46 protein-coding genes and 2 tRNA genes are annotated in these 50,270 nt (G+C 49.6%); 31 read left to right on the plus strand and 17 right to left on the minus strand.

The annotated features are described in order from the left end of the window. The 11 genes from MES37_RS07900 to MES37_RS07950 form a co-directional block, all read left to right on the plus strand. Positions 1-456, plus strand: a 456-nt coding sequence (locus MES37_RS07900; protein ID WP_237930903.1) for a hypothetical protein, incomplete at its 5' end; no start/stop codon positions are given. Further along, entirely contained in the window at positions 457-1,539 is a 1,083-nt protein-coding gene (locus MES37_RS07905; protein ID WP_133522522.1) for a cysteine protease StiP family protein, read from the plus strand. Further along, positions 1,539-2,495: an HpcH/HpaI aldolase/citrate lyase family protein gene (locus tag MES37_RS07910; RefSeq protein ID WP_237930906.1), complete on the plus strand. Its 957-nt coding sequence runs from the start codon at positions 1,539-1,541 to the stop codon at positions 2,493-2,495. The genes MES37_RS07905 and MES37_RS07910 overlap by 1 nt, the downstream gene beginning before the upstream one ends. A gap of 10 nt (positions 2,496-2,505) precedes the next feature. After that, the gene (locus tag MES37_RS07915; RefSeq protein WP_237930910.1) at positions 2,506-3,729 is read left to right on the plus strand and encodes a DUF4236 domain-containing protein; all 1,224 of its coding nucleotides are present in this window, start codon (positions 2,506-2,508) and stop codon (positions 3,727-3,729) included. A gap of 2 nt (positions 3,730-3,731) precedes the next feature. Beyond that, the gene (locus MES37_RS07920; RefSeq protein WP_064548120.1) at positions 3,732-4,211 is read left to right on the plus strand and encodes a ribbon-helix-helix protein, CopG family; all 480 of its coding nucleotides are present in this window, start codon (positions 3,732-3,734) and stop codon (positions 4,209-4,211) included. A gap of 343 nt (positions 4,212-4,554) precedes the next feature. After that, positions 4,555-5,193, plus strand: a complete 639-nt coding sequence (locus tag MES37_RS07925) for a vWA domain-containing protein (RefSeq protein WP_064548122.1) — start codon at positions 4,555-4,557, stop codon at positions 5,191-5,193. 19 nt (positions 5,194-5,212) lie between these two features. Continuing rightward, the gene (locus tag MES37_RS07930; RefSeq protein ID WP_064548124.1) at positions 5,213-5,854 is read left to right on the plus strand and encodes a TerD family protein; all 642 of its coding nucleotides are present in this window, start codon (positions 5,213-5,215) and stop codon (positions 5,852-5,854) included. Between the two features lies 1 nt (position 5,855). Next, complete coding sequence (locus MES37_RS07935) at positions 5,856-6,494, plus strand: vWA domain-containing protein (RefSeq protein WP_064548125.1); 639 nt, start codon at positions 5,856-5,858, stop codon at positions 6,492-6,494. 94 nt (positions 6,495-6,588) lie between these two features. Beyond that, on the plus strand, positions 6,589-7,629 hold the full coding sequence (locus MES37_RS07940) for a TerY-C metal binding domain-containing protein (protein WP_237930911.1): 1,041 nt from the start codon (positions 6,589-6,591) through the stop codon (positions 7,627-7,629). Continuing rightward, positions 7,629-9,209 carry a PP2C family serine/threonine-protein phosphatase gene (locus MES37_RS07945; RefSeq protein ID WP_337927076.1) on the plus strand — a complete coding sequence of 527 codons (1,581 nt, stop codon included), beginning with the start codon at positions 7,629-7,631 and terminating at the stop codon, positions 9,207-9,209. Before MES37_RS07940 ends, MES37_RS07945 begins: the two co-directional genes overlap by 1 nt. Before the next feature lie 30 nt (positions 9,210-9,239). Continuing rightward, complete coding sequence (locus MES37_RS07950) at positions 9,240-10,739, plus strand: helix-hairpin-helix domain-containing protein (RefSeq protein WP_133522516.1); 1,500 nt, start codon at positions 9,240-9,242, stop codon at positions 10,737-10,739. Positions 10,740-10,814: 75 nt separating this feature from the next. On the opposite strand, the gene MES37_RS07955 is transcribed toward MES37_RS07950, so the two are convergent. From MES37_RS07955 to MES37_RS07965, 3 genes are all read right to left on the minus strand, one after another. Continuing rightward, a tRNA-Ser gene (locus tag MES37_RS07955) sits at positions 10,815-10,902 on the minus strand. Between the two features lie 166 nt (positions 10,903-11,068). Beyond that, positions 11,069-11,156, minus strand: a tRNA-Ser gene (locus tag MES37_RS07960). A 163-nt stretch (positions 11,157-11,319) separates the two neighbouring features. Then, the gene (locus MES37_RS07965; RefSeq protein WP_237930923.1) at positions 11,320-12,948 is read right to left on the minus strand and encodes an ABC transporter substrate-binding protein; all 1,629 of its coding nucleotides are present in this window, start codon (positions 12,946-12,948) and stop codon (positions 11,320-11,322) included. A gap of 225 nt (positions 12,949-13,173) precedes the next feature. On the opposite strand from MES37_RS07965, the gene yccA reads away from it, so the two are divergent. Both yccA and tusE read left to right on the plus strand, forming a co-directional pair. Continuing rightward, positions 13,174-13,833, plus strand: coding sequence for an FtsH protease modulator YccA (yccA, locus tag MES37_RS07970; RefSeq protein WP_121813931.1), 660 nt, complete (start codon positions 13,174-13,176; stop codon positions 13,831-13,833). A gap of 109 nt (positions 13,834-13,942) precedes the next feature. After that, a complete protein-coding gene (gene tusE, locus MES37_RS07975) occupies positions 13,943-14,272 on the plus strand; it encodes a sulfurtransferase TusE (RefSeq protein ID WP_064548138.1) in 330 nt (109 codons plus the stop codon). Here tusE and yccX read toward each other — a convergent pair. Further along, a complete protein-coding gene (gene yccX, locus MES37_RS07980; RefSeq protein ID WP_064548140.1) occupies positions 14,269-14,550 on the minus strand; it encodes an acylphosphatase in 282 nt (93 codons plus the stop codon). The genes tusE and yccX overlap by 4 nt on opposite strands. 90 nt (positions 14,551-14,640) lie before the next feature. Between yccX and rlmI the strand changes: the two genes are divergently transcribed. Together rlmI and hspQ are read left to right on the plus strand one after the other, a co-directional pair. Further along, on the plus strand, positions 14,641-15,831 hold the full coding sequence (gene rlmI, locus MES37_RS07985) for a 23S rRNA (cytosine(1962)-C(5))-methyltransferase RlmI (RefSeq protein WP_064548142.1): 1,191 nt from the start codon (positions 14,641-14,643) through the stop codon (positions 15,829-15,831). A 60-nt stretch (positions 15,832-15,891) separates the two neighbouring features. Next, positions 15,892-16,209, plus strand: a complete 318-nt coding sequence (hspQ, locus tag MES37_RS07990; protein ID WP_064548144.1) for a heat shock protein HspQ — start codon at positions 15,892-15,894, stop codon at positions 16,207-16,209. 30 nt (positions 16,210-16,239) lie between these two features. Here the strand turns inward: hspQ and MES37_RS07995 are convergent, their stop codons facing one another. Beyond that, on the minus strand, positions 16,240-16,653 hold the full coding sequence (locus MES37_RS07995) for a CoA-binding protein (protein WP_121813933.1): 414 nt from the start codon (positions 16,651-16,653) through the stop codon (positions 16,240-16,242). Positions 16,654-16,839: 186 nt separating this feature from the next. Between MES37_RS07995 and csgI the strand changes: the two genes are divergently transcribed. Further along, positions 16,840-17,505 (plus strand): curli synthesis inhibitor, encoded by a 666-nt coding sequence (gene csgI, locus MES37_RS08000; protein WP_121813934.1) that lies wholly within the window; start codon positions 16,840-16,842, stop codon positions 17,503-17,505. Between the two features lie 95 nt (positions 17,506-17,600). Continuing rightward, complete coding sequence (gene mgsA, locus MES37_RS08005) at positions 17,601-18,059, plus strand: methylglyoxal synthase (RefSeq protein WP_064548147.1); 459 nt, start codon at positions 17,601-17,603, stop codon at positions 18,057-18,059. On the opposite strand, the gene helD is transcribed toward mgsA, so the two are convergent. Continuing rightward, positions 18,060-20,114, minus strand: a complete 2,055-nt coding sequence (helD, locus tag MES37_RS08010) for a DNA helicase IV (protein ID WP_237930925.1) — start codon at positions 20,112-20,114, stop codon at positions 18,060-18,062. 132 nt (positions 20,115-20,246) lie between these two features. Here helD and MES37_RS08015 point away from each other — a divergent pair, with 132 nt between their 5' ends. Beyond that, the gene (locus MES37_RS08015) at positions 20,247-20,693 is read left to right on the plus strand and encodes a YccF domain-containing protein (RefSeq protein ID WP_064548151.1); all 447 of its coding nucleotides are present in this window, start codon (positions 20,247-20,249) and stop codon (positions 20,691-20,693) included. A gap of 24 nt (positions 20,694-20,717) precedes the next feature. Then, positions 20,718-22,853, plus strand: coding sequence for a YccS family putative transporter (gene yccS, locus MES37_RS08020; RefSeq protein WP_133522512.1), 2,136 nt, complete (start codon positions 20,718-20,720; stop codon positions 22,851-22,853). Here yccS and MES37_RS08025 read toward each other — a convergent pair. Then, a complete protein-coding gene (locus MES37_RS08025; RefSeq protein WP_237930928.1) occupies positions 22,850-23,464 on the minus strand; it encodes a TfoX/Sxy family DNA transformation protein in 615 nt (204 codons plus the stop codon). The genes yccS and MES37_RS08025 overlap by 4 nt on opposite strands. Positions 23,465-23,684: 220 nt before the next feature. Between MES37_RS08025 and sulA the strand changes: the two genes are divergently transcribed. Together sulA and ompA are read left to right on the plus strand one after the other, a co-directional pair. After that, the gene (gene sulA / locus MES37_RS08030; protein WP_237930931.1) at positions 23,685-24,194 is read left to right on the plus strand and encodes an SOS-induced cell division inhibitor SulA; all 510 of its coding nucleotides are present in this window, start codon (positions 23,685-23,687) and stop codon (positions 24,192-24,194) included. A gap of 360 nt (positions 24,195-24,554) precedes the next feature. Beyond that, complete coding sequence (gene ompA, locus MES37_RS08035) at positions 24,555-25,625, plus strand: porin OmpA (protein WP_121815658.1); 1,071 nt, start codon at positions 24,555-24,557, stop codon at positions 25,623-25,625. A 102-nt stretch (positions 25,626-25,727) separates the two neighbouring features. On the opposite strand, the gene matP is transcribed toward ompA, so the two are convergent. After that, positions 25,728-26,177, minus strand: a complete 450-nt coding sequence (gene matP / locus MES37_RS08040; RefSeq protein ID WP_064548160.1) for a macrodomain Ter protein MatP — start codon at positions 26,175-26,177, stop codon at positions 25,728-25,730. A 175-nt stretch (positions 26,178-26,352) separates the two neighbouring features. On the opposite strand from matP, the gene MES37_RS08045 reads away from it, so the two are divergent. Together MES37_RS08045 and fabA are read left to right on the plus strand one after the other, a co-directional pair. After that, positions 26,353-28,107, plus strand: coding sequence for an AAA family ATPase (locus MES37_RS08045; protein ID WP_237930934.1), 1,755 nt, complete (start codon positions 26,353-26,355; stop codon positions 28,105-28,107). A gap of 68 nt (positions 28,108-28,175) precedes the next feature. Further along, entirely contained in the window at positions 28,176-28,694 is a 519-nt protein-coding gene (gene fabA, locus MES37_RS08050; protein WP_034456318.1) for a bifunctional 3-hydroxydecanoyl-ACP dehydratase/trans-2-decenoyl-ACP isomerase, read from the plus strand. A 116-nt stretch (positions 28,695-28,810) separates the two neighbouring features. On the opposite strand, the gene rmf is transcribed toward fabA, so the two are convergent. From rmf to rlmKL, 6 genes are all read right to left on the minus strand, one after another. After that, positions 28,811-28,978: a ribosome modulation factor gene (rmf, locus tag MES37_RS08055; RefSeq protein WP_034456319.1), complete on the minus strand. Its 168-nt coding sequence runs from the start codon at positions 28,976-28,978 to the stop codon at positions 28,811-28,813. Between the two features lie 255 nt (positions 28,979-29,233). Beyond that, a complete protein-coding gene (pqiC, locus tag MES37_RS08060) occupies positions 29,234-29,797 on the minus strand; it encodes a membrane integrity-associated transporter subunit PqiC (protein ID WP_133522509.1) in 564 nt (187 codons plus the stop codon). Further along, the gene (pqiB, locus tag MES37_RS08065; RefSeq protein WP_121813939.1) at positions 29,797-31,434 is read right to left on the minus strand and encodes an intermembrane transport protein PqiB; all 1,638 of its coding nucleotides are present in this window, start codon (positions 31,432-31,434) and stop codon (positions 29,797-29,799) included. Before pqiB ends, pqiC begins: the two co-directional genes overlap by 1 nt. Next, a complete protein-coding gene (gene pqiA / locus MES37_RS08070) occupies positions 31,424-32,692 on the minus strand; it encodes a membrane integrity-associated transporter subunit PqiA (RefSeq protein WP_064548167.1) in 1,269 nt (422 codons plus the stop codon). Before pqiA ends, pqiB begins: the two co-directional genes overlap by 11 nt. Positions 32,693-32,708: 16 nt before the next feature. Then, positions 32,709-34,616, minus strand: coding sequence for an ABC transporter ATP-binding protein (locus MES37_RS08075; protein ID WP_064548170.1), 1,908 nt, complete (start codon positions 34,614-34,616; stop codon positions 32,709-32,711). Between the two features lie 5 nt (positions 34,617-34,621). After that, positions 34,622-36,739, minus strand: coding sequence for a bifunctional 23S rRNA (guanine(2069)-N(7))-methyltransferase RlmK/23S rRNA (guanine(2445)-N(2))-methyltransferase RlmL (rlmKL, locus tag MES37_RS08080; RefSeq protein ID WP_064548171.1), 2,118 nt, complete (start codon positions 36,737-36,739; stop codon positions 34,622-34,624). 118 nt (positions 36,740-36,857) lie between these two features. On the opposite strand from rlmKL, the gene MES37_RS08085 reads away from it, so the two are divergent. Then, the gene (locus tag MES37_RS08085; protein WP_121813940.1) at positions 36,858-37,970 is read left to right on the plus strand and encodes a YcbX family protein; all 1,113 of its coding nucleotides are present in this window, start codon (positions 36,858-36,860) and stop codon (positions 37,968-37,970) included. Here MES37_RS08085 and zapC read toward each other — a convergent pair. Both zapC and pyrD read right to left on the minus strand, forming a co-directional pair. Beyond that, complete coding sequence (gene zapC, locus MES37_RS08090) at positions 37,967-38,509, minus strand: cell division protein ZapC (protein WP_121813941.1); 543 nt, start codon at positions 38,507-38,509, stop codon at positions 37,967-37,969. The two genes, MES37_RS08085 and zapC, sit on opposite strands and share 4 nt — an antisense overlap. Positions 38,510-38,675: 166 nt before the next feature. Next, on the minus strand, positions 38,676-39,686 hold the full coding sequence (gene pyrD, locus MES37_RS08095) for a quinone-dependent dihydroorotate dehydrogenase (RefSeq protein WP_064548178.1): 1,011 nt from the start codon (positions 39,684-39,686) through the stop codon (positions 38,676-38,678). Positions 39,687-39,934: 248 nt separating this feature from the next. Between pyrD and ssuE the strand changes: the two genes are divergently transcribed. From ssuE to ssuB, 5 genes are read left to right on the plus strand one after another with little or no spacing between them, the layout of a single operon-like run. Then, positions 39,935-40,510 carry an NADPH-dependent FMN reductase gene (ssuE, locus tag MES37_RS08100; protein ID WP_064548180.1) on the plus strand — a complete coding sequence of 192 codons (576 nt, stop codon included), beginning with the start codon at positions 39,935-39,937 and terminating at the stop codon, positions 40,508-40,510. Then, entirely contained in the window at positions 40,503-41,471 is a 969-nt protein-coding gene (locus tag MES37_RS08105; RefSeq protein WP_237930937.1) for a sulfonate ABC transporter substrate-binding protein, read from the plus strand. Before ssuE ends, MES37_RS08105 begins: the two co-directional genes overlap by 8 nt. After that, positions 41,468-42,613 (plus strand): FMNH2-dependent alkanesulfonate monooxygenase, encoded by a 1,146-nt coding sequence (ssuD, locus tag MES37_RS08110; RefSeq protein WP_237930940.1) that lies wholly within the window; start codon positions 41,468-41,470, stop codon positions 42,611-42,613. The genes MES37_RS08105 and ssuD overlap by 4 nt, the downstream gene beginning before the upstream one ends. A gap of 10 nt (positions 42,614-42,623) precedes the next feature. Next, positions 42,624-43,415: an aliphatic sulfonate ABC transporter permease SsuC gene (ssuC, locus tag MES37_RS08115; RefSeq protein WP_121813943.1), complete on the plus strand. Its 792-nt coding sequence runs from the start codon at positions 42,624-42,626 to the stop codon at positions 43,413-43,415. Beyond that, positions 43,412-44,185, plus strand: coding sequence for an aliphatic sulfonates ABC transporter ATP-binding protein (ssuB, locus tag MES37_RS08120; protein ID WP_121813944.1), 774 nt, complete (start codon positions 43,412-43,414; stop codon positions 44,183-44,185). The genes ssuC and ssuB overlap by 4 nt, the downstream gene beginning before the upstream one ends. A 129-nt stretch (positions 44,186-44,314) precedes the next feature. Here ssuB and pepN read toward each other — a convergent pair whose 3' ends face one another. Next, positions 44,315-46,927 (minus strand): aminopeptidase N, encoded by a 2,613-nt coding sequence (gene pepN, locus MES37_RS08125; protein WP_064548189.1) that lies wholly within the window; start codon positions 46,925-46,927, stop codon positions 44,315-44,317. A 267-nt stretch (positions 46,928-47,194) separates the two neighbouring features. Between pepN and pncB the strand changes: the two genes are divergently transcribed. Further along, positions 47,195-48,397: a nicotinate phosphoribosyltransferase gene (gene pncB, locus MES37_RS08130; protein ID WP_064548314.1), complete on the plus strand. Its 1,203-nt coding sequence runs from the start codon at positions 47,195-47,197 to the stop codon at positions 48,395-48,397. A gap of 192 nt (positions 48,398-48,589) precedes the next feature. Continuing rightward, positions 48,590-49,990 carry an asparagine--tRNA ligase gene (gene asnS / locus MES37_RS08135; RefSeq protein WP_064548192.1) on the plus strand — a complete coding sequence of 467 codons (1,401 nt, stop codon included), beginning with the start codon at positions 48,590-48,592 and terminating at the stop codon, positions 49,988-49,990. The last annotated feature ends 280 nt before the right edge of the window (positions 49,991-50,270 follow it).

The raw sequence follows: 50,270 nt of genomic DNA on the forward strand, positions 1-50,270 counted from the left end.
ATACTTCAGAGTCTGGCCCCGTATTACGAAAGGCTGACGGGAATGCAAAGGCAAATCACGGAACTGATGGATGCCCGAGGGATCAATGCCTGGGCGCGCCTTAACTACGAGTACGACGGCGTACCGATTTATCTGGTGATGAAACACCGCGACAGCACACGCCTTGATGAACTCAATGCGATTGCCGATGAAATAGAACAATTGTTCCCAACCGATGGTTTTTATATCCACCGCAACAGTAACAATGTTGCCTGGCTACCTCATCCGGTTGAAAAAGGTCTGGCCGTGACCTGGCTTCTTGAAAAACTGCGATCTGAACGGGGGGTTTTCCCGGTGATTGGCCTCGGCGACAGCCTGAGCGACCACCGGTTCATGAAGCTATGTAGCTGGTATGGTCTGCCTCGTCAGAGCCAGTTTGCTGAAGCCATTTCACACCGTATTTTTGGAGAAAAATAAATGCAGCCTGAATTATCGACCTTCTCGGGCTCCTACTCGCCTGATGATGTGCAGTTTTTACTCCAGCCGGTGGCCATGGAAATGACGCCTGTTGATCTGAAAGAAGAACTGATCCAGTCCGGTAAAAAACATTACTCCGATATGCTGAGTCAGGAGCCTGCCCCTACACAGTGGCATCTTGACCTGTTTTCACGCGCCCTTGATATGGGCGCAGCACGGCTGGCAAAAGAGGTATCGCAGCTTGCACGGGAACTCGTTAAGCGATTTGGTGATGAGCCCATTATCCTTGCCAGCCTTGTCAGAGCCGGTGTGCCGTTGGGTGTGATGTTACAGCAGGCACTCCGGGCCATGGGGAAAAGTTCCTTTCATTACGGGATAAGTATCATCCGTGACAGGGGAATTGATACCGCTGCACTGGAATTGATCGAAGCCCGACACGGTACGCACGGCATTGTTTTTGTCGATGGCTGGACCGGTAAAGGCGCGATTACCGGCGAGCTGGTCCGTTCGCTGAAAGGTCGGAACGGGTATCCTGAACAACCGCGTCTTGTCGTGCTGGCCGATCCCTGCGGATGCTCATGGCTTGCCGCAAGCGCAGATGACTGGCTTATCCCCTTTGGCATTATGGGTGCACCCGTCTCAGGGCTTATCTCCCGCTCAGTCTGGACCGATAAAGGGCTGCACGGGTGTGTCGTCTGCGACCATCTCACTGATTATGAATGCAGCCGGATGCTGGTAGAAACCGTGGCGCGTTTCCGTGAACAGCTTGATGGTCAGGAATTACCAGCACTGGTCTGGGAGACTGAGGAAAACACCGGGTTATGGCAGCAAAGCCGAGAAGTTATTTCCAGCCTGGCAAATAATTATTCGGTAGACAGCATCAATCGAATCAAGCCGGGGATTGCAGAGGCCACAAGAGCCGTTTTACGCCGAGTGCCTGATCATGTCTTTGTCCGCTCGGTGGATGATCCCGATGTTGCACTGCTGGTTGGGCTGGCCTGGGATAAAGGTATCCCGGTGACAGAGATGGGTAACGCTATCGGCCAGTACAGGGCCGTCACAATCATTAAAAAGGTGCTCTGATGGACAAACGTCTTTCGCCCTGGAATCTGGGGGCCACGCTTTATATGCCTGCCACCCGACTGGATATTGCCGATGCTGTCCTGCACGGAAAAATTCCGGGTCTGCGCTCTCTGGTTATCTGTCTGGAAGATGCCGTCAGCGAGGGTGACATTCCTCAGGCACTGCAAAATCTCAAACGATTACTCCAGCAACTGAATGCCGCAAAAATTAACAGTGGCAATAATGAATGGCCGCTGGTATTCATCCGCCCCCGCCATCCTGATATGGGTCAATGGCTGGTTGAGAACCTTGACCTCAGTGCGATAGATGGCTTTGTGTTGCCGAAATTCACACTCTCCTCTTTGCCTGTTTGGTGGGACATCATGGCGGATACGCATTTGTGCCTGATGCCAACGCTTGAGACAGAAGAAGTTTTTGATGTCGTTCAGATGCGCGAACTGGCCACTACGCTGTTGTCCCACCCCTGCCACGCGCGAATTATTGCGTTACGCATTGGCGGGAATGACCTGATGAATGTCGTTTCACTCAGACGCCCGCGTAACCTGACGCTTTACGACAGCCCTATGGGTTATGTCATAAAAATGCTGGTTTCTGTTTTTGCCCCACGTGATTTTGCGCTGACCGCTCCGGTCTGTGAGCATATTGACGACCACGCAGTGATGGCCCGTGAGCTGTCGCTGGATATGGCTCATGGTCTGGTAGGAAAAACAGCGATCCATCCGGGGCAGATTGACGTTATTGAACAAGCGTTAATGGTTTCCCCAGGCGAACACTCAGATGCCCTGCGTATTCTTAATTCGACCCAGGCGGTTTTTAAATCCCAGGGGGCAATGTGTGAACCAGCAACCCATCGACGCTGGGCCGCAGGTATTCTGGAACGTGCCCGGGTGTATGGGCTGACATCCGAGAAAAATCCGGACGGTATCAGACTGATGCCTGTGTCTCAGCATAATTAAGGTTGTCATCATGGGATTCAGATTTCGAAAATCGATCAGCATTATTCCGGGTGTCCGGGTTAATTTGAGCAACGGCACCCCCAGCCTGAGTGTGGGTCCTCGTGGTGCGTCTGTTTCTTTTGGTAGCCGTGGAACGTATGCAAACCTGGGTGTGCCTGGGACGGGGCTCAGTTACCGTACCCGTCTGGACCGTTCTGCTCGTTCCCGAAGCGGAGGGAGTACTCAATCTGATCCGGCGTTGCATCACGCCCTCGAAGAGGAAGTGCTGGCTTTAATGTCAGCCGTACACGCGATAACCAATATCCATGAGCTGACGCCAGACATATCCACGGGCACAACACTGGCCGAACTGGAGTCTCTCTATCTGCGAAGCCTTATGGAACCCTTTCAGATACCGGCCCCGGTTCGCCCGGTTAAACCTGAAAGCCAGGCGATGCCTGCACAGCCTGAGAAAAACGAGGGGGTAGGTTTTCTTGGCAAGTTATTTGAATCTGAATCAGCTCGTACAGCTCGTCATGCTGAAAATCTTCTGCGCTGGGAGCAGGAACTGGCGGACACGGTGCGCGAAAATGCATTGCAGCTACAACGATATCAACAGCAACGAGCTGCGTGGGCAGAGCAATATGCCAACTGGCAGCATGAGGCGAATGAACACGCAGTAAAGCTGGAATCATCCCAGGCAAATGCACAGCAACAATTTTTGAGTGACAGTGCCTGGTTTGAGTCGGTTCTATCCGAAGTACTGTCACAGACTGAATGGCCGCGTGAAACTCTGGTGGCATTCGAAGTCAAACCTGAGCAATCCGTAGTCATGCTTGATGTCGATTTACCCGAGATTGAAGATATGCCTGATAAAATTTACAGCGTGAATGCCCGGGGGACCGAAATTACAGAGAAAGCCATGAGCCAGAAGGCACAGAGAGAAAATTATGCACGTCATGTGCATGGATGCCTGATGCGTCTGGCCGGTATCGCCTTCTATGCATTACCCTTCGATACGGTGATTATTTCTGGATTTACTCAACGGATCAGTAAACGCACGGGGTATCTGGAGGATGAATACATTACTTCCTGCCGGTGCAATCGTCAGGTGATGGAAAACCTTAATTTTATGGGAATACAAAATGTGGACCCCGTAGAGGCACTGAACAGCCACACTGTTATCAGAAAGATGAGCTCAACATTCATTTTTCAGCCAATTGAACCACTGACTTTGAATGCAGGCTTTAACTGAACATGCAACTTAACACCAGACAGGCACGGCTTTTTACTCTTGCCAACCTACTCGGCTCAGGAAAGCAGATCCCTGCGCACGATATCATTAACAGTCTTGATTGTTCTGAGCCGACGCTCACCCGCGCACTCAAAGAGCTCAGAGACTCCTATTCAGCTGAAATTAAATACAGTAAAGCTAACCATACTTATCAGCTGGTCAATTCGGGTCAACTGGATAAAAAAACGTTGCGTCGTATGAATGAAGTCCTCACTTTAAATGCCGAACTGAAAACCAGTAAATCGAGCGGAAGAGTGGTGCTGGACAAGGATAAGAAAACGGCTGTTTCGCTATCTTTGCGTATGAGAATTCTTCGAAAAATAGATAAACTTGCTGAACTTTCAGGGGTATCACGCAGTGAAGCTGTGGAACAAATAGCAGAAAAGGTTGTAGATGATCTTTTAAAAGAATTTATGGATAAAAAGCGTAGAGAGCATAAATAACATCTCAAAAAACAATACCTGGCCAGGAATTCTTAAACATAAGCCACGATAGCTCAGATAAATTCAACTAAATACCCCCCATTATTTGGGGGGGGTTACGATGAATTAGATTATTACAATGAGCCGCGAAAGCAGGGAATAAAAAACCACTCTTCAGGTCTCATCCCCCTATCAGAGTTATTGCGCTTCAGTGACATAAATCAAAATTAACTCGTAATCATTCCCTGCCATTTAAAGAAAACTCTCCGTCGCTTGACACTTCACAGCCAGTGTTGAGATAACTCTCTGCTCAAGAATTGAGTACATCAGTTGATACTACTTAAAATTAAAGCAGGTAAATCATATGAGAAGACTACCCGTCTACCTATTGCTCGATACTTCGGGATCGATGATGGGAGAACCTATTGAAGCTGTGAAAAATGGCGTACAAACACTGCTCACAACTCTCCGGCAAGATCCGTATGCTCTTGAAACAGCATTTATATCTGTAATTACTTTTGATTCTACTGCCCGGCAAGTTACCCCTCTCACCGACTTATTAAACTTTAAAGCTCCCAATCTCGTCGCCAATGGCACGACCGCACTGGGAGAGGCCCTTTCCCTCGCAGCAACCTGCATTGCTAATGAAGTGCAAAAAACCACTGCCGAAACCAAGGGTGACTGGCGTCCCCTGGTCTTCATCATGACAGACGGTTCCCCAACGGATGACTGGCGTAAAGGCGTTAGCGACTTTAAAACAGCAAGAACGGGTGTTGTCGTGGCTTGTGCTGCTGGTCATGGCGCTGAAACAAAAGTTCTGCAAGAAGTTACGGAAATAGTTCTTCAGCTAGACACGGCTGATTCGACATCAATTAAAGCCTTTTTCAAATGGGTTTCAGCCAGCATTTCGGTAGGCAGTCAAAAAGTGGAATCAGGTAAAAAAGAGGTCATTGGTCTTGATGACTTACCGCCACCACCGCCTGAAGTTAACGTTGTTCTCTAAAAATAATTAGGAGGGATCTATGAGCGTTAGTTTGAGTAAGGGACAAGGCGTCAGCCTGAAAAAAAATGAATTCGATTTATCCTCTGTCACTATTGGTTTGGGCTGGGATATTCACGAAGAGAAAAAAGGGTTTCTTGGCAGTCTTCTTGGCAAAAAAGAAGAAGAATACGATCTGGATGTTGTCGCGTTTCTTTGCAACGCTGAGGGGAAAGTAACCGACCTGGGAGGCATGCAAAATGGCAAACCGACTCTGGTTGGCGGCGACATTATTTTCTTTAACAGCATGAAACACCCTTCCGGGCAAATCTGGCTCACAGGTGATAACAGGACCGGAGCTGGTGACGGCGACGATGAGCAAATTATTGTTAAACTGAACACCCTCGATCCGAAATACCACAAAATTGTATTCATCGTACAAATTTATAATGGCGTTAAGCTGAACCAGCACTTTGGCAAAGTAGACAATGCCTTTATTCGTGCTGTAGATGCTCGTCATGTCGAAATGGCACGCTTTGACCTTTCTGGGGGAGCCTCGTTTACAGGCAGGCGCTCAATGCTGTTTGCGGAACTGGTGCGTGAAAGCACCGGCTGGAAGCTGACAGCCATTGGTGAGCCTTCGGACTCTGACACCTTCGTGACTCATCTGAAAGGCTATCTATGATATGAGAAGGCTACCCGTTTACCTGCTGATCGATACCTCAGGGTCAATGCGTGGTGAGTCCATTCATGCGGTTAATGTTGGCATACAGGCCATGCTCAGTGCGCTACGTCAGGATCCTTACGCGCTTGAGAGTGCACATATTGCGATCATTACTTATGACAATGAAGCCCGTGAGTTTATTCCACTGACAGCTCTTGAAGACTTCCAGTTCTCTGACATCAACGTGCCAAATGCAGGTGGCACTTTCACTGGGGCAGCACTGGAATGTTTGATCCAGTGTGTCGACCGCGATATCAGGCGCTCAGATGGCGACCAGAAAGGTGACTGGCGTCCGCTGGTGTTCCTGATGACGGACGGCGTACCTTCAGATACATACGCTTATGGCGAAGCCATCAAAGAATTAAAAAAACGCTCGTTTGGTTCAATCATTGCGTGCGCCGTCGGGCCAAAAGCTAAACATGAACCGCTGAAGCAACTGACATCCCAGATAGTGGCACTCGAAACACTGGACTCAACAGCATTTGCTGGCTTCTTTAAATGGGTGTCTGCCAGTGTCGCCTCAGGAAGCTCGAGTGCGGGTGTCACCGTCAGTCAGGATAACCTCCCTCCCCCACCTCCTGAAATTCAGCTGGTTTTGTAAATTGATGGTAAGACACTTTCGGTGTTTTGCTTTTTTTATTGCTTCAATGCGCGCAGGTTTATTACACGTAGTTTGCGCCATATAGGGTGTGATTATGAGAAGACTGCCCATCTTCTTCGTCCTCGACTGCTCAGAGTCCATGGTCGGAGAAAATTTGAAGAAAATGAATGATGGTCTGCAATTGATCGTCAACGATGTGAAAAAAGATCCCCACGCACTGGAAACCGCATGGATTTCCGTGATTGCGTTCGCCGGTGTGGCCAGAACTATTGTTCCCCTTGTTGAAGCAGCCTCTTTCTATCCTCCCCGATTACCCATCGGTGGCGGAACGAGCCTTGCAGGCGCTTTGCGGGAGTTAACCCGTCAGATTGATACTCAAGTCCGGAAAACAACAGAAGAACGTAAAGGAGACTGGAAGCCGGTGGCTTATCTCCTCACTGACGGGCGGCCCACGGACGATGTCACTGCTGAGATTAAACGCTGGAAAGAACAATACGCCCGTAAAGTTAATCTTATCGCCATTGGACTTGGGCCTTCTGCTGACCTCAATGTTCTGCGACAGCTGACGGAGAATGTTCTGTTGTTCACGGACACCCGCGAAGGTGACTTTACTCAGTTTATTAAATGGATCACTGCATCGGTTTCTGCTCACAGTCGTAGCGTCGGTGAAGAAGCCCCTCCTTTGGTTAATGCCACTGACTATATTGTTCGTCTGGCCAAAGATGAGGTTGCGCGTGCCTATGATGAGAATTGCGTTACGCTAACAGGGCGATGCAGCCGCTCCAAACGCCCTTATCTGATGAAATATGAACGCCCGGCAGTCAATCTTTCGATGCTGGATTTCAAGCTCAATATTAATAGCTTCAACCTCGCCGGATGTTTTCCGATAGATGAGGACTATTTTTCCTGGACTGACGAATCGGCATCTTCCCTTCAGGTCAATACCAGCGAACTTAACGGCGTACCCGGCTGCCCTCACTGTGGTAATGCCAGTGCATTTGCTCTGTGTACTTGTGGAAAGTTGCTCTGCGTAAACGGGCCTGACGACGTCATTTGTCCTTGGTGTGATAAAGGACTGTCGTTTAATAACGAAGGCGATCATTCAGATTTTGATGTCAACCGGGGAAGAGGCTGATGGAAAGGAATGCTAACTTATATCAGAAAGTATTATCACAGGTTCTAGAGTTTCATTCGCTTGAAACAACCGATTCAGGCCGTGTTCAATTATGCTCAGACACAGAACTTCAGGATATTTTCGATGACCTGGTCGCCCGTATTGAGAATAAAGCGGCGACTTATAAACCGGAAAATAAAGCAGAATCTGCATCCGTGGAACAACAGCTTGATGAGCCAGTGAGTCCGGATAGTCCTTCCGAAAAAGAGCGAGAACCAAATGCAGACAGCGATAAAGACTGGCAGCCTGTGCAATTCCTCTCTCTTGAATCCACGAATATTCCCCGGACGCCTTTGCCAGAGAATTCCATTTTAAAGCCAGGACAAATCCCCAGCGTAGCTGCCTTTTTTTCTGTAGAAACTTTTAAGCCTTTACCTCCGGTTGCAAAGATTAATATCGCTAATGCCCGGGCAGGGACACATTTTCATTCAGAAATAGATATTTCACTCGATAATGGCGAAGTGGCGAGTATTCAGTGCGTGGATTTTGCTAAAGAGATCGGCGTCACCTTCGACCTGACAACCTCTGCATTGACAGGAACGCCTTTAGAAAGTGGCGATATTGAAATGACCGTCACCTGGAGTCGCAGTAATGGTCAAATCCACTCTGATAAGGTGATATTTATTGTGAACCCCGATCCCCGTAGCCTTTGGAAAATAATCGATCCTCCCGCTGAGGATAAATACTTCAAAGAGAACATCGACCACAAATTGCTTCATGAACGAGATATAAGGATCGCTGCTGCCAGCCGCAGGGGGCGTTCGCATGAACATGTCGGCTCCTTCAGAGATGATGATTTTTACATATCTCATTGCCCAGACACTGGCTGGAGCATCATGCTGGTGGCCGATGGTGCCGGAAGCGCCAAAAACTCTCGACAAGGTTCCCTCATAGTCACCGACACAGTGGGTCAGTATCTGACTAAGTATTTAGGTGGCGATCGCGGGCGTGAGCTAAGTGAAATAGTCAAACGTTGGGAACAGGCAGATCAACAAAACATTGGTGCCGCGTTAACACACCAATTCCATCAGGCCTCAATCATGGCCGTCAATAATATTAAAAATGAGTCCATCGCTGCCGAGGAGTCGGTGAAATCCTATTCCACCACACTGCTCGTTGCCGTGACTTACCGCAGTGGAGATGACCTTTTCGCAGCCTCTTTCTGGATGGGCGACGGGGCGATTGCTGCCTACGGACCCACGGGGAAAGTCCGTGTGCTTGGTACTCCTGACAGCGGAGAGTATGCAGGGCAGACACGTTTCCTGGACGCCGATGCAGTTCAGGACGCTGAATTCAGTAAGCGCGTAAGCATCGGAAAGTGGAAAGACATCTCACATTTAATCCTGATGACTGACGGTGTTTCTGACCCCTTCTTCGAGACTGATAACGGTTTGTTGAAGGCCGAAAAATGGGATGTGTTGGTGAGTGAGCTATCTCCTGCTTTGAACGATATAGACAAAACGTCAGAGCAACTGGCCGAATGGCTTAATTTCTTTATTCCCGGCAATCATGACGATCGGACTATTGTCGTTTATTGGTAGCGGAACGAACCTCATCGCTGGTGGTTATTAATGGCAAATATTATTACTTGTGTGACAAAGGATGGTGAAACCGTCCAGTTTGTCGATGAAATTATTGGATCCGGTGGGATGAAGGACGTGTACTTCTCCCCAGACAAGTCATATGTCGTCGCCTTTTACAAAAAATCGCAAATCGGGCAGGCCAGAGAACGTATCGATATGATTACTGGCCGGTATCGACAAAGTATTTTTGAACAATCAGGAGGAGACTACTGGAAAGAGTTATTCTGCTGGCCAACCCATGTTGTGGAACACGAAGGTAAAATTGGTGTCGTGGTGCCGACTTATCGAAACCATTTTTTCTTTAAGTTTGGTTCAAAAAATAACGATTTCCTTGGCATCAAGGGGCGTGAAAAAGAAGGCAAATGGTTCGCAAGTGCAAATAATCAGAACAAATTTTTAGATCCTCGTGAACGCGGTAATTTGCTCAGCTACCTAAAAGTGTGCCTTTTACTGACAAGAGCCGTCAGGAGAATGCATGCGGCCGGACTCTGCCACAGTGATCTGAGCTATAAAAATGTTCTGATTGACCCGGAACAGGGACATGCCTGCATTATTGATATTGATGGTCTCGTGGTGCCCGGTAAATATCCACCTGATGTGGTCGGCACACCGGATTTTATCGCGCCGGAAGTGGTAAAAACGAGCCATTTACAGAAAGACGATCCAGCAAGGTTTCTGCCGAGTATTTCAACCGATCGCCATGCTCTGTCAGTGCTGATCTACATGTATTTGTTTTATCGACACCCTCTGCGTGGTGGGAAAATCCACGACATGGATGACGAGATGCGCGATGAATCACTTTCAATGGGTGAGAAAGCCCTATTTATTGAGCATCCTACCGATAAAAGTAACACCGTAAAACTCAATCAAGTGAGTCCTTTTTCATTACCCTGGGCTGATCCCCAAAAGATCCCTTACAACATTATGGGACCTTATCTGACGCCGCTATTCGAGAAAGCATTCATTGATGGGCTGCATACCCCTTCTGCTCGTCCTACTGCTGATGAGTGGGAAACTGCATTGGTGAAGACTGTTGATCTCATCCAACCCTGTCAGAACAAAAGCTGCGAACAAAAATGGTATGTTTTCTCCGGTAAAACAAAACCGGTATGTCCGTATTGCGGCACTGCCTATAAGGGGAAATTACCGATTTTGAATTTGTACTCTTCCCGGAAAGCGGGCAGTTATCGCCCGGACGATCATCGTTTAATGGTTTGGGATGGACAGTCACTTTTCGCATGGCACGTGAACAGACTTGTTGCCCCTAACGAACGCACGACCGAAGCTCAGAAAAAGCGTGTAGGCTATTTCGTTTTTCATAATCAGCAGTGGTGGTTGGTAAACGAAGGAATTTCCGGGCTATTGTCGTTGCCAGATAAAAAGGTTGTGGCGATTGGGGATAAACTTGAATTAACAGACGGTAAGCAATTTGTTCTTAGCCAGGAAGAAGGTGGCCGACTTATCGTTGTCCAGTTAGTTGAAAACTAATGTTGTTGTGATCACCGACGGGTAAAACAATATAAAAGCAAAAAGGGGTCGCCTTTCGGCAACCCCTTCGAATGTTGGTGGAAGCGTAGAGATTCGAACTCTAGAACCCTTTCGGATCGCCGGTTTTCAAGACCGGTGCCTTCAACCACTCGGCCACGCTTCCAACGAGGCGAACTATAAACATCCCGATACTTTCTGTAAAGTGCGATTTTGTTCGTTCGCCTGAAAAATCATCAAATCTGGTTTATTTGCGTGAAACATCGACAACCAGAAGCAAACAAGCAGAAACGAAAAAGCCCCAGCTTATTTCTAAGCTAGGGCTTGAATGTTGGTGGAAGCGTAGAGATTCGAACTCTAGAACCCTTTCGGATCGCCGGTTTTCAAGACCGGTGCCTTCAACCACTCGGCCACGCTTCCAACGAGGCGAACTATAAACATCCCGATACTTCCTGTAAAGCACGATTTTGTTCGTTCGCCTGATAAATCACCAAACCTGTGTTGTTTGAGTGAAACTCCAACAATTTGATTAGTTTAACATCACAAATCATTGCGAGATCGGCGTCCCGCAATGAAATGGGATTTAGTGTTTTTTGATGTACATATCTTTGGTGTAGTACACACCGCGGTTGTTTGGCGCGTATCCGCCGACAAACGGTTTCACTAGCTGGGCTAAGACATAGTGATAAACCGGAATGGCTGGCACATCTTCCGCCAGTTTGTCCTCAGCTTGCTGATAGAACTTACCCCGTTCCTCAACGGTGCTAGCTTTTGCCGCGTTTAGCAGTGCTTCATCGTACTGCGCGTTGCTGTATTTCGAGTTGTTCTCACTATTACCTGTACGGAAGGTATTGAGGAAGGTAGAGGCATCATCGTAATCAGCTACCCACGCATAGCGCACAACGTCGAAAGTCCCGTTGTGCATAGTATCAAGCATGGTTTTCCATTCCTGGTTTTGCAGCTTCGCTTCTACGCCCAGATTTTTGCTCCACATTGAACTGACGGCGATGGCAATCCGTTTGTGGTTTTCTGAAGTGTTGTAGAGCAAGTTAAAGCTCAGCGGATGTGAAGCATTGAATCCCGCCTCTTCCAGTAGTTTTTTGGCTTCAGCGACGCGCTTCTCGTGGCTCCAGCTCGCATATTCAGGAGATTTTATCTCCACCCCGCCGATGTTCTTCTGGCTGACAACCCACGCAGGCGTTTGCCCCTGCCCTAAAACTTTCTCGGCGATGATGTCTTTATCGAGCGCCATGTTCAGCGCACGACGTACACGTGGGTCATTGAACGGGGCTTTAGTGGTGTTGAACTCGTAATAGTAGGTCGCCAGTTTCGGCGTAACATGAACCTGGTCTGGAATGGATTTTTTGAGCGAGCCAAATTGCGTTTGCGATAAGGTATAAACAATATCAATCTCACCTGCTTTATAACGATTGATGTCTGCCGTTTCTGAAGCGATAGGCAAATAAGTCACTTTATTAATAACGGTGTGGCTGTCGTCCCAGTATTGTTTGTTACGCTCGCCGATCACTTTCTCGTTCACTACCCATTGCGCCAGTGTATAAGCACCGCTGCTGACGAAATTACCCGGCTGCGTCCATTTATCACCAATCTTCTCAACCACTGCTTTGTCGACAGGCACCATAGACGGGTGCGCCATCATGGCAAGAAACGCAGCTGTGGGTTGAGTCAGCGTAACTTGTATCGTGGTGGCATCAAGAGCCTTAACCCCCAGCGTATCAGGTGACTGCTTTCCAAGTGCGATATCCGCAGCGTTGGCGATGTGCATCCCACCGGGATAACTGGCATAAGGTGATGCTGTTTTCGGGTCAACCAAACGCTGCCAACTCCAGACCACATCTTCAGCGGTTATCGGCTCACCGTTAGACCACTTAAGGCCGGGGCGAAGATGGAACGTCCAGATAGTGTTGTCCTTCTCCTCCCATCGTTCAGCTAGTCTCGGCTCAATCGAACCGTCGTTACGCACAGACACCAGCCCATCAAAAAAATCGCTAATGATGTTAAATTCAACGTCACTTTCGACTTTATGAGGATCAAGCGAGGCAGGTTCACTGCCATTGTTACGCACCAATTCTTGTTTTGCAGCCAGTTCCGTACCCGCGGGTACGTTCGCGGCCCACGCCCCAGAAACTGCGCTAGCCAATCCAATAGCGATAATCGATTTAATAAAAATGTTGTGGTTATTAGCTTTCATTACACACGCCTTATTTGAGTTATTAACGACGGTACGGTTAACACTCTTAGCAACAGTATTAATTTAAGCAATAATTTTCAGCCACATATAAGTGAATTTTATGACGTATGTCCGGTCTGTTATGCAAATAAGGCAAGGTAAAGATGGGTAAAAGGGCTTTCTTGCAATAAAGGAGACTATTATTCTCAGCCACTATAACCACCTGCCATAAGAGAGAGTTTCTGAATGGATCGCATAATTACTTCCTCGCGTGACCGTTCGTCACTGCTGAGTACCCACAAGGTACTGCGTAATACCTATTTCCTGCTCAGCCTGACGCTGGCATTTTCTGCGATTACCGCAACCGCCAGCACCGTGTTGATGCTGCCATCTCCGGGCCTGATTTTGACGCTGGTCGGCATGTATGGTCTGATGTTTTTAACCTACCGTCTGGCTGATAAACCAACGGGCATTCTGGCAGCATTCGCGTTCACAGGCTTCCTGGGTTATATCCTCGGGCCGATGCTTAACTCATATATTTCCGCCGGTATGGGCGATGTGATTGGCATGGCGTTGGGTGGTACCGCGTTGGTGTTCTTCAGCTGTTCGGCGTATGTGCTGACCACCCGTAAGGATATGTCCTTCCTCGGCGGCATGCTGATGGCGGGTGTCGTTGTTGTCTTGGTCGGTATGGTTGCGAATATCTTCCTGCAATTACCTGCCCTGCACCTGGCAATTAGCGCGGTGTTCATCCTGATCTCATCCGGCGCCATTTTGTTTGAGACCAGCAACATCATTCGTGGTGGCGAAACTAACTATATTCGCGCAACAGTGAGCTTGTATGTTTCTCTGTACAACATCTTTATCAGCCTGTTGAGCATTCTGGGCTTCGCAAGCCGCGATTAATCATCGGTTGTGGTGCCAATAAAGCCTCGCTTAATCGCGGGGCTTTATTTTTTCTGACACCTTAAAATTTGCTACACTGCGGCCAGTTTGTCTGGAGCAAAGAATAATTATGTTGATGTTTGAAGGCCGAGAAATCGAAACCGATGCCGATGGTTATCTGAAAAATAGCCACGAGTGGAGCGAGCCGCTTGCCGAAGTGATTGCGGCAAACGAAGGCATTACGCTGGCAGTAGAGCACTGGGAAGTAGTGCGCTTCGTACGCGAATTTTACCTGGAATTTAATACTTCTCCGGCTATTCGTATGCTGGTCAAAGCGATGGCGAATAAATTCGGCGAAGAGAAAGGTAATAGCCGCTATCTATACCGTTTGTTCCCGAAAGGGCCGGCCAAACAGGCGACAAAAATTGCCGGTCTGCCAAAGCCGGTGAAGTGTATTTAGTAGCGAATACTAAAGTCTGTCCATTGGCGGTCGGGTTGGTGAGGCTCAGTCAGCACTTTATCAACCCGGGCACTGCGCGGCCCTCCTGCTTTTAGCCACGCGACAAGTTTTTCAACCTGTGGTGCATCACCGCAGGCTAATACCTCAACGCTACCATCATCCATGTTACGGGCATAACCGGTTAAACCCAGTTTTAGTGCCTCACGTTGTGTGCTGTAGCGAAAACCAACCCCCTGAACCAGGCCGTGGACCCAGGCAAGTGTGCATACTGTGGTCATAACTTCCTCCGTTTCGGGTTCTTACGTTGCATTTAGCCGGTGTTAACCGGAAAATGACGCCCAAATCTTAGCAAGAAAGCATAGCAAATTATGAGTGTACGTTTAGTGTTAACCAAAGGGCGCGAAAAATCGTTATTGCGCCGTCATCCGTGGGTGTTTTCTGGTGCCGTCGCACGTATGGAAGGCAAAGCTAATCTCGGCGAAACAATTGATGTTGTCGACAGCCAGGGAAAATGGTTGGCACGTGCCGCCTATTCTCCTTCTTCGCAAATCCGTGCGCGCGTCTGGACTTTTGATGCCAACGAAAACATTGATATTGCCTTCTTCACTCGCCGTTTGCAGCAAGCGCAGCAGTGGCGCGAATGGCTGGCGACTCGCGATGGGTTAGACAGCTATCGTTTGATTGCCGGCGAATCTGATGGCCTGCCAGGTGTGACGATTGACCGCTTCGGTAATTTCCTTGTACTGCAATTGCTGTCCGCTGGGGCAGAATACCAACGCCCTGCTCTGGTCGCTGCACTGCAAAATCTCTATCCAGAATGCGCTATCTATGACCGCTCAGATGTTGCGGTGCGTAAGAAAGAAGGCATGGAATTGACGCAAGGCCCAGTGAGCGGTGAATTGCCACCTGACTTGTTGCCAATCGAAGAACATGGCATGAAGCTGCTGGTTGATATTAAAGGTGGCCATAAAACTGGTTACTACCTTGATCAGCGCGACAGTCGCTTTGCGACTCGCCAGTATGTGAAAGATAAGCGTGTGTTGAACTGCTTCTCTTATACCGGTGGTTTTGCAGTTTCCGCACTGATGGGCGGATGTCAGCAGGTTGTCAGTGTTGATACCTCTCAGGATGCTCTGGATGTTGCAAAGCAAAACGTTGAGCTGAACAAACTCGACCTGAGCAAAGCCGAATTCGTGCGTGATGATGTGTTCAAACTGCTGCGCAAATACCGCGATCTGGGTGAGAAGTTCGACGTTATTATTATGGACCCACCTAAGTTTGTCGAAAACAAGAACCAGCTGATGGGCGCTTGCCGGGGTTATAAAGATATCAACATGCTGGCAATCCAGTTGTTGAATCCGGGTGGCATTCTGATGACGTTCTCCTGCTCAGGTTTAATGACGACAGATTTATTCCAGAAAATCATTGCCGATGCCGCCGTAGACGCCGGGCGTGATGTACAATTTATAGAGCAGTTCCGTCAGGCCGCCGATCACCCCGTGATCGCCACCTATCCGGAAGGGTTGTATCTGAAAGGGTTTGCCTGTCGCGTCATGTAACTTGAAAAGCAGGAAGTTGCCCGCACATTAATTGCAGGTAATGTTTCTCAGGAGGTGACTATGATTGCCAGCAAATTCGGCATTGGCCAGCAAGTAAGACATTCTTTGCTGGGATATCTGGGAGTGGTGGTCGATATCGACCCAGAGTACTCTCTGGATGAACCCGCAGAAGATGATCTGGCCGACAATGATGCCCTCCGTCGTGCACCCTGGTATCATGTAGTAATGGAAGATGATGATGGCCAGGCAGTGCACACCTATCTTGCTGAAGCCCAGTTAAGTGGGGAGTCACAAGACGAGCATCCCGAACAACCGTCAATGGATGAATTGGCGGCTTCGATACGGCAACAGCTTCAGGCACCTCGCCTGCGTAATTAGCAAAAACCCCGCAATTGCGGGGTTTTTTAATTATTTAGCCAGGCCTAAGCGAGGAATTTCGATTGCCGGGCATTTGTCCATCACCACGTTTAAACCGGCATCCTGTGCCAGCACGGCAGCCTGCTCATTGATGACGCCTAACTGCATCCACAACGTTTTTGCACCGATAGCAATAGCTTCTCTCGCAACTTCCCACGCAGCCTCTGAATTTCTAAAGACATCGACCATATCCACTTTCTGTGGAATATCTGCAAGAGATCCATAGCCTTGCTGCCCCAACAGCGTTTTACCGGCCACTTTTGGTGACACGGGAATCACTTCGTATCCTTGATCCAGCAAATATGCCATCACCCGATAGCTTGGGCGATCTGGTTTATCACTGGCTCCCACCAGTGCAATTGTTCGGGTGCTTTTTAAAATAGTTTCGATATCTGCCTGTTTCATCACACTCTCCGCTGGGACTTCGTTATCAAAAGTGTATGCCATCCGCTACTGACTCACCATCTTTCCCATACACAGGTAGTAGAGCAATTTTGGAAAATATGTCTATATGTTAATGAACTGTCCTTATGAAAAATTTTGATACATTCAGTAAGGGATAGTCCCATTTACCCATGGCAGGAGAAATTGATGAGAACGGTGTTCTTTATCGCAATATGTTGGATCTCTCTTTTGCCGCTTGAATTGCGGGCAACAACATTACGTTTGTCCACAGATGTAGATTTGCTGGTGCTTGATGGGAAAAAGGTTTCAAGCTCTTTGTTAAGAGGGGCTGATAGTCTTGAGCTGGATAACGGGCCGCACCAACTGGTATTCCGCGTCGAGAAGAATATTCGTACCAACACACGTGAACAACGTCTTTATATATCCCCACCTTTAGTTGTAAGTTTCGACACTAAGGAAGTCAGCCAGGTCAATTTTAATTTACCCCGTATTGAAAATGATAAAGAGAGTGATGAGTTTGACCGTACTCCGCATCTCCAGTTACTGGACGGTGGTGCCACAGTCATCCCTCTGAAAGTTGATATCCTGCCAGTAAAAGTGACGCCACAAGGGATTGATTACGAGCAAGATACCCAGTTTTACAACAAATCTGGGAAGGTCGCATCAATAAAAGGATTCGCCACGATGATGGCTGATGATAGTACATTGCTGTCGCGCACATCCGAACTTGATACACCGCCGCCTCAGTCAGAAACATTAACCGAACAGCGTCTCAAGTACTGGTTTTTACAAGCAGACAAACCCACTCGTGACCGTTTCTTACAATGGGTGAAAGATAAGCCTGAGCAATAATTACCTTTCTGTTCCCGCATTTTTACCACCCTTCTCTTGCAGCATCAGTGGCTTCCAGTAAGCTGTAGGCATTATTAATTACTCAGGATTAACCAATGGAATTAACGAGCCGCACCCTGGCGGAAAAGAAGCATGTCGCGCTGGTCGCGCACGATCACTGCAAAGATGCGTTGTTAAAATGGGTTGAACGCCACAAGGCAGTACTTGCCCAGCATGTACTGTACGCAACCGGTACCACCGGGAATCTGATCCAACGCGGCAGCGGTCTGGATGTCAATGCCATGCTAAGCGGCCCAATGGGCGGCGATCAACAGGTGGGCGCATTGATTTCCGAAGGGAAAATTGATGTGCTAATTTTCTTCTGGGACCCGTTGAATGCCGTTCCACACGACCCGGATGTTAAAGCATTACTGCGTCTGGCGACGGTGTGGAACATTCCTGTGGCTACCAACTTATCCACCGCCGATTTTATTATTCAATCGCCGGGGTTTAATCAGTCAGTAGAAATTTTGATCCCTGACTATGCACGTTATTTGGCTGAGCGACTGAAGTAATTACGGCCGATTGGCAGCGGGCACGCCAAGATGTTTCAGGATATCAACAAAACTGGATGGTTCTTTTTTGTTGAATAACAGCCAGACACGATGACGGGCCCGCGTCATCGCCACATACAGTAACCGCCGTTCTTCAGCATCCGGATAATCTTCTGGTTGTGGCAGTAACGCCTCTTCCATGACCGATTCGCGCGCCACAGCCGGGAAGCCATCTTTCCCCTGCTGTAATCCCAGTATCACAACATAATCAGCTTGTTGCCCTTTACTGGCGTGAATAGTCATGAAATCAATGGCCAGTTTTGGCCAACGCGTCGCAGCCTTTTCCAGAATTACCGGACGTAAATGATGGTAACGCGCCAGCACCAGAATGCGCTGTTGGGGCTGTACATATCCGCTCATCTTATCGAGTAACGCTTCAAGCTGGTCATCGGCTAATAATGTGACAGCTTTTTTATCACCTTTAGATAAGCTGTTTAATGGTTTAGCAAGTTGATGCGGGTTCTGCTGCACGAATCGATTCGCGATTTCACCGATGCGGTCATTGAAGCGGTAAGTGGTATCCAGTGCACACTGGTCCGCCTCACCAAAATGTTGAGTAAAGGCGGTCGTCAGCGACATTTCTGCACCGCTGAAACGATAAATCGCTTGCCAGTCATCGCCCACTGCATACAGAGAAGTATGCGAGTTTTGTTTTCTCAGTGCCGCCAGCAATGCAGCTCGCTGAGGCGAGATGTCCTGAAATTCATCAACTAAAATATGCTTCCATGGGCTAATAAAACGCCCTTTTTCCAGCACATTCACAGCCTGATGAATCAGACCTGAAAAATCGACCGCTTCTTCGGACTTCAGCGCCGTTTTCCAGGCTTTTAATAGCGGAGCCATGAGCTTGATGCGTTTAGCGAACACATCACGAATATCCTCAGGCGCAGAGGCAATCATTTCAGCCTGAGAGCCCCCATGCATACGCATTAATCCCAGCCATCTGTCTAAGCGGCTGGCGAGGCGTTTTGCTAAACGTTCATCCTTCCAGTATTCACCTTCCGGCACATGCCATTGCAACTCGTCACTCAGCCACTCGCGCCAGCCTTTAGCCTGCGCTTTTTTCTCACGGCATTGTTGCTGCCAGCTTTCAATCAGCAATTGATGGCGTGCATCAGTATCAGATTCCAGTTCGCTAACACGTGGCACCTTTTTGCTGCCTTGCTGAATAATATGCAGCGCTAATGCGTGGAATGTACGGGCTGAAATCGCATCGGTTTGGAGGCGTTCAGCGATACGCTCGTCCATCTCCTGCGCGGCTTTGCGGCCAAATGCCAGCAATAAAATTTGATCTTCACTGGCCTCGCCACGTTGCAGCAACCAACCTGCACGAGCAACCAGAACAGAGGTTTTTCCACTTCCCGCTCCCGCCAGAACTAATAACGAATCTTCGCCATTAACCACGGCGCGAGCCTGAGAGGGATTCAGTGGCGAGCTTTCTATTTTCTGGAAGAAATCAGCATACTTTTCAAGCATGTGATTGGTGAAAGAGGTATTGCGTTGATGTCGGCGTTGCTCGCCTTGTTCAAGCCAGGCTTTGCACTGCAGCCAAATTTCACGACAATTTTCGAAATCTTCCAGCCGGGCTTGCGGCATAGGTAATGCAGAAAACGCAGCACGCACGTTTTGTTGTAATGCCTGCATGTCGCTGCGCCTGAACCATTTTTCCTGCTGGATCCTGCGCGTAATCTCAGCGTGCTGCTGGCGTAAAACCTGAGCCGCAACTTCGCTCATTTCGGCACTCCAGTTTTGCCAAAGCTCATTGAGATGATGATAAAAGCGCTGCGTTTCGCTCCATTCAGTCCCATGCAGACGCACCACTTTGTCATCAGGCAGGACAAACTCAAGTTCCCCCCACACCAAGCCGCGCTTGCAATTAATGGCTATTAACTGATTGAATGGAATAAGATATTCATGGCGTTCGCCCTTTACCTCGACACCAGCAGCCAGCAATCTCACACGATTATAGGGATGTTGTGCTAAATGTTTGCCCAGGGAGGTTGCTTTCAGTTCCATTACGCTTTGCCTGATCCAAAATAGAGGTTGTGGTTAAGTTTACTCGCCGAAGGAATGACGCTCCAGGGTAAAAACGCGTTACAATTGTTGTGGTTATTCATTTGTCTACATTCATACCAACGAAGAGTGATTATGCGTACAGTCCTTAACATCTTGAACTTTGTACTGGGCGGTTTTTTGACTACCCTATCCTGGTTGCTGGCCACTCTTGTCAGTATCATTTTTATTTTCACGCTTCCGCTGACTCGTTCCTGCTGGGAGATAACCAAACTCTCTTTCGTACCGTATGGTAACGAAGCCATTCATGTTGATGAGCTCGAGCCGCAGAGCAAAAGTGCCATCATGAATACCGGTGGTACATTGCTGAACATTGTTTGGCTGGTATTTTTCGGATGGTGGCTCTGTGTGCTGCATATCTGCACCGGGATTGCACAATGCGTCACTATTATCGGCATTCCTGTGGGAATCGCTAATTTCAAAATTGCTGCTATCGCGCTTTGGCCGGTTGGCCGCCGTGTGGTTTCCGTTGAAACTGCGCAGGCTGCACGTGAAGCAAACGCCCGTCGTCGTTTCCAGTAAATCAGACAAGGATAGTGAGTATTAATGCTTAGTCCAATTCTGCGCCGCTATACCTGGAACAGCACCTGGCTCTATAACCTGCGTATTTTCATCGCACTGACGGGCACTGCTGCCCTCCCCTGGTGGCTGGGTGACGTTAAGCTGACTATCCCCTTAACGCTCGGCGTAGTTGCCGCCGCACTCGCAGACCTGGATGACCGGCTCACCGGGCGTTTGCGTAATCTTCTGATTACTTTGATTAGTTTCTTTATTGCTTCAGCATCGGTTGAGTTGTTGTACCCGTGGCCAATCTTTTTTGGCATCGGGCTAATGGTTTCCACTAGCGGGTTCATTCTGTTGGGCGGACTGGGCCAGCGTTACGCCACCATTGCCTTCGGGGCGCTACTTATCGCCATTTATACCATGCTCGGTATTTCTTTATACGAGCACTGGTATCAACAACCCATACTGCTGTTGGCTGGCGCTATCTGGTACAACGTGCTGACACTTGCCGGGCATCTAATCTTCCCTATTCGGCCTCTTCAAGATAACCTGGCGCGGTGCTATGAAAGTCTCGCACGTTATCTCGAGGTCAAAGCCATGCTGTTCGACCCCGACATTGAAGAAGAAAACCAGGCACCCATGCTTGAGCTTGCGATGGCCAACAGTCAACTGGTCACGATGCTCAATCAGACCAAAGGCTCACTCTTGACTCGTTTACGCGGAGATCGCGGACAACGCGGCACACGTCGTACATTGCATTACTATTTTGTTGCGCAGGACATTCACGAGCGCGCGAGCTCTTCGCATATCCAGTACCAGGCGCTACGCGATAAATTCCGCTACAGCGATATTATGTTCCGCTTTCAACGACTGCTAACTATGCAGTCCCAGGCTTGCTTGCAACTTTCGCGCTCAATTTTATTACGCGAGAAATACCAACACGACCCACGTTTTGAACGTGCGTTTACGCATCTTGATGCGGCGATTGAAAGACTGAATGCCGACCAATATCTGGCTGGTGAATTAAAAGCGCTTGGCTTCCTGGTGAGTAATTTGCGTGCCATTGATGCGCAATTAGCGACAATTGAATCCGAGCAAGCTCTTGCCGCACCACACAGTGATATCGAAAACCGCCTTGCGGATGATCGCATTACCGGCTTTGGCGATGTCTGGCAGCGTCTGAAACGCAACTTAACACCGGAGTCAGCGTTATTTCGCCATGCGGTTCGTATGTCGGTAGTGCTTTGCGTCGGCTACGCATTCATACAGTTTACCGGGCTAAAACATGGGTATTGGATCTTGCTGACCAGCCTGTTTGTCTGCCAGCCTAACTACAATGCCACTCGTCGACGTTTAGCATTGCGTATCATCGGCACTTTAGTGGGTGTGGCGATAGGGCTACCGGTGTTGTACTTTGTACCGTCAATTGAAGGCCAGCTTGTCTTAATCGTGATTACTGGCGTGCTCTTTTTTGCCTTTCGCAATGTGCAATATGCACATGCCACCATGTTTATCACGTTACTGGTGTTGTTGTGTTTCAACTTGCTGGGTGAAGGGTTTGAAGTCGCTATGCCTCGTATCTTCGATACGCTGCTGGGATGTGCTATCGCCTGGGCTGCGGTGAGTTTCATCTGGCCGGACTGGCGTTTCCGTCGGCTACCATTGGTTGTTGAGCGCGCATTTAATGCGAACTGCCGCTATCTGGATGCGATTCTTGAGCAATACCATCAAGGCCGGGATAATCGTGTTGAATATCGAATCGCGCGCCGGGATGCACATAACAAAGATGCAGAACTGGCATCTGTGGTGTCCAACATGTCATCTGAGCCGCGCGTTTCGCGAGAGATGCAAGAGACTGCATTTCGTTTGCTATGCCTAAATCACACATTTAACAGCTATATTTCAGCGTTAGGTGCGCACCGCGAACAACTGACCAACGAAGATATTTTACTGCTGCTTGATGATGCGGTGTGTTATGTCGATGATGCCCTTCATCATTTGCCTGCCGATGAAGCACGGGTGCACAAGGCGCTGCATGGGCTTACTGAGCGTATAACCTCGCTTGAGCCACAGTCGGATAGCAAAGAGCCGTTAGTGCTTCAACAAATTGGCCTGCTGGTTGCGCTATTACCAGAAATATCACGTCTCCAACAACTTGTGTCGCAGCAACATACTTAACGGGTGTGTCGTTGCGCGTAAAGATGCCCCCACTCGACCAACTCCCGGCGCGTTGCCGCCGGGAGTGCGGCTTCATGAACACCACAAATAGCCCCTGCTAAAGCCAACAAGACTTGTACCCCTAGCCCTTTCTTCAAATGTCTCAGTTTTATCCACGACCGTTTTGCACCATAAGCATGAAGGGTGCGCACGTCAGCAATCCCGACTTCCCACAACATCATTTCCAGGCTGTGAGTTAAATTAGGTAAATCTTTGAGACGTTGTTGCGCCTTCAGGCGAGATTTCTCACGGCGAGCGCTAAACAATGCATCGGTTGAAAGCTGCAACAGCTTTTGCCGATCACGCCACAGTCCTTCATCGACATGATAATAATTGAGCGCAATGGCTCGTCCACGTTTGTTATAAACCAGAGACTCTGACGCTCTTGCAACAAAGTAAACTTCCGATTGTTCGCAGGCACGTAGATACAATTCTCCCTCAGAAACCATGGCAAACACCACATTTTCGACGGTCAAACTATAGCCACCAAATAGCGAGCGATAATTTATATCACCTAATGGCGCTAGATATTCTTTTGATTGATGAATCCTTGCATAAGACCGGTTCTTCATGAATATATCCTTAAATATCAATCCATAACATATCATCACAATGTGTAACTGCATCCAGTAATATGAAAATAGGTAACATGATGAGCGACGGCAATCACATTCTTACTTTCCGCAGATTTACATGTCGAAATTGCGATATGCTTTCCGAAATTTAGATTGATCTTTGTCCGAACTGGCATTACTGTATATTCATACAGTAACCCATCAGGCGGGATTAACTATGCAATCACATAACGTTCTAACTCACGTTGCCACTGTTCCAGGTTCTGCGCCTTCATTGGCTCAGTCATCAGCAGGTAACAACATTAAAGGGTTGATCAGTGAAGTGATCTACAGCGAAGATCAGCCCTGGATTACACAGTTAGTGTTGCTGCCCTTGCTGCAACAGCTTGGTCAGCAATCTCGCTGGCAGTTGTGGTTAACGCCACAACAGAAATTGAGTCGTCAGTGGGTGCAGTCAGCTGGTCTTCCGCTGACAAAAGTGATGCAGGTAAGCCAGTTAGATCCACTTTTTACCGTAGATGCTATGGTAAAAGCATTGCAGACAGGAAATTACAGTGTTGTTATTGGTTGGTTACCGGAAGAATTGACCGACGAAGAGCATTTTCAGCTATCATCAGCAGCTGAAATGGGTAAGGCAATTGGCTTTATTATGCGTCCAACTCGTACCTCAAAAACAGGATGTCGACCACGAAGTGGTCTAAAAATTCATTCTAGTTTGTATCATTAAGTAAATTTAAGAGAAATCCTGGAACTTTTTCTTCTCTGCTGACAATTCATTGTGAATTATGAAGAATCCCCGCTGCAAGCCGCTCCAGGCGGCATTCCGCCAGTTTTAAGAAGCCTATTTTTCGCGCAAAGTTGTTAAAAAGTGTGTACTCAAATCGTTTTTTTTCATATGCCTGAGGGACTTCACACTTGTAAGTTTTCAACTACGTTGTAGACTTTAGCTCGCCAGGGTTGCTCTTCCATAACACCGATTGATCGGTAGAGTAACAAGTGAGCATAAACTCGGGCGAAGGATTTAACCCTGGGCTTTAGAGCGATTTTAAAGCTCATGGCCTTTTTGGATGATAATGAGGCGCAAAAAATGAAAAAGACAGCTATCGCGATTGCAGTGGCACTGGCTGGCTTCGCTACCGTAGCGCAGGCCGCACCGAAAGATAACACCTGGTATGCAGGTGGTAAGTTGGGTTGGTCCCAGTTCCACGACACCGGTTTCTACGGAAACGGTTTCCAGAACAACAATGGCCCAACTCACAGCAGCCAACTGGGTGCTGGTGCATTCGGTGGTTACCAGGTTAACCCGTACGTTGGTTTCGAAATGGGTTACGACTGGTTAGGTCGTATGCCTTACAAGGGCAGCGTTGATAACGGTGCTTTCAAAGCGCAAGGCGTTCAACTGGCTGCTAAACTGAGCTACCCAATCAACGACGATCTGGATATCTACACTCGTCTGGGTGGTATGGTATGGCGTGCAGACGCTAAAGGTAACTACGCTTCTACTGGCGTTACCCGCAGCGAACACGACACTGGCGTTTCCCCGCTGGCAGCAGTTGGTCTTGAGTACGCAATCACCCGTGATATCGCAACTCGCCTGGATTACCAGTGGGTTAGCAACATCGGTGATGCGCAAACCGTTGGTACTCGTCCAGACAACGGCATGCTGAGCCTGGGTGTTTCTTACCGTTTCGGCCAGTATGATGCAGCTCCAGTTGTAGCTCCGGCTCCAGCTCCAGCTCCAGAAGTACAGACTAAGCACTTCACTCTGAAGTCTGATGTTCTGTTCAACTTCAACAAAGCAACTCTGAAACCAGAAGGTCAGCAGGCACTGGATCAACTGTATACTCAGTTGAGCAACCTCGACCCGAAAGATGGTTCTGTTGTAGTTCTGGGCTTCACCGACCGTATCGGTTCAGACCAGTACAACCAGAAACTGTCTGACAAACGTGCACAGTCTGTTGTTGATTACCTGATCTCTAAAGGTATCCCAGCTAACAAGATCTCCCCACGCGGTATGGGCGAATCTAACCCAGTTACTGGCAGCACCTGTGATAACGTAGCTCCTAAAGCTAAACTGATTGATTGCCTGGCTCCAGATCGTCGCGTAGAGATCGAAGTTAAAGGTATCAAAGACGTTGTAACTCAGCCTGCGGCATAAGTTACCGTTATAAAAAAACCCCGCTTCGGCGGGGTTTTTTGTTTTTAATGTTCTGGAACAGAAAAGCAAAATGAATCACTGCATCAACTCAACTGCGCTCTATTATTTACCGAGCATTGCCTGAAGATCTTGTTTCAAAGAAGACATCTGATTGGCGTATTGTTCTTTACGCTCAGCATCTTCAATCAATTGCACAATAGTTTCTGAGAGAGTGCACCCTCGCCGATGAGCAAGCCCTGCTAACCGCTGCCAGACCAGATACTCAAGGTCGATGGACTTTTTACGCGTATGTTGATGTTCGGCATTAAAGTGCCGTTTACGACGTGCGCGGATAGTTTGTTTCATGCGGTTGCGGAGTTCTGGATTCATATGCTGCTCTATCCAGCTCAACACGTGCACAGGCTCATTTTCTAAGCGTAGCAGTTCATCAACGGCTTCTTTCGCAGCACTCGCCTCGATATAACGCGTGATAAGCTCGCCTTCACGGTGTTTTTTAACCAGATACTTCCACTTCCAGCCGCTCTCGAGATTTTCCAACTGTTGATATTTCATTGTTGTCTCAGTGTGACCGTGTAACTCATTTCAGAATAACAGTTTTTTTTATTTTCGCTTACCTGAAAAATGAAAGCTGTGAGCTAAGTAAACTTGCCGCTCCGCATAAACCGTGTGCTGCTTCGCCTATTCTTGTATAATCGCGCCTTTGACATCTAATTAATAAATAGCGACTTTGACGACTAATCGACTTGAATGGCGTGCTCTTGTACCTGATACCGAAAGTTATCAGGAAATTTTCGCACAGCCTTATGATTCCGAAACTGCCCCTTTCTCCGCTGTGCAACCTCGTCTGACTTATGGACTGATGCAGCTCAGCCAACCGGTAGCCTCGGCCGATCTGATGCTGGTAAAAGCCGCTGAAGAAGCCGAATACCTTAATCTTATTGCTAACGCAGCGCGCGAATGCTGGTCTCCGGATATCACACTGACCGGCGGACATTATCTGATCGAAGGCTCGCGTATCACGTTACGCCCGGCTGAATCTGCTGAAGACAATTTTGCTGGTCAATCCGAGGTCGTCGTAGCTGACTGGATTGAAGCTGAGCAATTATTTGGCTGTGTTCGCCAGTTTGCCGGGGAAATCACACTGACTCCGGGTTTAGTTCACCAGGCAAACGGTGGCATTCTGGTGCTGTCGTTGCGTAGTGTGTTAGCACAACCGTTGCTATGGCTACGTCTGAAGCAGATGGTCATTCAGGGCCGTTTTGACTGGATTTCACCTGACGAAACACGGCCGTTGCCTGTTAGCATCCCGTCGTTACCCTTGAGCCTGAAATTGGTCCTGGTGGGTGAACGTGAATCTCTGGCTGACTTCCAGGATATGGAACCAGAGCTGGCGACCTGCGCAATCTACAGCGAATTTGAAGAAAACCTGCAAATTACTTCCGCCGATGATATGGCATTGTGGTGTCAGTGGATTTACGCCGTTGCGAAATCTAAATCGCTACCCGCACCTGCAACGGATGCCTGGACTACATTTATCCGTGAAGCTGTACGCTACACGGGTGACCAGGAAACACTGCCGCTATGTCCATCGTGGATAGGCCGCCAACTGCGCGAAGTCGCCTCATTTACGGAAGACGAAACCTTCAGCGCAGCTGAACTGACACAAATGCTGGCGCAGCGTGAATGGCGTGAAGGTTATCTGGCTGAGCGCATGCAGGATGAAATTCTGCTTGAGCAAATCCTGATTGAAACCGAAGGTGAGATGGTTGGCCAAATTAACGCATTGTCAGTGATAGAATTCCCGGGTCATCCACGCGCATTCGGTGAGCCTTCTCGAATTAGTTGCGTCGTTCATGTGGGTGATGGTGAATTCACTGACGTTGAGCGCAAAGCGGAATTGGGTGGCAATATTCATGCGAAAGGCATGATGATCATGCAGGCATTTTTGATGTCTGAATTGCAGCTCGATCAGCAAATCCCCTTCTCTGCATCTCTGACTTTTGAACAGTCATATAGTGAAGTTGATGGTGACAGCGCCTCAATGGCGGAACTGTGCGCATTAATCAGTGCGCTGGCGAATGTGCCAATTTATCAGCACATCGCAGTAACCGGTTCAGTCGACCAGTTCGGGCGCGTACAACCGGTTGGAGGCCTAAATGAGAAGATTGAAGGTTTCTTCCGCATCTGCCAGGAACGTGAGTTCACCGGCAAGCAAGGCGTGATAATCCCACTGTCCAACATTCGTCACCTGTGCATGCACCAGGATGTTCTGGATGCTGTGGAGCAAGGACAATTCACGATTTGGGCCATCGACGATGTCACTGATGCGCTACCATTATTAACAAATCTGCCCTGGGATGGTGAGGGGCAAAATACGCTCATGCGTGCGGTACAAGAGCGGATAGCTCAGGCATCGGCGCAAGATATTCGGCACCGTTATCCATGGCCACTGCGTTGGCTCAACTGGTTCACACCAAACTGATCGGACTTGTTGAGCGTACACGTGTTAGCTAACATGCGTGCTTCATTATAAAAAGGCTTACTGTAAACATGGTAGATAAACGCGAATCCTATACAAAAGAAGATCTTCTTGCCTCTGGTCGTGGAGAACTGTTTGGCGCTGAAGGCCCACGGTTACCTGCGCCATCCATGCTGATGATGGACCGCGTGGTCAAGATGACCGAAGACGGTGGTAACTTCGATAAAGGTTACGTTGAAGCAGAATTAGATATTAATCCTGATCTGTGGTTCTTTGGCTGCCACTTTATCGGCGATCCGGTAATGCCTGGTTGTCTGGGCCTTGATGCGATGTGGCAGCTGGTCGGTTTCTACCTGGGCTGGCTCGGTGGTGAAGGTAAAGGTCGTGCTCTGGGTGTGGGTGAAGTTAAACTCGCGGGTCAGATTCTGCCAACTGCGAAGAAAGTTACCTATCGTATTCATTTCAAACGCGTCATCAATCGCCGCCTGATCATGGGCCTGGCAGATGGTGAAGTACTGGTTGATGGCCGTGTCATTTACACCGCTACCGATCTGAAAGTGGGTCTGTTCAAAGATACCACTGCTTTCTAGCCCTCTATACCCGTTAGCATTCAAGTTGCAGCCAACACCCCTGCGGCTTGAAAGATGACGGGTATAAACGCGAAACCTCCGCTGTGCGGAGGTTTCTTTTTCTAAAGAGACAGTGATTACGCGGTAACCGCCCTGTCTTCCATGGCTTCTCGCCAGCCTCCCATCCAGTACGACCTCTGATTCAGTGTCTGATAAGGACACATCTCTTTGGAGCGTCCGACGATACCTGCTTGATAACCACGCTGATGAGCCCGTTCCAGGCGATCTCGTTTTTGTCTCTTCATGCCTCGTTTCCCTCATTTCTTTAATCTGGTGGAAAGAAAACAGTGGCCACAAAACGTGCAACCACATATAACGAATACCTCCAAAACACGCCACCGTCAATGCGCAAAATTCACGCCAATGTCATATTTGTGAGCTACATGTGATGCGATTTGAGAAAAAAGTGTGAACAATGACTGGTAACGAGCTCATGCCAAAAGAAAAGCTGCGCCCGCGTTGATAGCGAATGGCGCAGCTTTTTTGTGCTACTGAAGTGATTAATTAATGCGTGTTAACTGACCGGCAATACTTTGCGCTTCTTGTTGCCAGGCCTGAGCTAAAGTTTTCACCATCGCATCATAACCATCAGCTTGCTGTTTTAACTCAAGATGAAATGGCCGTTTAGTCAACTGCCCTTCGTGGTTAAGCAACCATTCACCGCTCACAATGACCTTGCCATCATAACGGCCGTGGAAACCCGTCACGTTGACACTCAACGTATCCTGAACGCTACCGAGCGGTTGTGAAGCCACCACCCAACCTGGCAATGCGCTGCTCAGATTACTGACCAGAGTATTACGTAGTTGCTGGTCTAACGGGCTTGCCCACAAATTGTTGGTCGCAATCACATATTGCACATCGCTGGTCTGATAAACCACGCCGTTACCGGCGAGGTAGTCAGGAACCGCAACTTGCTCCACCCATAATAAACGGCTGCCAGACTGGCTCACAGCCTGCATAGCAGGCGTTGAGCTTTGAGGTAGCTGATAATACGTCTTTCCCGGATCGCTGCTACAGGCCGTCAAAACAAGAGCTGCAACTATCGGAAGCCATTTTTTCATTATTGTGCCCTCTTCGGCTGGGGATCTTTTTTATCCTTCGCTTCAAAGATCAGCGAATTGCTCTTATCGTTCAACGTGCGCAACACAGGTTGCAGTTCGCGCAGCACCTGATCAAGACGCTGCATATCGGCCACCATCTTGTTGTAAGCCGCAGAACCTGGCTGGAAGCCCTGCATGCTGCGATTGAGCTCACGTAGCGTTGTCTGCATATCTTCAGGCAACGATTGCATTGATTTATTCGACGTAATCTTATTCAGATTATCCAGCGTCTGCTGCAAGCGCTTCATGGTTCGTTGGCTTTCAGCAAGCGAGTTGGTTGTCTCTTCAATCATTGGATTCAATGGCAAGTTATTAATCTTATCCAGTGTCTCCAGCAAACGTTGTTGAATTTGCGCCAAACCACCGCTCATCGTTGGAATGATTGGATACCCATCAAAGGTCGGCAAATCGGTCACCGGCGGAGCTTTAGGGTTGAAATCAAGATCGATAAACAGAGCGCCAGTCACCAGGCTGCCGGTTTTCATCGTGGCCCGCAAACCGCGTTTAATCAGCGATGCCATATTGTCCTCAATTCGGACATCATCACCGACGAGATTTTGTAAACGTTCAGGCTCAAGGCGGATTAATACCGGAATACGGAAGTCATCATTAATTTTCTGACGCATACCTGCGGTAAAGAATGGCACCTTCGCCACGGTTCCCAGACGAATGCCACGGAACTCAACAGGTGCACCTGGCTGTAAGCCACGGACGGAATCTTTGAAGAACATCAGGTAATCAATGTGATCGGTATACAAGGAATCCTGGGTGCTTTTCTGGTCGTCAAATAGCTTGTATTCGCTACCAGGTGCGGCGGCCTTGCCAAGCTCCCAACCTTCTGGCACATCAAAACTCACACCGCCGCTAAACAGCGTGGTAAGCGAGCCCATTTCCACACGCATCCCCTGGGAAGACATATCAACGGCAATACCGCTGTCTTTCCAGAAACGTACATTGGTGGTGACCAGGCGATCGTTAGGCGCACTAATAAAGAGTTGATATTTGATGCTACGTTTTGCCGCATCAAAAGTACTGGTTTCCACTGACCCAACGCGATAACCGCGGAACAGTACCGGATCGCCCGGTGCAAGCTGCCCTGCCTTATTACTCTCAAGCGTAATGCGGATACCCTTCGCATCAGGTGGGGCCAGAGGCGGTGCATCCAGCAAGTCATACTTACTGCTTTTTCCCCCTTTAGTACCCGGTTGCAGCTCGATATAAGCGCCGGAAAGCAAAGTTCCAAGCCCTGAAATACCTTCACGCCCGACCTGCGGTTTCACCACCCAAAACGCCGAATCTTTATGCAGCAGTTTTTCCATCCCGGAATTCAGACGTGCAGTGATTTCGACGTGCAGTAAGTCATCTGACAACACCGCACTTTCCACCACGCCAACATTCACGCTTCGGCTTTTGATGGTAGTTTTCCCGCCTTCAATACCCTCGGCATTGGTGGTAATTAGCGTAACGACCGGTCCCTGATGGCTATAGTGATAGAACAAGATCCATGCGCCAATAAGTACGGTGACGATAGGGAAAATCCACACTGGGGACCAGTTTTTGACCTTGGTAACTTTTGCTTCCCCGCTTTTATTTTCCATGCTCAGAAGACTCCTCGTAAGTTGAATCCGGTGCGCGATCCCAGGACAAGCGAGGGTCAAAGGTCATCGCTGCAAACATTGTCAAAATAACTACTAATGCAAACATAACGGCACCAATTGCCGGGTAGATACTCATCAATCCTCCCATGCGCACCAGCGCCGATAAAACTGCAATGACGAATACGTCTATCATTGACCAGCGTCCAACAAACTCGACCACTTCGTAGATCAAGTGCATTCTTTCACTGTCACGCTGCCCGTGACCTTTTGCATCCCAACATAGCCATGCAATGGCTAACATTTTGAGTGTTGGAACCAAAATACTGGCGATGAAAATCACCGCGGCCACCGGATAAGAACCTTCACTCCACAACAAAATTACCCCGGCAATAATCGTTGAGGGAATTTTGCTGCCCAGTACTTCGGTAATCATGATGGGTAATATGTTCGCAGGTAGATAAAGCATAATTGAAGTCAGCAACAGAGCGACTGTCCATTGCAAACTATGGCGACGACGCACATAACCCTTGGTTTCACAACGCGGGCAAATTTCCTGATCTTCAGGGACGATTGCGGTACAGCACGGGCATGAGCGCAGCCCCTGGCGAATGCCTGATACACCGACTTTCAGCGGTGCCGCAATGACCGGTTCAGGGGCAATATCATCCCATAGCCAGCGCCGGTCCACGCACTGGAAAGCGCGTAACTGCAACACACAAAACAAACACCAGGGAATAAAGCTGCTTCCTACGCCAATGTCACCATAAGCCATCAGTTTGACGAAACTCACCAGGATGCCAGCAAGAAAGATTTCCGCCATTCCCCAGGATTTTAAATGAAAGAAGAATCGAGCCAGCCACTTTTTAAGCGCAAGGGGCATCGCCACCTGGTTAACCAGTAACAAAATGGTGATCAGACAGAGCACGGGCACCGCTTGCACAAAAGCCATGAAGAACATGCCAAGGCTTGCGTAATCTTCATTAAATAACACGCCAGGAATTTCAAGCAGCGACACTTCGCTGCTGATACCGGCAACTTTCATGCTAATAAAAGGAAATAGATTCGCCAGTAGCAACATAAACAGAGCTGCCAGCGAATAAGCTGTAGGGCGTTGTCGCGCTGAGGACCACTGAGTCTGCAACGTGGTTCCACAACGAGGACAGACGGCCTTATGGCCGTCGTCTAATTCAGGCAGAGCGACCAGTAAGTCGCATTGCGAACACAATATGTGTGAACGATGGTGATGCGTGGCACACATATCGTGTCTCCTTGAGTTACGCGCCGTTTTTCAGAGCTTCAAGATATTCCCAGCGTTCAAAAGCCTCTTCCAGTGCTTTTTCTGCTGTAGAAAGGTCGCTCAAGGTTTTTTGCGTGACGTCATGCGGCTGATTAAAAAACTCAGGGTCTCCGACCTTCGCTTGAATCGCTTCCAGTTCGGCCTCAAGTTGTTCAAGACGTTGTGGTAATTGCTCTAGTTCACGCTGCAGGTTATAGCTTAGCTTGCTACTTGCGCGTTTAACAACTTCCACTTTCGCAGCTACGGTGTTTTGCGCTTTATCTGCCACAGACTGGCGCAAAGAATGAGCAGAAGCCTGTTGGCCCTTCGCATCATGGTAGCCCCCAACATAGCGACCAATTTTTCCTTCGCCTTCGAAAATCCAGCATTCGGTCACGGTGTTGTCGACGAATTGACGATCGTGGCTGACCAACATCACGGTGCCTTGATAGCCGTCAATCAACTCTTCGAGCAATTCGAGCGTTTCGACATCCAGATCGTTGGTCGGTTCATCGAGAATCAATAAGTTACTTGGTTTCAGGAATAAACGAGCCAGCAATAAGCGGTTACGCTCACCGCCAGATAACGCACGCACTGGCGTCATTGCACGTTTTGGATGGAACAAGAAGTCCTGCAAATAACCCAGCACATGGCGCGGTTTACCGTTCACCATCACTTCTTGCTTACCTTCCGCGAGGTTATCCATCACGGTGCGGTCCGGATCAAGCTCAGCACGGTGCTGGTCGAAGTAGGCCACTTCCAGCTTGGTACCGCAATGTACGCGACCGCTATCCGCTTGCAACTGATCTAACATCAGTTTCAGCAGTGTGGTTTTACCGCAGCCGTTTGGCCCCACCAGCGCGATTTTATCGCTACGTTGAACCTGAGCAGAGAAGTCTTTAACCAGAGCACGTTCAGCAATCGCGTAGCAAACATCTTCCATCTCAAAGACGATTTTGCCGGAGCGAGCGGCTTCTTCGACCTGCATTTTGGCGCTACCCAGCACTTCACGGCGTGCGCTGCGTTCGTTACGCATCGCTTTCAAGGCACGAACACGGCCTTCGTTACGGGTACGGCGCGCTTTAATGCCCTGACGAATCCAGACCTCTTCCTGCGCCAGTTTGCGATCGAATTCAGCGTTTTGCAGATCTTCAACGCGCAACGCTTCTTCTTTTGCCAGCAAATACTGATCGTAATCGCCAGGATAGGAAACCAGTTTGCCACGATCAAGATCGACAATACGGGTAGCCATATTGCGGATGAATGAACGGTCGTGGGAGATAAACACGATGCTGCCCTGGAACTCTTTCAGGAAGCCTTCCAGCCAGTCAATCGCTTCAATATCCAGGTGGTTAGTCGGTTCATCAAGCAACAGCACGCGCGGAGAACTCACCAACGCGCGGCCCAATGCGGCTTTACGCAACCAGCCGCCAGACAACGCAGACAGTTCGGTATCGGCATCCAGGCCTAATTGCAGCAGCACTTCATTGATACGGCTTTCAAGCTGCCAGAGATTCTGGTTATCGAGGATTTCCTGAATGCGCGCCATCTCATTGAGATTTTTGTCGCTTGGATCGGTCATCACTTTATGAGAAATATCGTGATAAGCCTTAAGATGCACGGCCTGCTCTTCGACGCCTTCAGCAACGAAATCGTAAACCGTTCCCGCGACATTACGCGGCGGATCTTGCTGCAAACGCGCCACGATCAGATCTTGTTCGTAAATCATGCGCCCGTCATCCAACGGAACTTCACGATTCAGGATCTTCATCAGCGTGGATTTGCCTGCGCCGTTACGGCCAACCAGACAGACGCGTTCGTTTTCTTCAATATGGAGTTCGGTGTTATCTAATAACGGTGCGTCGCTAAACGACAACCAGGCACCGTGCATACTAATTAATGACATGACAATTAATCCTTGGCTACGTGAGTCACGAGCCAGCAGTTATGAATTTGGCGATTACGGGCAAAGTCTTGCGACTGGGTTTTCTGCGTGATTTCCTGAGCGTTCAGACCCAGGTTCGCTAGCCCATCAAAGTCCATTTTGAAGCCACGTTTATTGTTGGAGAACATAATGGTGCCGCCCTGGCGCAACAGGCGCTTAAGGTCTTTCATCAGCACCAGATGATCACGCTGGACATCAAAAGATTCTTCCATACGTTTTGAGTTTGAGAACGTTGGTGGATCGATAAAAATCAGATCAAACTGTTCATCGGTTTCACGCAACCAGCCCAGGCAATCAGCCTGAATCAGGCGGTGAGCGCGACCGCTCAAACCATTGAGACGTAAGTTACGCTCAGCCCACTCCAGATAAGTACGCGACATATCTACGGTAGTCGTGGTTTTAGCGCCGCCTAAGCCTGCGTGAACCGTTGCACTGCCGGTATAAGCAAAGAGGTTAAGGAAGTCTTTCCCTTTGCTCATTTTACCCAACATATGGCGTGCAATACGGTGGTCGAGGAATAAACCAGTATCGAGATAGTCAGTCAGGTTAACCCACAGGCGAGCGTTATATTCACTCACTTCCATGAAGTCACCCTTCTCATCCATTTTCTGATATTGGCTTTTCCCTTTCTGACGTTCACGGGTTTTCAGAATCAGACGATTAGATGGTAATTCCAGCACCGCGAGCGTTGCTGCAATGACGTCAAACAGACGCTGGCGCGCTTTATTCGCATCAACGGTTTTCGGTGGCGCATATTCCTGCACCACCACCCACTCGCCATAACGGTCAACGGCGACATTATATTCCGGCAGGTCAGCATCGTAAATTCGGTAGCATTCAATGCCTTCCTGACGCGCCCATTTATCAAGTTTTTTGACGTTTTTGCGCAGACGGTTCGCGTAATCATCAGCAATCTGGCCTGATGCCGCACCTGTGCTGTTTTCCGATAACTGGTAATTTTTCTGCACACAGTCCAGCGGGCCATTCTTCGCTTTAAACTGGCGTTCAGCACGCAATTGCAGGCAGCTGAGCAAATCTGGGGAAGCACTGAACAGTGATAAATTCCAGCCACCGAAATGGTTCTTCATGTTACGGCCCAGCAGGCTGTGCAAGGCAATCAGCGCAGGCTCGCTATCCAGACGTTCGCCGTAAGGCGGGTTGCTGATCACCGTCCCCACAGGCCCTTCCGGCAGCGGGTTAGTCAGTTTAGCGACGTCTTTCACTTCGTAGCTGATGATATCGGCCAGACCTGCACGACGGGAGTTAGCGCGAGCGCGTTCAATCACCCTTGAGTCGTTATCTGAACCGAAGAAACGTGATGTGTATTCGCCAAGGCCTTTACGCGCACGAACCTGTGCTTCGGTGGTAATTTCTTTCCACAGCTCCACATCGTGATTTGCCCAGCCGAGGAAGCCCCAATGTTTGCGATGCAAACCAGGTGCACGATCGGTGGCGATCATTGCCGCTTCAATCAGCAACGTACCGGAACCACACATTGGATCGAGCAGCGGCGTACCCGGCTGCCAACCTGAGCGCATCACAATGGCGGATGCCAACGTTTCTTTAATAGGAGCAGCACCGGTGCTGTCGCGGTAACCGCGCTGATGTAGGCCTTCACCGCTCAAATCCAGCGCGATGCTGGCGGTGTCTTTATTCAGCCAGACGTTAATGCGCAAGTCAGGTTGCTCGCGTTCGACATTCGGACGCGGCAAGTTTTTGCGGGTAAAGGAGTCGACGATGGCATCCTTCACTTTTAACGCGCCGTACTGGCTATTACGGATAACCTCGTTCAGGCCGCTGAAATGCACCGCGAAGGTCGCATCCGGGCCAAACAGCGCAGGCCAGTCGATGGTCTGTACGCCAAGATACAAATCGAGATCGCTGTAAACACTGCATTCGTTTAAAGGCAGCAAAATGCGGGACGCAAGGCGGCTCCACATCAAGCTTTGATAGAGCAGACGTGAGTCCCCCTGGTAATGTACGCCGCCCTGAACCACCTGGCATGCTTGCGCACCAAGGCCCTCCAGTTCAGTTTTTAATAGCTCTTCAAGCCCACGCGCCGTACTGGCAAACAGAGAATTCATATCGTCACTTAATCAGGTATAAAAAGAAAATTGTGGCGCATTATAGCCAATCTGCCACGCATGTCATAAAGTTGGCCTCTTATATTGTTTATTTATTCGTTTATGCCGAGGGAGCGCAATGATCACCCTATCCCAACTCTATATTCACCCGGTGAAATCGATGCGCGGTCTTGCCCTCTCGCATGCTCAGGCAAGCAGCAGCGGTTTAGCCTTTGACCGCATTTTTATGGTCACCGAATCTGACGGCACTTTTATTACCGCGCGTCAGTTCCCGCAAATGGTGCTTTTCACCCCGGCCATTACCCACGATGGCTTATTTCTGAGCGCACCCGACGGCAGTTCTGCCAGCGTGCGTTTTGCTGATTTTCAACCTCAGGCCGAACCGACCGAAGTGTGGGGTAATCATTTCACAGCACGGATAGCGCCGGATGAAATTAACCAGTGGTTGAGCGGATTCTTTTCGCGCCCGGTGCAGTTGCGCTGGCTGGGCGAAACGTTGACCCGTCGCGTGAAACGTCATCAAGAGGTACCACTGTCATTTGCCGACGGTTATCCATTCCTGCTGGTTAACGAAGCTTCGTTACGTGATTTACAAAACCGCTGCCGGGCAAGCGTCAAAATGGCGCAATTCCGCCCAAATATCGTGGTCACTGGCGCACAAGCCTGGGCTGAAGATAGCTGGAAAGTGGTGCGTATTGGTGGTGTGACGTTTGATGTCGCGAAACCTTGTAGCCGTTGTATTTTCACCACCGTCAGTCCAGAGCGTGGCCGTAAACATCCTGGCGGCGAACCCCTGGTAACGCTGCAACAATTCCGCACCGCTCAAGATAATGGCGACGTCGATTTCGGCCAGAATTTAATTGCCCGCAATAGCGGCATTATTCGAGTGGGCGATGAGCTGGAAGTGCTGGCGACCAAACCAGCAAAAGCTTATGGCGCAGGGGCCACCGAAGAAGAGCCAGAACCTTTTGAGCAGCAAGAAAGCAATGTGGCAATTGACTGGCAGGGCCAACAATTCCGCGGCAACAATCAGCAAGTGTTACTTGAGCAGCTAGAACAACAAGGTATCCGTGTGCCCTATTCTTGCCGGGCCGGAATTTGCGGCAGTTGCCGAATTAAATTAGTCAGCGGGGAAGTCAAGGCGTTGAAGAAAAGCGCAATCAATGACGATGGCACAATCCTGTGTTGTAGTTGTATTCCTGCGGGCGATGTGGAATTAGCGGGAAATTAAACAGCTTGATCGAGACTGAGGTCGTTGCCCAAAGGTTGCGGCCTTAATCTGTCATTCATCACTTTAATCGCATCGCCAAGTTGCATAGTGCGGCCTGCCAGTTGTAAACCCGGTTGGGCGAGTAAACAGAGTGCGGCATTGTTGCCCGTTTCGACCACCAGCAGATTCACTTGCTGCATATCATCACTCAAACAGACACAAGCCGCGTCGCCAGGGACCGGCTGCCAACATTCGCCATGAGAGATAAAGTGCCAGCTTTTTGGCATTTGTGGTTTCAAATAACGAATCGCTACCAGCGCATTTAATACCAGTTCAGCACGCTGATCTTTACTTAAAATAAGGTCGCGACATTTTTCTTCGAAGGTGAAGAAAAGAGCGGCATCATCTACACAAAAGCCTGTGTTTTCAAAGGCATCTGGTGTGAGCATTTTACGAGGGAACCGTGAACGGAATAGCATACCATTGGCTAAATCGAGCATCATACGATCATGCTCTTCATCAAAATACCAACGCCAATTATCGTCCGGTTTTATCCGCATAACTATTTGCCCTTTCGTTTATTCCCACGATTTAAAACATCCTTATCGCCGCTTCGTTAATGAACACATTTAATAAAAGACCAATATGTATAATTTAGCAACAGTGGTGGAATATAAAACAACCAGGGCTGAAAATAAAGCCCCGGTTGTCTGAAAGGAAAAATGTTTACAGCCCAGTGATGATTTCTTTAATCAGCGGTGGGCCTTTAAATATGAATCCAGAATATATTTGCACCAGTGAGGCACCCGCCGCCATCTTCTCGCGAGCAGCAATCAGCGAATCAATACCGCCAACACCAATAATAGGTAAGCGACCATTTAATTCTTGCGACAAGCGGCGAATAATTTCTGTGCTTTTAAGTTGAACCGGACGGCCACTTAATCCACCCATTTCGTCACAATATTTCATACCCTGAACCAGGCTACGATCCAATGTGGTATTGGTCGCAATGACCCCATCAATATTATGGCGAACTAAACTATCAGCCACCTGGATCAATTCTTCCTCAGAAAGATCCGGCGCGATCTTCACGGCAACTGGCACATATTTATGATGCAATTCCTGAAGCGCTTGTTGCTTATTTTTAATCGCCACTAACAGATCATCTAACGCTTCACCATATTGCAGCGTGCGTAATCCAGGGGTATTTGGCGAGGAAATATTGATCGCGATATAACCCGCATACGGATAAATTTTATCCATACAGATCAAATAATCATCTTTGCCCTGCTCTACTGGCGTGTCTTTATTCTTGCCAATATTGATACCCAATACCCCATCAAAATGGGATTTTTTAACGTTCTCAACCAGGTTATCTACGCCGTGGTTATTGAAACCCATGCGGTTGATCAAGCCTTCTGCTTCTACCAGACGGAAGATACGCGGCTTGTCATTTCCTGGTTGTGGGCGAGGCGTGACGGTACCAATTTCGATGGAGCCAAAGCCCATGGCACCCAGTGCATCAATACACTCACCGTTTTTATCTAAACCGGCAGCAAGACCCAGTGGGTTCTTAAAGGTCAGACCCATACAGGTCACCGGTTTAGAGGGCACATTTTGCCGCACCAGCCATTCGAGAGGTGTACCTGTTACACGACGCAATTGCTGAAATGTCACTTCATGAGCGCGCTCGGGATCGAGCTTGAAAAGGGCTTTACGAACGAAGGGGTAGTACATGAACACTCCAGAATTCCCAGTATGCAAACTGGGGCAGTATTATTAACGATAACGGACGTGAATGGAATTGACCTGCAACAAAAAAGACCGAATCAGCGCAAACGTTTTCTTCCCTCCATTTTGTTATTCAGTTTTTGGCAAATGATTCCCGGATAAATCATTTAGTGGATTACCACTTCTGCGCGACTATCACACTCAATTGTTATCAATGTTACCTAAAAGCAAACAATTAGTTATAAGGAAACAATATGCGTGTGATCACCCTTGCCGGAAGCCCGCGCTTCCCTTCTCGTTCAAGTGCTCTACTGGAATATGCCCGCGAAAAATTAAGCGCTCTGGATATCGAGGTGTGTCACTGGCATCTACAGAATTTCGCGCCAGAAGATTTGCTGTACGCCCGTTTTGATAGCCCTGCGCTGCTCGCTTTAAATGAACAATTACAGCAGGCCGATGGCGTGATCATCGCGACTCCTGTTTATAAGGCTTCCTTTTCTGGCGCGCTGAAAACCCTGCTCGACCTGCTGCCTGAACGTGCGCTGGATAAAAAGGTCGTGCTGCCATTAGCTACCGGCGGAACAGTGGCACATATGCTGGCGGTCGATTACGCGCTGAAACCCGTCCTTAATGCGCTGAAAGCGCAGGAAATTCTACATGGCGTGTTTGCTGATGACAGCCAGATAGCGGATTACCAGCACAAACCGGTATTCAGCAACAACTTACAACAACGTCTCGATAACGCGCTGGAAACCTTCTGGCAGGCTCTGCACCGCCGGGATTTTATTGTCTCCTCCCCTTTTAAGACGCAAGGAGTTGCCCATGTTTAATTTTCTGAAACGAACCGCGCCGTGGCTTGCACTCGCAGGAACGTTAAGCCTGAGCGCCACGCTTCACGCGGCAGATACGGGGCCAGAGCAGTTGCGCATTGGTTATCAAAAAGGCTCGGTCAGCATGGTACTGGCGAAAAGCCACCAGCTTCTGGAAAAAGAGTATCCAAATACTAAGTTCCAGTGGATTGAATTTCCGGCTGGCCCACAAATGCTCGAAGCCCTGAACATCGGTAGTATCGATCTCGGTAGCACGGGAGATATTCCGCCAATCTTCGCGCAGGCTGCGGGCGCGGACCTGATGTACGTCGGTTCTGAACCGGCAAAACCAAAAGCCGAAGTGATTCTGGTGCCGGAGAATAGCCCACTGAAAACCGTGGCGGATCTTAAAGGGCATAAAATCGCTTTCCAGAAAGGTTCCAGCTCCCACAACCTGGTGTTACGAGCGCTGCAAAAAGCCGGGCTGAAATTTACTGATGTCCAGCCTGCTTATTTAACGCCAGCTGATGTGCGCGCCGCATTCCAGCAGGGCAACGTTGATGCCTGGGCAATTTGGGACCCGTACTATTCAGCTGCACTGTTGAATGGCGGCGTGCGCGTCTTAACCGACGGCAGCGAGCTAAATCAAACCGGTTCGTTCTACCTCGCTTCACGCCCTTATGCCGAACAAAACGGTCCGTTCCTGCAACACGTTCTGAAAACCTTTAGTGATGCCGACGCGTTAACTCGCACCCAGCGTGACGCAAGCGTTGCGCTACTGGCAAAAACCATGGGGTTGCCGGAAAACGTGATTGCTACCTATTTCGACCATCGCCCACCAACGGTGATTACCCCGGTCAGCGCCGAGACTGCCGCCAAACAACAGCAAACCGCAGATCTGTTTTATGACAACCACTTAGTGCCTAAGAAAGTCGATATTCGCACCCGCATCTGGCAACCCGCTAAAGGAGATAAATCATGAGCTTAAACTTATTCTGGTTCCTGCCGACTCACGGTGACGGCCACTACTTAGGCAGTAACGATGCAGCACGTCCGGTTGACCATGCCTACTTGCAACAAATTGCTCAGGCGGCAGACAGAATCGGTTTTACTGGTGTACTGATCCCGACAGGCCGTTCTTGCGAAGACGCCTGGCTGGTTGCGGCATCGATGATTCCGGTAACGCAGCGTTTGAAATTTCTGGTCGCACTGCGCCCAAGCGTGACGTCGCCAACCGTGGCTGCACGCCAGGCCGCGACGCTGGACAGGCTTTCCAACGGGCGTGCTTTATTTAACCTGGTGACCGGTAGCGACCCGGAAGAGTTAGCCGCAGACGGCGTGTTCCTCAATCATCAGGAACGTTACGAAGCTTCAGCTGAATTTACCCACATCTGGCGTCGCCTGCTGGAAGGTGAAACCGTTGATCACGAAGGCAAACATATTCAGGTCAAAGGGGCAAAACTGTTATTCCCGCCTGTGCAGCAGCCTCGCCCACCGCTCTACTTTGGTGGTTCTTCGGATGTGGCACAGGATTTGGCTGCTGAACAGGTGGATCTCTACCTGACCTGGGGCGAACCGCCACATTTAGTGAAAGAAAAAATTGAGCAAGTCCGTGCGAAAGCCGCGGCTCATGGCCGCACGGTACGTTTCGGTATTCGCTTACATGTGATTGTGCGTGAAACCAATGAAGAAGCGTGGGATGCCGCCAATCGCCTGATTTCGCAATTGGATGATGAAACCATCGCCAAAGCACAGGCCGCTTTTGCCCGCACTGATTCTGTCGGCCAGCACCGCATGGCGGCGTTGCACGGCGGCAAGCGCGACAAGCTGGAGATCAGCCCAAACTTGTGGGCAGGCGTCGGCCTGGTGCGTGGCGGCGCAGGCACTGCGCTGGTAGGAGATGGCCCAACCGTGGCGGCGCGGATTAATGAATACGCCGCACTGGGTATCGACAGCTTTATTTTCTCCGGTTACCCGCACCTCGAAGAAGCTTATCGCGTCGGCGAACTGCTGTTCCCGCACCTTGACGTCACGATTCCACAAATCCCACAACCGCGCCAGATTCATGAAAAAGGCGAAGTCGTGGCGAATGACTTTATCCCGCGCAAAGTCGCGCAAAGCTAAGGAGCCGCCAATGACCCCTTCAACGCACAAACTTTTGCTGAGAGTGGCACCATGGGTCTTGCCGGTGGCGGTTATCGCCATCTGGCAACTATCCTCAAGCGCAGGCTGGCTCTCGTCGCGCATCCTCCCCTCTCCGGAAGGGGTGGTGGTTGCATTCTGGAACCTCTCAGCCAGCGGTGAATTGTGGCAACACCTGGCGATCAGTTCATGGCGTGCGGTGATTGGTTTCAGTATTGGTGGCTCATTAGGCCTGGTTCTCGGCCTGATTAGCGGGCTTTCGCGTTGGGGGGAGCGTTTGCTGGACAGCTCGATTCAGATGCTGCGTAACGTTCCGCACCTGGCGCTAATCCCGCTGGTCATTTTGTGGTTCGGCATTGATGAATCAGCGAAGATTTTCCTCGTGGCTCTCGGCACGCTGTTCCCGATTTACATCAACACCTGGCACGGCATCCGTAATATTGACCAGGGCTTGCTGGAGATGGCCCGCAGTTATGGGTTGTCAGGCTTTAGCCTGTTTGCCCAGGTGATTCTGCCAGGGGCTTTGCCTTCGATTATGGTCGGCATTCGTTTCGCACTTGGCCTGATGTGGCTAACGTTAATCGTTGCCGAGACGATTTCGGCAAACTCCGGAATTGGCTATCTGGCAATGAACGCCCGTGAATTCCTGCAAACCGATGTGGTTGTCGTCGCCATTATTTTGTATGCCCTGCTCGGCAAACTCGCTGACATCAGCGCGCAATTACTCGAACGAGTCTGGCTGCGCTGGCACCCTGCTTACCAGTTACAGGAGGAGAACGCATGAATACCGCACGTTTAAACCAGGGGACTCCCCTACTCCTTAACGGCGTGACCAAACGCTACGGCAATAAAACAATTCTTGATGAGCTGGAATTACATATTCCTGCCGGGCAATTTGTTGCGGTGGTCGGGCGCAGTGGCGGCGGTAAAAGTACATTGTTACGACTACTGGCAGGGTTGGAAAATCCCAACGGCGGGTCACTGATTGCCGGAAATGCCCCACTGCGCGAAAGCCAGGATGAAACACGTTTAATGTTCCAGGATGCGCGTTTGTTGCCGTGGAAATCAGTGATAAATAATGTCGGTCTGGGGCTGAAAGGAAACTGGAAAGACGCGGCGACGAAAGCGCTGGAAGCGGTTGGGCTTGCCAATCGCGCTACCGAGTGGCCGGCCGCCCTGTCCGGCGGCCAGAAGCAGCGTGTGGCGCTGGCTCGGGCGCTGATTCATCGCCCACGGCTGTTATTGCTGGACGAACCGTTGGGCGCGCTGGATGCCCTGACGCGTATCGAAATGCAGGAGTTAATTGTCTCTTTGTGGCAGGAACATGGCTTTACGGTGTTGCTGGTGACGCACGATGTCAGCGAAGCCGTTGCGATGGCGGATCGCGTGTTATTGATTGAAGAAGGAAAGATCGGTTTGGATCTCACGGTTGATTTGCCTCGCCCACGTAAGCTCGGCTCTGTGCGGCTGGCTGAACTGGAAGCGCAGGTGTTAGAACGTGTAATGAAGCGGCAGGTTGTGGAGGAACCGGAGCGCGTGGTGCGCACCGGTTAAGTTTGTTCGCCCTCACCCCGGCCCTCTCCCCCAGGAGAGGGAGAACTCCAGGTGATCCCCTCGCCCTCAGAGGGAGAACACCGGGTAATCCCCTCTCCCTCAGGGAGAGGGTTAGGGTGAGGGTGGTTTTTAAGCTAACGCCTTGCTGATCTTCTCGAACAAATCGCCCGACAAGTTTTCCAGCCCTTTCAGCTGTTCCAGCGCTGCACGCATCATCTCCTGTCGTTTTTCATCATAACGTTTCAGTCGAATTAACGGCTCAATCAGACGTGACGCCACCTGCGGGTTACGGTGGTTCAGCTCGCTGAGCATTTCCACCATAAACTGATAGCCGCTGCCGTCGAGTGCGTGGAACGCTGACGGGTTAGCCGCCGCGAATGCACCAATCAGCGAGCGAACACGGTTCGGGTTACCGAGGCTAAACGAACGGTGGTTCAGCAATTCACGCACTTTACTCAATGTGTCTGCCGCCGGACTAGTGGCTTGCAACACAAACCATTTGTCCATCACCAGACCGTCCTGATGCCATTTCTCATCAAACGCAGCCAGTAGTTCTGTGCGGCACGGCAATTGTGCAGCTACAGAAGCAGACAATGCGGCGATAGAGTCCGTCATGTTGTCTGCACTTTCATACTGCTTACGCACCAGTTGCTCGGCAAGCTGTTGATCGCCAAACGCCAGATAACGCAGGCAAGTATTACGCAGCGCACGTTTGCCGATATCCGCATGTTCTACGCGATAAGCATCGAGCTTGTTGGCGTTATAAACTGCCAGGAATTCATCGGCCAGTTCGTTAGCCAGCGTGCGCGTTAACGCTTCATGCACGGCAGCAATCGCCTGCGGGTCAATTTTCTGGAACAGCTCGGCAATTTCGTTTTGCGATGGCAGCGTCAGAATTTCTGCCGCCAGTGCCGGGTCAATTTTCTCATCCAGCAAAATAGCGCGGAAAGCATCGGCAACATGCAGTGGCAGCGACAATGGCTGGCCCTGTTGGCTGCGGTTGACGTTCAACTTGATGTACGTCGCCAGCAGACTTTGCGCGGCATCCCAACGGGAAAAATCGTTGCGTGCATGGCGCATCAGGAACGTCAGCTGCTGGTCACTCCATTTGTATTCCAGTTTCACCGGTGCTGAGAATTCACGCAGCAATGACGGAACCGGCTGGAAATAAACGTTATCAAAGACAAACGTCTGCTCTGCCTGAGTCACATTCAGCACGTGATGAATCGGGTGGCCATTTTTCTGTAACGGAATAACTTTGCCTTCGTTATCATACAGTTCGATGTCGAATGGAATATGCAACGGCTGCTTTTCCTGCTGTTCAGCGGTTGGCGGCGTGGTTTGGCTGATGGTAAGCCGGTACAGCTCATTTTCCGGGTCGTAGTCATCACGCACGGTGACCACTGGCGTCCCCGCCTGGCTGTACCAGCGGCGGAAATGCGACAGGTCAACGTTTGACGCATCTTCCATTGCCTGCACGAAATCATCACAGGTCGCCGCACTGCCGTCATGGCGCTCAAAGTATAGTTGCATGCCTTTCTGGAAATTCTCTTCACCCAGCAAGGTGTGCAGCATACGGATGACTTCAGAACCCTTTTCGTACACGGTCAGGGTGTAGAAGTTATTCATTTCGATAACTTTGTCCGGGCGAATCGGGTGCGCCATCGGGCTTGCGTCTTCAGCAAACTGCGCGGCACGCATGGTGCGCACGTTCTGAATACGGTTTACTGCACGTGAGCCGAGATCCGAGCTAAATTCCTGATCGCGGAACACGGTCAGCCCTTCTTTCAGGCTTAACTGGAACCAGTCGCGACAAGTCACACGGTTGCCGGTCCAGTTATGGAAATATTCGTGACCGATAACACGTTCGATGTCGAGATAGTCTTTATCTGTCGCAGTTTCAGCACGGGCCAGCACATATTTGGAGTTAAAGACGTTCAGTCCTTTATTCTCCATCGCACCCATGTTGAAGAAGTCCACGGCGACAATCATATAGATGTCGAGGTCATACTCGAGACCGAAACGGGTTTCATCCCATTTCATGGATGCTTTCAAAGAAGTCATCGCCCAGCTTGCACGGTCAAGATTGCCACGGTCAACGAACAGCTCCAGCGCTACATCACGGCCAGATCGCGTTTTGAAGGTATCGCGTAATACATCGAAATCACCTGCCACCAGCGCAAACAGGTAACACGGTTTTGGGAACGGATCTTGCCATTGTACCCAGTGACGGCCGTTTTCCAGTTCGCCTTCAGCGATGCGGTTGCCATTAGATAAAAGGAAAGGATATTGCTTTTTATCCGCAATGATTTTGGTGGTGAAACGCGCCAGAACGTCTGGTCGGTCGAGATACCAGGTAATGTGGCGGAAACCTTCAGCCTCACACTGAGTGCAAAGTGCATCGCCAGAAAGATAAAGTCCTTCCAGCGCAGTATTCGTGGCAGGGCTAATTTCATTAACGATAGTCAGCGTGAAGGTTTCTGGCAGTGACTCGATGATCAATGCACCCTCGTCCTGGCGATAATCTTCCCAGGTAGTGCCGTTTACAGCAACAGACACCAGCGTCAGGTCTTCGCCATCAAGACGCAGAGGCGCGCCTGCTGCACCCTGGCGGGTGATCTGGCTAATAGCTGTGACCAGGGTTTTTGCGGCATCAAGGTCAAAGGTCAAATCGATATCGGTAATCGTGTAATCCGGCGCACGGTAGTCGTGGCGATATTTGGCTTGTGGCTGTTGTGTCATAAAAAACCTTATACATCATCCGTAAGTTTGCGGAGTTCAGTCTATTCCTGTTGCCCGAATGTTGCCACGCAGAATCTTCAACTTTTCTGGGCTTCTCACGCGAATTGCTACATTTATATAACAAGCGGCACAAATTGCTATCGACCAGAAAATGTCCGTGTGTTGTGATCCAGGTTTAATAAACAGATAATCAGGGTATACTCCTGCGTCTTTTATCTGCTTAGCCCTTGATGGAAACGCTCCTGTGAGAGGATGCTGCAACGCGCCATGACACGACACGCTTCCCCGATTTTGCAAACGCTACTGGATACTGACGCCTATAAGCTTCATATGCAGCAGGCCGTTTTCCACCGTTATCACGACGTGAACGTCGCGGCCGAGTTCCGTTGCCGCGGTGATGATCTGCTGGGCATTTACGCAGACGCCATTCGTGAGCAGGTTGATTTAATGCAACACCTCGCGTTAAGTGACGAGGAGTTCGCGTTTTTGGAAACTCTGCCATTCTTCCAGGCCGATTACCTCTGCTGGCTGCGTACTTTCCGCTACGACCCCACTCAGGTGCACATCAGCAATAACAACGGCCATTTAGATATTCGTCTAACCGGTTCGTGGCTGGAAGTGATTATGTGGGAAGTGCCATTGCTGGCGGTGATCAGCGAAGTGGTGCATCAACACCGCTCGCCAGGCGTGACCACGCAAATGGCGCTAGAGAGTCTGGAAAGCAAACTGGTTCAGTTCAAAGAATTGACGGCAGATATCGATCTTTCTGCTTTCCGCCTGATGGATTTTGGCACTCGTCGCCGCTTCTCGCGTGAAGTTCAGGAAGCTATTGTAAGCCGCCTGCAACAAGAATCATGGTTTGTTGGCACCAGCAATTACGACCTCGCGCGCCGTCTGAATTTAACCCCGATGGGCACTCAGGCTCACGAATGGTTCCAGGCACATCAGCAAATCAGCCCGACTCTCGCAAACAGCCAGCGCGCAGCGCTCCAGGCCTGGCTTGATGAGTACCCGGATAAACTTGGCATCGCGCTGACCGACTGCATCACAATGGATGCCTTCTTACGCGACTTTGATCTTTCATTCGCCAGCCGGTATCAGGGGCTGCGCCACGATTCAGGTGACCCGTTTGAATGGGGCGAAAAAGCAATCGCGCATTACGAAAAACTCGGCATTGATCCAAAAACCAAAGTATTGGTATTTTCGGACAATCTCGATTTGCCAAAAGCCATCGAGCTTTATCGCCATTTCTGCACTCGCGTGAATCTCAGCTTCGGTATTGGCACGCGCCTGACATGCGATATTCCGCAGGTGAAGCCACTTAATATTGTCATCAAGTTGGTTGAGTGTAACGGCAAGCCGGTCGCTAAACTGTCCGACAGCCCAGGCAAAACGATTTGCCACGATAAAGCTTTTGTCCGCGCACTGCGTAAAGCTTTCGATTTACCACTAGTCAAGAAAGCCAGTTGAGCCAATAAACCTGTGGGTGATATTCATCGCACCCATAGGTTTCTTTCTTTATATCTGTGACTCCCCTCTTTATGTATTTCTTCGTTTCCTTTGATTTTTCTGCTTGTCTGAAAGCTGGCTACAGGTAACATAGATAACCCCCGAATGTGGGTTATTTTTTATTGTCACTGACCATTTAATAGAGAGAAAAATATGAGCGTTGTGCCTGTAGCCGACGTACTCCAGGGCCGCGTAGCCGTTGACCAAGAAGTCACCGTGCGCGGATGGGTGCGTACTCGTAGAGATTCAAAAGCTGGTATCTCCTTCCTCGCCGTCTATGACGGTTCCTGCTTCTCTCCTGTACAGGCCGTCATTAATAATTCTCTGCCTAATTACAATGATGACGTACTGCGCCTGACAACCGGTTGCTCCGTTGTCGTGACTGGTAAAGTTGTAGAGTCTCTTGGTCAGGGCCAGAGCTTTGAAATCCAGGCAAGTGAAGTTGAAGTGACTGGCTGGGTTGATGATCCTGATACTTATCCGATGGCGGCAAAACGTCACAGCATTGAGTATCTGCGTGAAGTAGCTCACCTGCGCCCACGCACCAACATGATTGGCGCCGTTGCCCGTGTGCGTCATACCCTTGCTCAAGCCTTACACCGTTTCTTCCATGAAAATGGTTATTTCTGGGTATCCACACCGCTGATTACTGCATCTGATACCGAAGGCGCTGGCGAAATGTTCCGTGTATCTACGCTGGACATGGAAAACCTGCCGCGTACCGAAGCGGGCAAAGTTGATTTCGATAAAGACTTCTTTGGTAAAGAAGCGTTCCTTACCGTATCCGGTCAGCTGAACGGCGAAACCTACGCGTGTGCGTTATCAAAGGTTTATACCTTCGGCCCAACCTTCCGTGCAGAAAACTCCAACACCAGCCGTCACCTGGCTGAATTCTGGATGCTGGAGCCAGAAGTTGCTTTCGCCAATCTGGACGACGTCGCGGGCCTGGCTGAAGCCATGCTGAAGTATGTCTTCAAAGCGGTGCTTGACGAGCGTATGGATGACATGGAGTTCTTCGCTGAACGCGTTGACAAAGATGCAGTGGATCGTTTACAGCGTTTCATCGATGCCGATTTTGCGCAGGTTGATTACACCGATGCGGTTACAATTCTCGAAAATTGCGGTCAGAAATTCGAGAATCCAGTGTACTGGGGTGTAGACCTTTCTTCCGAGCATGAGCGTTATCTTGCTGAGCAACACTTCAAAGCGCCGGTAGTCGTGAAAAACTATCCAAAAGATATTAAGGCCTTCTATATGCGCCTTAACGAAGACGGTAAAACCGTTGCCGCAATGGACGTGTTAGCGCCAGGTATTGGTGAAATCATCGGTGGTTCTCAGCGTGAAGAACGTCTGGATGTACTGGATGCGCGCATGGCTGAGATGGGTCTGAATAAAGAAGACTACTGGTGGTATCGCGATCTGCGTCGTTACGGCACCGTTCCACACTCCGGTTTCGGTCTTGGCTTTGAGCGCCTGATTGCCTATGTAACAGGTGTGCAGAACGTTCGTGACGTGATTCCATTCCCACGTACACCACGTAACGCTAGCTTCTAAAACCGCTATTTTTCTAAGGCCAGCATTGCTGGCCTTTTTTACATCTACTGCCTGAACGTCTTTTTTCTTCAACGAAAGTTAAACAAACGTCAATTTCAACCCCATTCCACAACTACCCCGTTACTAAGTGTGTCTATGACACAGACAAACACAAAATAACCACACTTACCGCTAGCACTCTCTCTACCAGCATTGACTTAGCATATTCGGATAAAACTTGCTCAGAAGTCTGGATGTCCAGAAGTCACTCAAATAATGTACAAATGTAAGCAAAATATAC

Origin of the sequence: Buttiauxella sp. S19-1 (assembly GCF_022134725.1) — a bacterium.
In the GTDB taxonomy this organism is placed as follows: Bacteria; Pseudomonadota; Gammaproteobacteria; order Enterobacterales; family Enterobacteriaceae; genus Buttiauxella; species Buttiauxella ferragutiae.

Coding starts and splice junctions, on each gene's coding strand:
- MES37_RS07905 (WP_133522522.1), top strand. CDS start 457: ATGCAGCCTGAATTATCGACCTTCTCGGGCTCCTACTCGCCTGATGAT.
- MES37_RS07910 (WP_237930906.1), top strand. CDS start 1,539: ATGGACAAACGTCTTTCGCCCTGGAATCTGGGGGCCACGCTTTATATG.
- MES37_RS07915 (WP_237930910.1), top strand. CDS start 2,506: ATGGGATTCAGATTTCGAAAATCGATCAGCATTATTCCGGGTGTCCGG.
- MES37_RS07920 (WP_064548120.1), top strand. CDS start 3,732: ATGCAACTTAACACCAGACAGGCACGGCTTTTTACTCTTGCCAACCTA.
- MES37_RS07925 (WP_064548122.1), top strand. CDS start 4,555: ATGAGAAGACTACCCGTCTACCTATTGCTCGATACTTCGGGATCGATG.
- MES37_RS07930 (WP_064548124.1), top strand. CDS start 5,213: ATGAGCGTTAGTTTGAGTAAGGGACAAGGCGTCAGCCTGAAAAAAAAT.
- MES37_RS07935 (WP_064548125.1), top strand. CDS start 5,856: ATGAGAAGGCTACCCGTTTACCTGCTGATCGATACCTCAGGGTCAATG.
- MES37_RS07940 (WP_237930911.1), top strand. CDS start 6,589: ATGAGAAGACTGCCCATCTTCTTCGTCCTCGACTGCTCAGAGTCCATG.
- MES37_RS07945 (WP_337927076.1), top strand. CDS start 7,629: ATGGAAAGGAATGCTAACTTATATCAGAAAGTATTATCACAGGTTCTA.
- MES37_RS07950 (WP_133522516.1), top strand. CDS start 9,240: ATGGCAAATATTATTACTTGTGTGACAAAGGATGGTGAAACCGTCCAG.
- MES37_RS07965 (WP_237930923.1), bottom strand. CDS start 12,948: ATGAAAGCTAATAACCACAACATTTTTATTAAATCGATTATCGCTATT.
- yccA (WP_121813931.1), top strand. CDS start 13,174: ATGGATCGCATAATTACTTCCTCGCGTGACCGTTCGTCACTGCTGAGT.
- tusE (WP_064548138.1), top strand. CDS start 13,943: ATGTTGATGTTTGAAGGCCGAGAAATCGAAACCGATGCCGATGGTTAT.
- yccX (WP_064548140.1), bottom strand. CDS start 14,550: ATGACCACAGTATGCACACTTGCCTGGGTCCACGGCCTGGTTCAGGGG.
- rlmI (WP_064548142.1), top strand. CDS start 14,641: ATGAGTGTACGTTTAGTGTTAACCAAAGGGCGCGAAAAATCGTTATTG.
- hspQ (WP_064548144.1), top strand. CDS start 15,892: ATGATTGCCAGCAAATTCGGCATTGGCCAGCAAGTAAGACATTCTTTG.
- MES37_RS07995 (WP_121813933.1), bottom strand. CDS start 16,653: ATGAAACAGGCAGATATCGAAACTATTTTAAAAAGCACCCGAACAATT.
- csgI (WP_121813934.1), top strand. CDS start 16,840: ATGAGAACGGTGTTCTTTATCGCAATATGTTGGATCTCTCTTTTGCCG.
- mgsA (WP_064548147.1), top strand. CDS start 17,601: ATGGAATTAACGAGCCGCACCCTGGCGGAAAAGAAGCATGTCGCGCTG.
- helD (WP_237930925.1), bottom strand. CDS start 20,114: ATGGAACTGAAAGCAACCTCCCTGGGCAAACATTTAGCACAACATCCC.
- MES37_RS08015 (WP_064548151.1), top strand. CDS start 20,247: ATGCGTACAGTCCTTAACATCTTGAACTTTGTACTGGGCGGTTTTTTG.
- yccS (WP_133522512.1), top strand. CDS start 20,718: ATGCTTAGTCCAATTCTGCGCCGCTATACCTGGAACAGCACCTGGCTC.
- MES37_RS08025 (WP_237930928.1), bottom strand. CDS start 23,464: ATGAAGAACCGGTCTTATGCAAGGATTCATCAATCAAAAGAATATCTA.
- sulA (WP_237930931.1), top strand. CDS start 23,685: ATGCAATCACATAACGTTCTAACTCACGTTGCCACTGTTCCAGGTTCT.
- ompA (WP_121815658.1), top strand. CDS start 24,555: ATGAAAAAGACAGCTATCGCGATTGCAGTGGCACTGGCTGGCTTCGCT.
- matP (WP_064548160.1), bottom strand. CDS start 26,177: ATGAAATATCAACAGTTGGAAAATCTCGAGAGCGGCTGGAAGTGGAAG.
- fabA (WP_034456318.1), top strand. CDS start 28,176: ATGGTAGATAAACGCGAATCCTATACAAAAGAAGATCTTCTTGCCTCT.
- rmf (WP_034456319.1), bottom strand. CDS start 28,978: ATGAAGAGACAAAAACGAGATCGCCTGGAACGGGCTCATCAGCGTGGT.
- pqiC (WP_133522509.1), bottom strand. CDS start 29,797: ATGAAAAAATGGCTTCCGATAGTTGCAGCTCTTGTTTTGACGGCCTGT.
- pqiB (WP_121813939.1), bottom strand. CDS start 31,434: ATGGAAAATAAAAGCGGGGAAGCAAAAGTTACCAAGGTCAAAAACTGG.
- pqiA (WP_064548167.1), bottom strand. CDS start 32,692: ATGTGTGCCACGCATCACCATCGTTCACACATATTGTGTTCGCAATGC.
- MES37_RS08075 (WP_064548170.1), bottom strand. CDS start 34,616: ATGTCATTAATTAGTATGCACGGTGCCTGGTTGTCGTTTAGCGACGCA.
- rlmKL (WP_064548171.1), bottom strand. CDS start 36,739: ATGAATTCTCTGTTTGCCAGTACGGCGCGTGGGCTTGAAGAGCTATTA.
- MES37_RS08085 (WP_121813940.1), top strand. CDS start 36,858: ATGATCACCCTATCCCAACTCTATATTCACCCGGTGAAATCGATGCGC.
- zapC (WP_121813941.1), bottom strand. CDS start 38,509: ATGCGGATAAAACCGGACGATAATTGGCGTTGGTATTTTGATGAAGAG.
- pyrD (WP_064548178.1), bottom strand. CDS start 39,686: ATGTACTACCCCTTCGTTCGTAAAGCCCTTTTCAAGCTCGATCCCGAG.
- ssuE (WP_064548180.1), top strand. CDS start 39,935: ATGCGTGTGATCACCCTTGCCGGAAGCCCGCGCTTCCCTTCTCGTTCA.
- MES37_RS08105 (WP_237930937.1), top strand. CDS start 40,503: ATGTTTAATTTTCTGAAACGAACCGCGCCGTGGCTTGCACTCGCAGGA.
- ssuD (WP_237930940.1), top strand. CDS start 41,468: ATGAGCTTAAACTTATTCTGGTTCCTGCCGACTCACGGTGACGGCCAC.
- ssuC (WP_121813943.1), top strand. CDS start 42,624: ATGACCCCTTCAACGCACAAACTTTTGCTGAGAGTGGCACCATGGGTC.
- ssuB (WP_121813944.1), top strand. CDS start 43,412: ATGAATACCGCACGTTTAAACCAGGGGACTCCCCTACTCCTTAACGGC.
- pepN (WP_064548189.1), bottom strand. CDS start 46,927: ATGACACAACAGCCACAAGCCAAATATCGCCACGACTACCGTGCGCCG.
- pncB (WP_064548314.1), top strand. CDS start 47,195: ATGACACGACACGCTTCCCCGATTTTGCAAACGCTACTGGATACTGAC.
- asnS (WP_064548192.1), top strand. CDS start 48,590: ATGAGCGTTGTGCCTGTAGCCGACGTACTCCAGGGCCGCGTAGCCGTT.